Raw genomic sequence first — 56,558 nt, 5'->3', positions numbered from 1 at the left:
CGAACTTCGCCGCGACAAACGACGTCATCCCCGATACACCGACGAGCCCATCGATCGAGCAGATGTTGACGATCGACCCGCCACCGTGTGCGGCCATGATGGGCAGCGCCGCACGTGTGCCCATCCATACCGAGGTGACATTCAGTTCGAGGATCGCGTGATGACCCTCGTACACCTCGTCGACGATATTGCCGACGCCGCGCCCACCGCCGGCACTGTTGACAAGCACATCGAGCGGCCCGAAATGCTCACTCGTTTTCTCCAACAACCGATCCCAATCCCCTTGGTTGGTAGCGTCGGCGTGCACGAAGAGAGCCCCCGAGCCCAGGTCCCGGGCGAGGGACTCCCCCAGCTCGTCATTGACGTCGGCGATCACCACACGCGCACCCTCATGCACAAACCGCTGCACCGACGCAGCGCCGATGCCACTGGCACCGCCGATCACTACTGCAACCTTGCCCTCAAGCCTCGTACTCACTGAACCGACCTTTCCTTCCGCTGTCGCGGATTTCGTTACCCGCCAGACGTATTCGTCTCAGCGCTACCACAATCTCGGCATGCGGCATCCAACAGCGACCACACCAACAACTGAACAACGCCAGCGTCGCAGGAGGGATCGACGACGCTAACGCAGCTCGTCGATGTAGGCGTCGGTGCCGACGATCGTCGGAACGAACGGTGCCGCGAAAACAAGCTCGCCACCCACAGCGGCAATCTTCTCGGTATGCGAACGGAAACGTGACCAGCACGAGCGTGGATCCTCCTGCAGAAACCACAGCACCTGCAACGCAACACTGTCGTTGTAAGGCATACCCGGCGCCCGCGGAATCGTGCTGCCCGAACCATCGAAGTTCGGCGCACGCTTCGGGTGTGATCGAGATGCGATCGCCATCGCGATCGGAGAACCCTCGAGCTCCCCTGGAATCACGGTGTCGCGCAACGCAGCAAGAACCTCATCGCGCGAGGCACCCTCGGCAATGTCGATGATCTCGAAAACCAGCCCCTTCATCGGATGCAAGAAGGCATGCTCTGCGCGCATCGAGGGCAGATCGGACCGCACCACGGTGAACTCGTGGAGTTGCATGCCGGTGTAGATGTGCTTGCGGTGTTCAAAGGTCCGTTCGGGCTTGAGAGCCAGATTCTCGACCATGGCCGGCGCGCTCCACGAACGGACGTCATCGAAGCGGTCCGCGGCATGCAGATACGTCGAGATGTACGCACCGTCAGTGACCGGCTGGACTACCGGGGAGTCCTCCGGAAACCGGAGCAACTGCAGATCGCGGGTCGCGACCCAGCGGCGACCGCCGAGCACGCCGGGTCCTACCACTGCGCCGGCAAAGAAGTGGTCATCTTCGTACCAACGGTTGTACGCGCGCTCGTGCCCGCGGTCCGGCTCGACCATCGTGATCAGCCCACCACTGATCCCCAGCTCGTTGCGCGGGTCGAGTCCGATCGCCCGGTACGGGTTGATGTTCTGATCCGCAGTGGCATTCATCGTGTCGGTCACAATATTCTCGCAATCCTGAGACATTCGACGCGCGCGCCGAGATCTCATCTGTCGGATGAAGAACTCCCAAGAGTCCTCCACACTTTTGTTGATCGGCCTGATCCGGCCGTCTATGTCAAGGAGCAGGGGTTACCGGGTGCTTCAAGCACCCGGGGATCTCCGCAAACGGCGGAAAACGGGTCAGACCATGTGCGTCCCACCGTTGACCCGCACCACCTGGCCGGTCACGAATGCGCTCGCCCCCAACGCGAGTGTGAGCGCCGACAACGCTATGTCGCGGACGGTCCCGACCGTCTTGAGCGGCGACGCCGCTGCCATCATCGCCACGTATTCGGTGCGCTTGCCATCGTCGACGGTGCCGTCGGGGTTGGTCCAATGTTGCCTGGTCAGCCCCGTCTCGACCCAGCCCGGTGCAATGGCGTTGACGCGGATGCCTGCAGCACCGAGCTCCACCGCGAAGGTGCGAGTCAGTTGCGCCACACCACCTTTCGAGATCGCGTAGGTGATGCGCCCAGCACTGGCGCTGTCGATGATGCCCGAGGCGAGATTGACGATGCACCCGCCCGCCGACATGACCCGGCCCGCGGCCTGGCACGCGAAGAACGTGCCGCTCAGGTTGATGCGCAGCACCTTCTCGAGTTCCTCGGGCGTGACCTCGAGAGCTTTTCGCATGATCTGGATGCCGGCAGCATTGACGAGGATATCGAGCCGCCCGTGGTCGGCGACGACGTCATCGACGACGGCCGACACCGCTGCGGGGTCAGATACGTCCAGCAGTCGGGTCGTGACCGTGAACCCCTGCTCGGCGGCGCGAGAACGCGTCTCGTCCAAGCCGGATTCGTTCACGTCGGTCGCGATCACACGCGCCCCTGCCGACGCGAGCACAATCGCCGTCTCCTGTCCGATGCCACTTCCGGCGCCGGTGACAAGTGCTATTTTGTCTGACACCAAAAACGCGTCGGTGATGGCATGCTCTTGGGTTTGGGTCATACGGCATCCATTCTGATTGTGGGCCAAAGGAATTCGTGCCCCCGACTCGGCGAGCCCGCGGTCGGGAAACTCAACCGAGTGAGGGACAACGCACGTTCGCCGGGAGTGTCAGGCAACTGTTACGAGGTCGTCGAAGTCGTCTCCGACCTCTGCGTCCGTTGAACCCCGTCCGACATCGGTGAACGTGAAATCGCTGCGATCGAGATGCAAAAAGCGCGTTCCGAGGTCCAGACCGGACAACGGAGTACTCGTGCCAAGACGACCGTGCTCATTGACGTAGTAGTTTCGCTCGGGGTTGGCCGCAGGATGGAGCCAGATCAGCTTGCTCGCCTCGTCATCGACAGCGTTGTTGTACTCCCAGAACGCCTCCTCGGTCACTTCAGCGCCCATCTGACCGTCCTCGACCACCGCGACGATCACCCGCCCGATATACCCCACCCACGCCTCCATCCACGCAGGCAGCCCACCGACCCCGATCCCGCCACCGGTCGCCGGCTGCGCATTCGGGCCATAGAGCACAAACAGATTCGGAAACTCCGGGATCGCCACACCCTGATAGGCCCGCGGACCACCCTCCCGGTTCCAACGCTCTTCGATGTGCACCCCACCGCGCCCACGAAAATCGATGGGCCAGAGCCACTTGGTCACTTCGAAACCGACAGCGGTGAGCGCCAGATCAATCTTTCTCTCGACGCCGTCGGCAGTGATGATCCCGCCCTCGGTGAACTTTTCGATGCCCTCGGTCACCAGCTCGACGTTGTCGCGGGTCAGTGAGCGATACCAACCGTTGTCGACGATCGGGCGCCGAGCTGCCGGGGTGTAATCAGGAATGAGCTTGTCGACCAGATCGGCGCGATCATCGACCTGCGAACGGATGTACTGGGTCAGATTCTTCCGCAAGTTGTCGTTGCTCTTACTGAAAATCCCACCAGCAGCCTGCCATTCGGGATCGGGCTGGATCGTATCGCGCGGATTGTTCGGTTTCAGTGCAGTGGTACGGGCCCAATTCCAGTAGTGCGGGATGTTATCCAGAATCCAACGCATCTCCGGACTGACCGGCTCGCCATAACCTTCGCGCGGTGCAATCCACTGCGGCGTCCGCTGGAACACATGAACCTGGGCTGCGTCCTCGGCGATCCTCGACAGAATCTGAACACCGGTCGAACCGTTACCGATGATGGCGACTGACTTCCCCTGCGCGCTGTGCTCATCGGTCCACTCGGTGGTGTGGATGATTTCGCCCGCGAAGTCCTCGATACCCTCGGCGACAAGCTTTTTCGGCGTGGAGAACAATCCGGTCGCGGTGACCACGAAATTGCTGCTGACATCCCATGCCACACCGTCCGCGTCCGACACACGCAGCGCCCACGACGATGACCGTTCATCGAACTCGGCCGCCTGCACCTCATGCTCGAACCGGATGTTGTCGAACACCCCGTAGTTCTTTGCGACCATCTCCACGTAGCCGCGCACCTCGGGCTGGCGTGCGAACTGCTCGGTCCACGGATGGTTCTTCACAAAGCTGTACTCGTAAGTGGTGCTCGCGGTGTCGACCCGCGCATCCGGATAGGTGTTGATCGCCCACGTGCCACCCACGTCCGGCCGACGCTCATAGATCACATAGGAGATACCGAGCTGCTCGAGCTGCACAGCCATCGCAATACCGCACAACCCCGCGCCGATGATCACCACCGAGAACTCATCGGTACGGGCGGGACGCTCGCCGGTCCACTGCGTGAACAGAGGAAACTCATCGACCGCGGGCATCGTGCGCGCCACCGCGAACTCCGCCTCGGTCAATTCCTGCCCCAGAGCCAACTCCATCATCTTGCGCAGCTCACCCTCATCGAGGTCCCGCGGAATGTAATCAGCGGCCTTGTGGGCCAAAAAGTCCTCAGCTATGGAGAAAAGCTCCTCACGCGATTCCTCGGCGATCGTCATCTCGAACGCAGCGCCGCTTCGGATCGGCACCAACTCGAGCTTCATCTCCGCCAATGCGGGGTCCTGCGTCGCATGCAGCAGGGCCAAACGCAGAGCGTGCAGATTCGAGCCAGCCAGCGCCCGCCGTACAAAATTGTTATTCGACATCAACCGTCTCATTTCGGCATTTCGAATTTGGTTTCGGTATTAGAAATGACGTTAGCTTGGGTACAAGTCGGTGTCAACGATTTTCGGATACGGAGTGTGATGCCCCTCTCACTGAGGGAGGTCTTCACAAGGCGGGCGATGTCGGACTTCGTTGCCGGAATCGAACGCGGCTCGGTCACGCTGAGCGGGGGTTGTTCACGTCATCGGACGTAAGGTCTACCTCGATGTTCGCGGCGCTCAAGGCATGAAGCAACAGGGGCTGCGCAAGTCGGCGCCTCAACCACATGGCGTACACAGTCGGGCAAGCAGCGGCTGCTGCCGGACATGGGGCCTGGTGTCAGTCGACCAGGACCGTGGCGAAGGTCCCGACCTCGTGCATGCCGACGCGTCGATACGCCTCGCGCGCGGCGATATTGAAGGAATTGACGTACAGGCTGGCCGTCCTGCCCCCACAGACGATCGCTTCGACAACTGCAGCCGTACCGGCGGTGCCGAGCCCGAGCCCACGCTTGTCCGGAGAAACCCAGACTCCCTGGATCTGGCCGACGCTGCGGGAGAGCGCGCCGACCTCTGCCTTGAACACCACTTCACCGTTCTCGAACCGCGCATACGCCCGGCCGGCATTGATCAGTCCGGCGATCCGGCGACGGTATGAACGCCCACCGTCTCCGGCGCAAGGGTCGACACCGACCTCCCCGATGAACATTTCCACCGCAGCAGGCAGATAGGCGTCGATCTCGTCGAGACGGACACGTCGCACCAACGGGTCACCGGCGATCGCCGGCTCGGTTGCCAAGGCCAAAAGTGGTTGGCTGCACCGGATTTCACGGGCCGGACCCCAGTATTCGCTGGTGTATTCCCACAGCGGCATCACCAGTTCGGTCGGACCCACGATCGACGAACACGCACGCGGATTGCGTACCGCCCGTTCGGCGAAGATCTGGACATCGTCCGCGGTCCCGAACAACGGCACCAGGTTGGCACCAGAGAAACACAGCGACGACATCGGCTGGTCGTTGCTCCACAACTCACCGCCGAGGGATCTGGGGTGGATGCCGTGGTCTTCGACCCGGGCGGCCACCATGCAGGAGGCCACCGGATCCTGGGCCAGGGCATGGGTCACCGCGTAGAAATCCCGCTCACCGAGCGGACGGTCACCCAACAGCTTCAGCACCGCGGCTCCCAGGGTCTCAACAGACGATTGCGTACCCACGCCATTCTGCCAGCCCGCCCGGTGCCCAGTCAGCTCACCGTGACAATTCGTTCAGCTCGCTCAAGACAATCGGTCAGCTCGCCGAAAAAGTCGGTCAGCTCACCGTGACAGTCGGTGCACCCGATTCGGATTCACCGGCGGCGTCGGCGATCCGCATCGCCTCTTCGATGAGTGTCTCCACGATCTGCGCTTCGGGGACGGTCTTGATGACCTCACCCTTGACGAAGATCTGACCGCGGCCATTGCCTGAGGCAACACCGAGATCGGCCTCGCGGGCCTCCCCCGGCCCGTTGACCACACAACCCATCACGGCCACGCGCAGCGGGATCTCCATCCCCTCGAGTCCGGCGCTGACCTCTTCGGCGAGTTTGTAGACGTCGACCTGCGCACGCCCACACGACGGGCACGACACGATCTCGAGTTTGCGCGGACGCAGGTTCAGGGACTGCAGGATCTGGTTGCCGACCTTGATCTCCTCGATCGGCGGGGCCGACAGGGACACGCGGATGGTGTCGCCGATACCTTCGGCCAGCAACGCGCCAAACGCCACGGCCGATTTGATCGTGCCCTGGAACGCCGGTCCGGCCTCGGTGACGCCGAGGTGCAGTGGATAGTCGCAGGCGGCCGCGAGCTGCCGGTACGCCTCGACCATGATCACCGGGTCATTGTGTTTGACCGAGATCTTGATGTCGCCGAAACCGTGCTCCTCGAACAGGCCCGCCTCCCACAGCGCCGACTCGACCAGCGCCTCCGGTGTGGCCTTCCCGTACTTCTTGAGCAGTCGCGGATCCAGTGAACCGGCGTTGACGCCGATCCGGATGGGGATCCCGGCGGCACCCGCGGCTTTTGCGACCTCTTTGACCCGACCGTCGAACTCCTTGATGTTGCCGGGGTTGACCCGCACGGCAGCACAACCGGCGTCGATGGCAGCAAAAATGTACTTCGGCTGAAAGTGGATGTCGGCGATGACCGGGATCTGCGACTTCTTGGCGATCGCCGGAAGCGCCTCCGCGTCCTCGGGACGGGGGCACGCCACGCGGACGATGTCACAGCCCGCCGCGGTCAGTTCCGCGATCTGCTGCAGCGTCGCATTGATGTCGTGGGTCTTGGTTGTCGTCATCGACTGGACCGATACCGGGTGGTCGCTGCCCACCGGCACCGAACCGACCTGGAGTTGGCGGGTCTTCCGGCGCGGCGCAAGTACCGGCGGAGGCACCGGTGGCATCCCCAGACCGATAGCGGTTGCGTCTGCACTCATCGTTGTGTCACTTCCTGATCGATGAAAAAAACTTCGCTGTTGGCTAGAACGCCTTGATGGGGTTCACGATGTCGGCGGTGAGCGTCAGGGCCATGTATCCACCCATGATCACCAGTACGACATACGTGATCGGCATCAACTTCATGTAATCGACGGGCGGTCCGGCGGCCAGGCCACGGGAACTGCGCAACGCGTTGCGCACCTTCTCGTAGCCCACGATCGCCATGTGCCCACCATCCAAGGGTAGTAGCGGGACCAAATTGAACAGTGCCAGGAAGAAGTTGATGCTGGCCAACAGGAAGATGAAGAACCACCACACACCGTGATCGGCCGCGTCGCCGCCGATGACCGAAGCACCGACAACGCTGACCGGGGTGTCGGCGGCGCGTTCTCCGCCGGTGACCGACGTCCACAGGTCACCGATCTTCGAGGGCAACGAGATCAGCGATTCCCAGGTCCGCACCATCAGGTCGCCGGTGAATCCGGCTGCGGCCGGGACAGCACCGAGCACCGACGGATGCTCCCACGCAGCTTGCAGATCGTAGGTGATTCCCACCATGCCGACGGTCTTGGTTGTGGCCACGCCCTCACTGTCGGTCACCGTGGCGGCGACCGGTTGTGGTGTGACCATCAGATCGAGCTGCTCACCCCCGCGGTCAACGGTGAGGGCGACCGGCGCGCTGGCTGCCTGCAGAATCTTGCTGAGCTCGGCGTAGTCGTCGATCTTCTTGCCGTTTGCCGCAACGACGGTGTCCCCGGGCAGAAGTCCGGCCTGCTGGGCTGGGCCTTCACCTGAACACTCAGCGCTCTTCCCGTTGGTCGTGGTTTCGCCGACGCACTGAACTGCTCCGACCTTCGCAGGCAACGTCTCGTTCAGGCTCGGCAGACCCCAGGCGATCGCCATGATGACGATGAGCGCGAACCCGAGGATCAGGTTCATCGCCGGACCGGCGACAAGTACAACGAGCCGCTTCCACGGCTTCTGCTTGTACATCGCCCGGGACTCGTCTTCCGGCGCGATCTCGTCGTGGGTGGTCATGCCGGCGATGTCGCAGAATCCGCCGAGCGGCACCGCCTTGACGCCGTACTCGGTCTCGCCCCTACGCGTCGACCACATTGTCGGACCGAAGCCCACGAAGTAGCGGCGCACCTTCATGCCCGTACGTTGCGCGGCCCACATGTGGCCGCACTCGTGCCACGCGATCGAGGCCAGCAAACCGAAAGCAAAGAGCACCACGCCCAAGACGAACATCATCGGTCGTACTTACCCTTCTCGATCATTTAGCGGCGCGCGCCGGCTACAAGCGCTGTAGCGCGTGTGCGTGCCCAGGCATCGGCCGCAAGAACGTCATCCACCGTACCTGGGTCCGCGGACCACTGATCCGCATCGGCGAGCACCTCACCCACGATGCCGACGATCCGCGGGAACGTGATCTGCCCGGCGAAGAAGCCGTCGGCGGCGGCCTCGTTGGCGGCGTTGAACACAGCGGTCAGGCAGCCGCCCCGGGTTCCCGCCTCGCGGGCCAGGTCGATCGCCGGGAACACGGCGTTGTCGACGGGGGCAAAAGTCCAGGTACTCGCCTGACTGAAGTCGCAGGCGGCGGAGGCGCCTGCGATCCGGTCGGGCCAGCCCAGCGCCAACGCGATCGGCAGTTTCATCGAGGGCGGTGAGGCCTTGGCGATGGTGGCCCCGTCGATGAACGTGACCATGGAATGCACGATCGACTGCCGATGAACGGTGACATCGATGTGGTCGTACGGAACACCGAACAACAGGTGCGCCTCGATCACCTCGAGCGCCTTGTTCACCAGCGTGGCCGAGTTGAGCGTGATCATCGGTCCCATCGACCAGGTCGGATGCTTGCCCGCCTGCTCCGGCGTGACATTGACCAATTGTGCTGCGTCCCAGCCATAGAACGGTCCACCGGAGGCTGTCAGCACAAGCCGGTCGACCTCGTCGGCGGTGCCGCCCCGCAGGCATTGCGCGATCGCCGAGTGTTCGGAATCGACCGCGACGATCTGGCCCGGTGCCGCGGCAGCGAGCACCAGCGCGCCACCGGCAACCAGCGATTCCTTGTTGGCCAGTGCCAGCCGCGCGCCGGAGGCGAGCGCGGCCAGCGTCGGCCGCAGGCCCAGCGAACCCACCACCGCGTTCAGGACGACATCAGCCTCGACGTTCTCGATCAGCTCACACATGGCATCGGGCCCGCTGCGGATGCCCTCGACCCCGGCCATCGCCGCGACCTTGTCCACTTTGTTCGGATCGGCCACGGCGACCGCTGAGCCGGACAGTCCGAGGTCCACGATCTGTTTGGCGAGTAGATCCACGTTTCCCCCGCCGGCGCCGAGGCCCACCACCGTGAAGCGATCACGGTTGGCGGCGATCACTTCCAGCGCCTGGGTGCCGATCGATCCGGTGCTGCCGAGGATGAGAACACGTGTGGTCACCTCTCCAGTGTCCTCGATCGCCGCAACTCCCGGCTATGCACCCGCCGAAGCGGCCAGGGCGATTCTGGCCGTACTCAGGTCGGCCGCTGCGACAACACGGATTTCGTGGATGACGGCGGCATCGATGTTGAACAGCATCGCCGCGACGAGGCGTCCGGATGGCGCGATGATCACAGCCGGATGACCGTCGACCAGCGCGACCTCCGCGATCAGTGCCCGGTCCTGGAAATCCCGCGTCTGATCTGCGACGGCATGGCTGCCCCGGACAACCGCTGCCACGTGTGCGGGTAGCAGCGTGCTGTCGGCGATTCTGACCACATCAGGTGCCAGCAACGTCAGTAATGAGGCGATGTCGCCACTGCGGGAGGCTTCGAGATAAGCCTTCACCAGGGCGGTGTCGGCCACCGGCGCGATGCCTTCGTGCGGCGGACGGACGCGAGAGCGCGCCCGACTGGCAAGCTTTTTGGCTGCGTCCGGTGATCGCTGCAAAACCAGGGCGATGTCTTCGAACGGCACGGCGAACAGGTCGTGCAGCACAAAAGCAACGCGTTGCGCAGGCGAGAGTCGATCCAAGACAACGAGGAGCGCACGTCCGACGGAGTCGACCCAGAGTGCCTCCTCCTCCGGCCCCGGCCCGGCGGCCCGGGGGTCCTCGAGTCGATCGATGTCGACTTCGGCCCGTCGTTGCCGGCCTCGGAGAACGTCGAGTGCTTCCCGCGAGGTGACGGTCGTCAGCCAGGCAGCAGGTCGATCGATCGATTGCGGCGCGGTGGACCGCGCCTTGATCCACGCCGCCTGCAGCGCGTCGTCGGCGTCGTGCAGATTTCCGGTGATCCGGTAGGCAACCGCCCGCAGGTGCGCGCGGTTCACCTCGAATTGTGTGATCAGCAGGTCCGGATCCATGGGGTCACCTTTCGGGTGTCGCCGGCGTCGAAGAAGTGCCACCAATCATCGAACGACGACATCGGAGGAAGTACCCGACGTGACCCTACAAGCGTTTCCGTCCGCAGCATCGAAGAGGACGTGAAAGAGCCATGCACACAATCTATCTCGCCATTGCAGGCGTCACCGTCGCCATCAATGCGGCCATCGTGGTCGCCGACTGGTTCCGGGCCCCCTTTGTCCTGGCCAATTCTGCGGAGGTGAACGTGCCCATCGCGTGGCTTCCGTGGCTGGCGACGTGCAAGGCAGCCGGAGCCCTCGGTGTCCTGATCGGAGTTGTCATGGACGCACCGTTACTGGTGGTTGCGGCTTCGGCCGGCCTGGTGATGTTCTTCGTCGGCGCGATGATCTTCCACATCGGGGCTCGCGTGTTCTACAACATCGCGTTTCCCGGCTTTTACCTGTTGACCGCGGTCGCGACATTCTGCCTGGCGCTGACAGGGATCGCGTAGCTGTCTTGGCCCAAGGACTGTCCGGTCGGCACTATCCGGTCGGCGGGTGCGTCGCGATCCAGTGCCGTGCGATGTCGATGCGGCGGGTGATCCAGACCTTGTCGTGGGACTGCACATGATCGAGGAAGCGCTCAAGAGCCGCGGTCCGCGCGGGACGCCCGGCCAACCGGCAATGCAGACCGATCGAGAGCATCTTGGGTGCCCCGGCCTCGCCTTCGGCGTAGAGAACGTCGAACGCGTCTCTGAGATGGGCATAGAACTGATCCCCCGAGGGAAACCCGGCCGGGGACGCGAACTTCATGTCGTTGGTGTCGAGTGTGTACGGCACCACGAGGTGGTCGATCTGCGATTCGCCCGAGGGCACCTTCACCCAGTAGGGCAGGTCGTCGGCGTAGCTGTCGGAGTCGTAGAGCAACCCACCGTGTTCGACGACCAGGCGCCGGGTGTTCGGGGAGTCGCGGCCGGTGTACCAGCCCAGCGGTGCGCTGCCGGTGAGTTCGGTGAGGATTTCCATGGCTTCGGCCATGTGCTCACGCTCGACGTCGGGTTCGGTGAGCTGATAATTCAGCCATCGCAGTCCGTGTGAGGCGATCTCGTCGCCGCGTTCGAGAAAAGCCGCCACCGCCTCGGGGTTGCGCGCCATCGCCTGGGCGACGGCGAAGATCGTCAGCGGGAGCCCACGGCGTTCGAATACCCGCAACACCCGCCACAGACCGGCCCGCGACCCGTACTCGTACAGCGACTCCATGCTCATGTGCCGGTTCGGAAAGGCCGCGACGCCTGCCATCTCCGAGAGGAACGTCTCGCTCCCCGGATCACCGTCGAGGACGTTGTTCTCCGAGCCCTCTTCGTAATTCAGGACAAATTGAACGGCGATGTTCGCCTGTCCTGGCCATTGCGGGTCAGGGGGCGTGGGGCCGTATCCGATCAGATCTCTCGGATAGTCGGCACGGGTGTGGTTCTCGAGCGGCACCGAATCATTCTGGCACCGGCCCGGCAACGCCGCCGGTCGAGCGCGCGTCAGCATCACGCCGCGCCGTCCATCCCGCACAGACGGGACCGCGACTGCCGGTACGCATCGGGTCGCGATATGCTCATCGCAGCAAAAGTCGGATCGAAACCAGCAGGAGTAATCGTGGCCAGCACTGAGGTCGAGTACAAGCCCGAACCCGCGGAAGCGCCTTCAGCTCGGTTCGGCTGGCACGGCGAAGGCATCAAGACGTTCAAGATCGCCGCCTGGGTTTCGGTCATCGCGTTGCTCGCCATGCTGGTCGGCAATCATGAGGGTCATATCGAAGACTTCTACCTGCTCGGATTCGTCGCCTTGCTGATCTTCATGCTCGTTCGCGGCGAGGTCGTCAGCCGCGGAAAGTGGAAGAAGCGCAAGTAGCGCTTTCGATCTACCCGACGGGACCGCGCGCCTGTCCTCGTCGGCACCTCCGCGCCCTGCGCGACGGGCTCGGAGCCGAAGTGTTCGACACCGAGTACGCGGCCGGCGCAGCCCGCGACCTGTCGACCGCAGGCCGGATCGCCGTCACCGAGAGCCGACGACTGCTCGAGTGCCGGGAAGGGTCATTGGAGACGGTAGAAACGGAACAGATCGTGATCGATGTCGACGACCGTCGCACCATCGAATCCGGCTGAGCGAGCATAACTTTCGAGCGTTGAATGCCGCATCACCGTCCCGGTCGCGGCGCTGTCCGGATCGGACATGCCATCGGGCAGGCAGCACAGGATCGAAAATCCGTAGAGAAGCTGTTCGACAGGGCCGGCATCGGCGGAGAAGGTTTCCGCGGTGCGCTCATCCATGATCACCACCGGGGCGGCGGCTGCTGCAATCCGTCGCGCGGTCGCAAGGAACGCCACCGGATCAGACAGGTCGTGGACGCATTCGAACGCGAACACCGCGTCGTACCGACCGGACAGCTCGGATTCCTGCAGATCGGATTCCCGCAGGTCCGCGATCCGGAATTGCACCCGGTCCCCCACACCGTGGGCCGCGGCGTTTCTGGTGGCCGCCGCGATGGACGCGGCGTCGACGTCGAAGCCGTCGACCGTGATCTCTGGGTAACCCAGTGCCAGGGCGATCGCCGACCAACCTTCACCGCAACCGATATCGGCGACCCGACCGGTCGACTGCAACCGACTGTGCAGGTCCGGCACCTTCGGGATGAACTCCTGGGCGAGCTGGCCGAGGAACATGGGCCGGTTGGCGTAGGCCTGCGCCTCGCGGGCGTCGGTGCCGAGCTGTTGCCACGACACGCCACCACCGTTGCGGTACGCCTCGATCAGAGCAGGCAAGGCCGCGCCTGTGGCCGCGAAGAAGCGGGATATCGACGCCATGTAGTTCAGGCTGTCCTGGTTCACCAGAACCTCGGCGTGCGCCGGTGGCAGTGCGAACCGGACCGGCTCATGTTCCGTCAACGCCGTGATGTACCCGGCAACGCTTTGGTGCTCGAGCCACTCGCGGGCGTACCGGCCGACGGTGCCCGTGCGGTGCGCCAGCTCGTCGGCGGTAATCGGCCCCTCGGTCGCAAGCGTCCGGTACCAATCGAGTCGATCGCCGAGATAGAGCGCGAAGACGTTCTGCGCTCCCAACAGGTCTGCGAACACGGCGTCGGCGAACTGTTCGACCGACGAATCGGATGTGGTGGGTGATGTGGTGCTGGTCATGGCACGATTCCTGTCCTCGTATCGAGTGATTCGAGTTCAATGATCGCGCTCGGACAATGCAGCCCGGATGCAGCCCGGATGCAGCTCGGTTGCACCCGGTGCGAGCCGGATGCCCCAACGACTACTTCTCTTCGGCTGCCAACTGCCCGCAGGCTGCGCCGATCTCCTGGCCCCTGGTGTCTCGAACCGTGCACGACACACCCTGGGCGAGGACACGTCTGACGAACTCCCGTTCGGCGGGCTTCGGGCTGGCATCCCACTTCGAACCCGGTGTCGGGTTGAGCGGAATCAGGTTCACGTGCACCAGCGGGCCCAGAGCCTTGCGCAGTTTGTCACCGAGCATGTCGGCGCGCCAGGGCTGGTCGTTGATGTCGCGGATCAGGGCGTATTCGATCGAGACCCGGCGACCGGTGCTGTCCGCGTAGTAGCGGGCGGCGTCGAGCACCTCTTTCACCGACCACCGGTTGTTCACCGGCACCAGGGTGTCGCGCAGTTCGTCGTCCGGAGTGTGCAGGGACACCGCGAGCGTGACGGTGAGGCCTTCGTCGGCCATCCGGCGGATCGCAGGGGCCAGGCCCACCGTGGACACCGTCACCGACCGCTGGGAGATTCCCAGACCGTCAGGTGCCGGCGAGGTGATCTTCCGAACGGCATCGATCACGCGCTTGTAGTTGGCCAGCGGCTCACCCATGCCCATGAACACCACATTGGACAGGCGGCCGGGCTCACCGAGCTCTCCGTCACGCATCGCACGGGCCGCAGACCGGACCTGATCGACGATTTCGGCGGTCGACAGGTTGCGGTCCAGGCCGCCCTGCCCGGTGGCACAAAACGGGCAGGCCATGCCGCAACCGGCCTGACTCGAAATGCAGAGCGTGGTGCGGTCGGTATAGCGCATCAGCACCGATTCGAGCAGGGTTCCATCGTGCAGCCGCCACAGTGTCTTGCGAGTGGTGTTGTCGTCGCAGGCGACGTGCCGGACCACGGTCATCAGCTGGGGAAACAGCGCTTGTCCCACCGGTTCGCGCATCGCCGCAGGTAGATCGGTCATCTCTGCGGGATCGGCGTTGAGCCGCGAGTAGTACTGACGGGCCAACTGGTCCGCGCGGAACTTCGGCAGGCCGAGTTTTGCGACCGCGGCGACACGTCCTTCGGCGTCCAGATCTGCAAGGTGTTGTGGAGGCATGCCGCGTTTGGGCGCGTCAAACACCAGCGGAAGCGGAACTGTCATGGTTAAAGCGTGACGTAGATCCGCCGCAGATGCCAATTTCGCGACTGTGATTGTCGTCGGGCGACAGTCAGAGGAAGATGGACATATGACGCAGCCGACAGATGGATACCCGCAGGAACCCGCGGGTTATGTGAACCCGGACCAGACTCCCCCGGAAACCAGCCCGGTCGGTGGCGACGTGCCCGTCGCCGATCACCGGGACGAACTTCGACGCCAAGCCCTCGACGATGTGAAGCACACCCGCACCCGCGCCGCCTGGGTCGGCCTGATCGTCGGCGCGGTCATCACCCTGATGTTGCTGGTATTCATCGTGCAGAATCTCGACAGCCAGAACATCGAATTGTTCTTCTGGACCGTCAGCCTGCCACTCGGAGTCAGCTTGCTGATCGCGGCCATCCTGGGTGCGGTGATCACCGCGATCGTCGGCAGCCTGCGGATGCTGCAGGTCCGCCGGGCCGTCAAAAGGTCTCAGCCCTGAGTTCCGGCCGGTTCTGAATACCGGGCGCACCTGGCTTTGTCTACAGCAGGGCGCCCAGGATCGCCCACACCACAAACGCAGAGGGCAGCAGCGAATCGAGACGGTCCATGATACCGCCGTGACCGGGCAGCAGAGTGCCCATGTCCTTGATCCCGAGGTCGCGCTTGACCTGTGATTCGACAAGGTCGCCGAGCGTTGCGCAGATGACCAGCACCGGTCCCAGGATCAAACCGATCCACCATTGAGCGTCCACGACGAACACGATGGTCAAGACCGCCCCGACAACGCCGAAGACCAGGGAGCCGACCATCCCCTCCCACGATTTCTTGGGACTGATGGCCGGCGCCATGGCGTGCTTGCCCAGCAGGACACCGAAGACGTAGCCGCCGACGTCGGAGCAGACCACCACGATCACCAGTGTGAACACTCGGGCAGCGCCGTTGTCCTCGAGGACCATCGAGGCACCGAAAGCACCCATCAACGGGAGCCAGCACAACACAAGTGTGGTGCCTGCAAGATCTTGCAGGTAGTTCTCGGGCGCGGATTTCAGTCCCTGCGCCAACAACTTCCAGATCATCGACACCAGGACCGTCGCGGCCAGCGCGACGATCGACGCCGTGACACCCCACGGCCAGCTCACCCACATCATGGCCTGACCGCCGACCAGGATCGGGATCAGCGCGACGTTGATGCCGCTCTCACGCAGCCGCTTGGTGACTTCCCAGCTGGCGACACCGATGGCCACGGCGACCACGGGGAACCACACCTCGGGTACGAAGATGAGGATCAGGATCAGCGACACACCGAGTGCGCCGCCTACACCGATGGCAGCCGGCAGGTCACGTCCCGCGCGGGAAGTCGAGCCCTTGGGCTGCGGTCCTGGTGTGCCCTGCGGCCGATTTGTATCGGTCACCTGATGCCCTGCTCCTTCAGTCACTGCCAGAGGTACGTCACCAACCGGTGACTCAGACCTCAAGCAGTTCCGCTTCTTTGTGCTTGACCAGCTCATCGATCTGGTGGACGTATGACGCGGTGGTCTTGTCGAGATCTTTTTCCGCCCGGGTCACGTCGTCTTCGCCGGCTTCGCCGTCTTTCTGGATGCGCTTGAGCTCATCGACGGCCTTGCGGCGCACGTTGCGGATGGTGACCTTGGCGTCTTCACCCTTCGACTTGACCTGCTTGACGAGCTCGCGTCGGCGCTCTTCGGTCAGCTGCGGAATCGAGATCCGAATGATGTTGCCATCATTGGTCGGGTTGACGCCGAGATCGGAATTACGGATGGAGGTCTCGATGAGCCCAAGCGTGCTGGCCTCATACGGCTTGATGACCACCATGCGCGCTTCGGTGGTGTTGATGGAAGCAACCTGCGTGATCGGGGTCTGTGAACCGTAGTAGTCGATGGTGACCCGGTTGAACATCGCCGGATTGGCGCGTCCGGTCCGGACCGAGCCCATGTCGTCGCGCGCGACACCGACTGCTTTTTCCATTTTTTCTTCGGCGTCCAGGAGCGCGTCGTCGATCATGGTGTCCTCCGTTGTCGTGTACGTGCTGATGTGGGTATTGCGACCGGTCAGGTGCTGACCAGTGTTCCGATCTTCTCACCTGCGACCGCTCGGGCAATGTTCCCCTCCACCAGCAAATTGAACACCAGCATCGGCATCTGGTTGTCCATACACAGGCTGAACGCTGTCGCGTCTGCGACCTTGAGGCCCTTTTCGATGACCTCACGGTGGGTGATCTCGCGGTAGAGCGTGGCGTCGGGGTCGACCCGAGGGTCGGCGGAATAGACACCGTCGACGCCCTTGGCCATCAGCACCACCTCGGCCTTGATCTCCAGAGCACGCTGTGCGGCGGTGGTATCGGTGGAGAAGTAGGGCATGCCCATGCCGGCGCCGAAGATGACGACGCGGCCCTTCTCGAGGTGACGCTCGGCCCGCAGTGGAATGTACGGTTCGGCGACCTGACCCATGGTGATGGCGGTCTGCACGCGCGTGACGATGCCGCGTTTCTCCAGGAAGTCTTGCAGCGCAAGGCAATTCATGACGGTGCCGAGCATGCCCATGTAATCGGAACGTGAGCGCTCGAGGCCCCGCTGTTGCAGTTCGGCGCCGCGGAAGAAGTTGCCACCACCGATGACGACTGCCACCTGGACACCCGAGTTGACCACTTCGGCGATCTGGTCGGCAACGGTCGAGACAACATCGGGATCGAGCCCGACCTTGCCGCCGCCGAACATCTCGCCACCGAGCTTGAGAAGCACGCGCTTGAATCCGGTGCGCTCGGGCGTGATGTCCTCGGTCATGTGGGGTGTCCCTTCGTTGTGCCTGTGTACGTCAGGCTCATTCTGACGCCCGACACTTTGTGATCTGCATCTGGGTGATCTGTGTCGGGCTCGATCGTAACGGGACCGTTGCACAAAAGAACCCCGGCGAATCAGATGATTCGCACGGGGTTCTTTGCACAAAAATCAGGCCTGTCCGACCTCGAAACGGGTGAACGACACTACCTGAGCGCCCGCCTCATCGAGAACAGCCTTGACGGTCTTCTTCGAATCCGTGACCGAAGACTGATCGACGAGGACGACGTCCTTGTAGAACCCGTTGACGCGACCTTCGACGATCTTGGGGAGCGCAGCCTCTGGCTTGCCCTCCTCACGAGCGGTCTGCTCGGCGATGCGACGCTCGGAAGCGACAACATCCTCGGGGACCTCGTCACGGGTTGCGTACTTGGCGCGCAGTGCGGCGACCTGCATCGCAGCGCCGCGAGCGGCCTCTGCAGCAGCGTCGGAGTCACCGGTGTACTCGACCAGGACACCAACGGACGGCGGCAGATCCGACGCCCGCTTGTGCAGGTACGAGGCAACCTTGCCACCGTGGTAAGCAACGCGACGAAGGACCAGCTTCTCGCCGATCTTCGCAGCAAGCGCCTGAACGAGCTCGTCGACCGTGCTGTCGCCGACCTTCGTGGCCTTGAGGACCTCCACGTCGGACGTCTTCGCGGCAACCGCAGCGTCGAGAACCTGGGCCGCGAGGGCCTGGAACTCATCGTTCTTCGCGACGAAGTCGGTCTCAGAGTTGATCTCGATCATCGCGCCGTCTTTTGCGGCGATCAGACCTTCGGCCGTGGACCGCTCGGCACGCTTGCCGACGTCCTTGGCACCCTTGATCCGCAGCTCTTCGACGGCCTTGTCGAGATCGCCATCATTGGCGGCCAGAGCATTTTTGCAATCGAGCATTCCCGAACCGGTCAGTTCGCGGAGCCGCTTCACGTCAGCGGCGGTGTAGTTCGCCATGGGTGGGCGAGCCTCCTGTTGTCGATGATTCTGGAAGTTGTCGGACCAGAAGTGAATCAGGCCTGTGCAGGGGTTTCCGCGTCAGCGGCGGGAGCCTCGGCTGCCGGAGCTTCTGCTGCCGGAGCTTCTGCGGCGGGGGCTTCTGCGGCGGGGGCGGTGGCCTCCGTCAGCAGTTCCTGCTCCCACTCGGCGAGGGGCTCGCCGGCTGCGTTCTCAGGCTTGGTGTCGGACGAACCCTGTCCGGCGCGTGACTGCACACCTTCGGCAACCGCAGCGGCGATCACGTGGGTCAGCAGAGCTGCGGAACGGATTGCGTCGTCGTTACCCGGGATCGGGTAGTCGACCAGGTCGGGATCGCAGTTGGTGTCCAGGATCGCGATGACCGGGATGTTCAGCTTGCGAGCCTCGGAGACCGCGAGGTGCTCCTTGTTGGTGTCGACGACCCAGATGGCCGACGGAACCTTGGCCATGTCCCGGATACCACCGAGGGTGCGATCCAATTTGGTCATCTCACGCGTGAGCATGAGGATTTCCTTCTTGGTGCGACCTTCGAAGCCACCGGTCTGCTCCATGGCCTCGAGGTCCTTCAGGCGCAGAAGGCGCTTGTGGACGGTCGAGAAGTTGGTGAGCATTCCGCCGAGCCAGCGCTGGTTCACGTACGGCATGCCGACGCGGGTGGCCTCTGCGGCGATGGATTCCTGAGCCTGCTTCTTGGTACCGACGAAAAGGATGGTGCCACCGTGGGCAACCGTCTCCTTGACGAACTCGTACGCCTTGTCGATGTAGGTCAGCGTCTGCTGCAAGTCGATGATGTAGATGCCGTTGCGATCGGTGAAGATGAATCGCTTCATCTTGGGATTCCAACGACGGGTCTGATGCCCGAAATGAGCGCCGCTGTCCAGCAGCTGCTTCATGGTTACGACAGCCATGTGTTCACTTTCATGTGCAGTTTGACGTCGGCATCCGGTTGGTCGCCGACCCTGGCACCTGTCAGGTGTGGAACCCTCTGTCAAAGAAGGACTGCCCACACCCCGTGTCGGACGGACTGATGTCAGCCGACCGCAGGCGCGCGAAGTCACTCCCACCGAGGCGAGAGCGCCATATAAGTCTACGCGCGCGGGGCCTCCAGGAGAAATCGCCTCTCCACTTCACGCGTCGCTGATTGTCAAGCGACTCGACGCAACTGTGGATGATTGGCAGCGTTCTCCCCAAACACGTCTCTGACCTGGCGTGATCCCCTATCACCGGGCAGCATCATCAACATGGCCTTCAGGTGGCAAGTGCGTCGGGCATCAACGTCGATGATCGCCGCACTGGTCTTCGTTTCGCTGCTGAACTCGCCCTCGGCACCGCCTGCATGGGCGGCTCCGGCCGTCGGCAGCGATCGGGCCTACAGCTGGCCGCTGTCCCCCGTGCCATCGGTACTGCGCAGATTCGAACCACCGCCGCAGCGCTGGCTCCCCGGACATCGAGGTGTGGACCTGGCGGCCTCACCCGGCGCGGTCGTCAGATCGGCAGGCGCTGGGGTGGTGCACTTCTCGGGTCAGGTCGCAGGCAAACCGGTGGTGTCGATCCGGCACGCGGACGGGTTGTTGACCACCTACGAACCGGTGACCGGGTCGGTGCCTGCCGGAACTGCGGTCGCCCGCGGGTCACCGATCGGGGTCCTGGAGTCCGGACATGCCGATTGCCTGCGAGGGTGCCTGCACTGGGGCGCACGCCGTGGCGCCGGAGCGTCGGCGGTGTACCTCGATCCCTTGGCCCTGCTCGGGCTGGTGCGGGTACGACTCAAGCCGCTGCAGCCGGGTGACGGTTGACCGGCCTTACGCTCTCGGATGCGCCTGGTCATGGACTTTTCGCAGGCGTTCGACGCTGACGTGCGTATAGAGCTGTGTGGTCGCAAGGCTGGCGTGACCGAGTAGTTCTTGCACGACCCGCAGGTCGGCGCCGCCTTCCAACAGGTGCGTGGCGGCACTGTGCCGCAACCCGTGCGGGCCGAGATCTGGTGCGTCGGGCAGAGCTCCCAGCACTTTGTGGACGACGGTCCGGGCCATCCGCTGATCTAGTCGTCCACCTTTTGACCCGACCAACAACGCGTGACCGGCCTTTGGTTGAGCCAGCGCCGGGCGGCCCACTCGCAGCCACCGATCGATGGCGGCGGCGGCCGGGGTACCGAAGGGCACCGTTCGTTCTTTGTTGCCCTTACCGATGACACGCAGCACGTTGCGAGAACGGTCGATGTCGTGGACGTCGAGGCCACAGAGTTCACCGACGCGAATACCGGTGGCATACAACAACTCCACGATGAGCTGATCGCGTTGCGCGATCGGATCTTCGGGATCGTGGTCAGGTGCCGCCGGGGTCAGTGCGACTCTGGCCTGGTCGGCACTCAGGACGCCGGGCAATGTGCGGTGCGCCTTGGGTGCCTGCAGACGGGTGCCGGGGTCGACACCCAGGATGCCTTCGCGGGTGGCCCATGCGGTGAATCGCTTGGCCGATGAGGCCTGTCGCGCAATGGTTGTCCGGGCGGCGCCGCCTTTGCTGTGGGCGGCCAGCCACGCCCGCAGGGTTGCCAGGTCGATCGCCGAGGGCGCCAGACCGCGGACACCGGCAAAGCTGATGAGCGAGCGGATGTCTCCGAGATAGGCACGCACGGTGTGCTCGCTGTGCCCGCATTCGAGCTGCAGATAGCTCTTGTAGTCCTCGATGATCGATGCGCTCACCCACTCAGCCAACCGATCTGGGCCGACGGCCGCAAGCCGCCACACCCCACACCCCGATAATGTGCTGTTTTGGTTATGCCGACCTGGGCAAATGCTCGCCATAACCGCACATCATCGGGATCGGGATGTCGCTAGCCGGCGCTTTCGAGAGTTCGTTGGCTCGCTTTCCACTGACGGAAGCCCTCTTCGGTGTGCCCACGCCGCCAGTAGCCACTGATCGAGGCATTGCCTGCCGGCACTCCGCGTTCTTTGCGGATGTATCCGCGCAGGTTCTGCATTACGACCTCGGCTTCACCATGGATGAAGACCTGTACCGAACCGGGCAGCCACTCGGCGTCCCGGACGGCAGCGACGATCGGGGCATTGGCCCCACCGACCTCATCGGTGATCGCATCGGAGCCGACGCCACGGTGCAGCCAGACGATCTCGGCGGTGTCGGGGGCAACCAGGTCGACTTCGTCTTCGGGTCCGGCGACCTCGATGAATGCCTTCACGACGGTTCCGTCGGGCATGGCCTCGAGGGCTGCTGCCAGCGCCGGGAGTCCCGCTTCGTCCGCGGCCAACAGGTGCCAGTCGACGTCGGCTTTCGGGCGGTAGCCGCTGCCGGGACCCACAAAACGGATCTCCTCGCCGGGTTGGGCCGCAGCCGCCCAGGGACCTGCGATGCCCTCGTCGCCGTGGACAACGAAGTCCACCGCGATCTCACGTGCGGCGGCATCGACCCGCCGAACCGTGTAGGTGCGCAGGATCGTCGGCTCATCACCTTGAAGCTTGGCTCGAATCCGTTGCAGTCCGCGAGGTTTGGTGGCCTCCGCTTCCTCTGCCGGAAACATGAACTTGATGTACATGTCGGTGTCATCGTTCGCCTGGAAGTCGTCGAATCCGGCGCCCCCGAGGTACACCCGTACCAGATGGGGTGTGAGCTGTTCGGTTCGCTGAACCGTCATCGTGTTTTCGCGCTTCGCCACGCATACGTCCTCTCGTCGATGGCGGGTGGGCCGACGATCTTCGTCGGGGTCGGCTCCAGCCACCCGATCCACCGTACCTGAAAATAGGTAACCCTAAGTAGTGCGGATCACACCTGCCCACCGCTACGGTCTTTCTATGCCAACGATCCTGATCACCGGAGCGTCCCGCGGAATCGGACGCGCAACGTCCCTACGGCTCGCGGCGTCGGGGTGGGACGTGCTTGCCGGAGTTCGCGACGAGGCGGCGGGCCTTGATCTGAAGAGCGCATCGCCGGATCGGATCACGCCGGTCACACTCGACGTCACCGATGGTGAGCAGATCCGCGCACTGCACGACGTGTTACCCGACCGTCTCGATGCCGTTGTCAACAACGCCGGAATCGTTGTGGGCGGTCCGGTCGAGACCATTTCACCGGAGCAACTACGCCACCAGTTGGAGGTGAACGTAGTCGGTCAGCATGCGGTGACGCAGACCGTTCTGCCGCGACTGCGGGCAGCCCAGGGTCGGGTCATTTTCGTGTCGTCGGTCAGCGGCCGGATCGCAACACCGATGACCGGGGCATACAACGCATCCAAGTTCGCTCTCGAAGGGCTGGCAGATGCGCTGCGAATCGAGTTGCGGCCGTGGAATGTTCGGGTTGTTCTGATCGAACCCGGCCAGACCGATACAGACATCTGGCGCGACGCCGAGTCCACTCTTGACAGCAGCCTCACCGAACTCTCGGATGCGAACCGGCACCTGTACACCAAACACATCAACGGCTATCGCAAGACGATCGCGACATCTCAGAAGGCTGCGGTGCCTGCCGATCTGGTGGCGGCCTCGATCGAAGCCGCGCTCACCGACAAACGGCCGCGTGCCCGGTATGTGGTCGGCACTGCGAACAAGGTGCAGGCACCACTGGTCGGATTGTTGCCGACCAGGCTTTCCGACTTCATCATCGGCAAGGTCACCGGCGTCCCGAAGACACCGTGAGATCTGCACGTCACCCATCCCGAGCCAACCTCCAGCCCGAACCGTTGGTGTTGAGCATTCCTCGGGCCTCGAGGACCGCCAGCGCCGATCGGACCTGCCGCACATCGAGTCCGCACGCAAACGAGATCTCACCGATCGTCAGGGATCCGGAAGCCGGAACGGCGTCGTAGACCCGCAACTGGTCGGCATCGAGATTGTCGGTGCGGCGGCCGAGCGGACCGGCCTCTGGCGCAACGGCATCTGCACCTTCCGGTTGCGCCAGACGTAGTACGTCACGCGAGTCGGTCACCAGCTGTGCAACACCGTCGGCGATCATCCGGTGGCAACCCACCGACGTCGCCGAGGTGACCGGACCGGGTACAGCGCCCAGCGGTATCCCGAGCTTGCGGGCCCAGGCCGCGGTGTTCGCGGCACCGCTCCGGTGGCCGGCCTCCACCACAACGACCGCCGACGACATGGCGGCCACCAACCGGTTCCGGGTGAGGAATCGATGTTTCGCTGCCGTGGTGCCGGGCGCGTACTCACTCATCACCAGTCCGGTGCGGGCGATCTCGGACAACAATCGGGCATGTCCCGACGGATAGTCGTGGTCGATGCCGCAGGCCAGTACCGCGATGGTGACACCTCCGGAGGCAAGCGCATTGCGGTGCGCAACGCCGTCGATCCCGTACGCACCGCCCGACACCACCGTCCAGCTCTCGGCGGCCAGCCCATTCGACATCAGTCCGGTGACATGCTCGCCGTACCCCGACGCCGCCCGCGACCCCACGATTGCGATCGATCGGTCGACGGCCTCGTCGAGTCGGACTGGTCCTCGCACCCACAAGGCCAGCGGTTCTCCGCCTTTCGTGGCCGTGTCGGCGTTGCTCAGGGTCAACAGTTGCCAACCCGGCCATTCGGTGTCGTCCGGTGTCACCAACCGGCCACCGAGTCGCGCCGCCGCCTCGAGGTCTGCAGCAGCGGTGTTGACGCCGAACCGCGCTTCGGTCAGCCGAAGCACCTCGGCGTGCTTTGGCGGGACCACCCGGGTGGCAACGGCCTTTGCCGTCTCGCTCACCCCGACATCGGCAATCAATGCACGCAGCGCCGCGCTGGGCGGTTCGGCAACGGCGGCAAGATATGCCCAGTCCCGCCGTTCGTGTTCGTCGAGCACTACTCCCCCTCAGTTGTATCCGCGGTCACGGAACATCAGTGCCTGTGCCACATGGTCTTCCGACGGCTCGCCGGCGCCTGCCAGATCGGCGAGCGTCCAAGCAAGTCTCAAAGCGCGGTCGGCCCCTCGGGCGGTGATGCGACCGTCGCGCAGGAACAGTTCGATCGGACGGGTCACGTCTGGCGGCAGTCGGAACTCCCCTCGCCGCAGCACCGAACCGGGTACTTCCGAGTTCGTCTGCCACCCCTGTCCCCGCCAGCGTTCCCGGGCCGCGCCGCGGGCGGCGATCACCCGCTCACGGACCTCGGCGCTCGTTTCAGCGGCGCCGGCGGTCAGCGCGGCGTTGCCTGGCGGATCCATCCGGACCCTGATGTCCACCCGGTCCATCAGCGGGCCGGACAACTTCCCCAGATAGCGGCGGCGGGCCGTTGGTGAGCACACGCAATCCACATCGTTGGCAGGCGCACAGGGACACGGGTTTGCGGCCAGGACGAGTTGGAAACGAGCCGGGAACCGCGCCACTCCGTCACGGCGGGCGACCCGAACCTCACCGTCTTCCAACGGTGTTCGCAGCGTTTCGAGCACCTTCACCCCGAGTTCGGCACATTCATCCAGAAAGAGAACTCCCCGATGCGCCCGAGACACCGCACCCGGTTTGGCCATCCCCGTCCCGCCACCGATCATCGCCGTCACCGTCGTCGAATGATGTGGCGCAATGAACGGCGCCTCGGTCACCAACGGATGATGCTCCGGCAGACCACCGGCAATCGAATGGATCGCGGTGACCTCCAACGCCTCCGACTCCCCCAACGGCGGCAGAATCCCCGGCAACCGACGCGCCAACATCGTCTTCCCGATCCCCGGCGGACCCGTCAGCAACAGATGATGGGCACCGGCGGCCGCGATCTCCATCGCATACCGCGCCTCATCCTGACCCACCACATCGCACAGATCCGGAGACACCGACGCCGGCGCGCGCTGCACCGTTTCACACACCGTGTCCAGCACATTCGCACCCCGCAGCCACCCCAACACCTCCCGCAGGTGTGCCGCCCCACCAACCTCGATCCCCGAGACCAGCGTCGCCTCTGCGACATTCGCCAGCGGCACAACCACATACGCGAACCCCGCCTTACGCGCCGCGACCACTGCCGGTAATACACCCCGCACCGGCCGCACCCGCCCATCAAGGGCCAACTCTCCGATGAACACCGACTTCTCCAACAAGCCCGACGGCTTGTCGGAGTTCGCAGCCAACACCGCAAGCGCCAGTCCGAGATCAAAGATCGAACCCGCTTTGGGCAGCGTCGCCGGCGACAACGCCAACGTGATCCTTCCCTCCGGCCACTTCTGCACCCCACCACCGGACTCATCGGCAGAACCCTTACTTGCTGCCGCGGTGTTGGTGATCGCCGCCCGCACCCGATCCTTGGCCTCCTTCAAAGCCGCATCCCCCAAGCCCACCAGGTGCACCCCCGGCAACCCCTGGCCGATCGACGCCTCGATCTCGACCACCACACCCTCGACACCGCTCAGGGCCACCGACCTCACCCGACCCAGCTTCACCTCAGAACACCCCACGCAGATGCGAAAACGTCGGCTGGTCCGCCGAATTCAACTGCACGGCGATCACGTCGAAACGCACCACCGGCCATCCCCGGTCCTGCTCACGCAACCACAGCGCCGCCAGCCGCCGCATCCGCTTGTACTTCTCGAACGACACCGCTTCGGCGGCATCAGCGAACAACGACCCCGTCCGCGCCTTGACCTCCACCACCACCAACGCGACACCGTCAACAGCGATCACATCCAGCTCGCCGTAGCGACAACGCCAATTGCGCGCCACCACCACCCAGCCCGCGTCCTCCAAAAACCGGACGGCCAGGTCCTCACCCAACTGCCCGACCTCACGACGCGACAGCCTCGCGCCATCGCGACCCGAATGATCTCCCGACTGATTCATGGACCAACCATGACGACCACCACCGGCACACCACCTAAAAACCGACCACAGAATCCTCTCCTGTGGACACAGCACTGAACTGTGGAAAGTCGGGACTACTTGAGCTACGTCTCCGCGATGACTTCATCCATCACAAAGTCGCGGGGTACCAACTGCGATACCCATCCCGCCTCCGGCACCACTGAACAGCGATATTGCCGGTCTTCCGATCAACCCAGTTCACCCGTTGCGCCACAGGAGATCTCAGGGCGGACTGTCCGACGCAGTTGTGGCAGGCTGGTGACATGGCCGAACTATTGCTGGTCAGTCGATGGCTGGACGCCGTCCCCGGATTTCTGACGCCCCGGACCAAACCAGGCGCACGCATCGGTTTCGTCCCGACGGCGTCATCGATCTATACCGACCGCGGCTGGGTGGATTTCGACCGCGCAACATTGAGCGGTCAGGGCTGGCAAACGACCGAACTCGACATCGAGACGATGCCGGCGACCGACATCAAGGATGCGCTGACCTCCGTCGACGCCGTTTTCGTCTCCGGCGGCAACGTCTTCCACCTACTGGCGGCGATGCGGCGCACCGGCTTCGCCGACGTGCTCACCGAACACGTCCGTGCAGGTCTTCCGTATATCGGTGCGAGCGCGGGCGCCTGCGTTGTCGGCGCCGACATCGAACCGCTCGGCCTGCTCGACGACCCGACCGAAGCGAGCGGATTGCGCTCGACCGTGGGGCTCGGCTGGATCGACGAGGTCATCGTGCCGCACGCCGACGGCATCGTGTCGGGTCGCGCGGTCATCGAGGAGGTCGCCCGCCGCTACGGCAAGCAATTCACGCTCCGTCTGCTCGCCGACGATCAGGCGTTGCTCGTCTCAGACGGCTCCCGGTCGGTGATCTCGTCCTGAGTTCATCCGTTGTGCGACAGCACATCCCGCAGACGCCGTGCGAGGAATCCCCCGACTATTCGCCCAGAACCCCATCCTCGGGCAGACGCAGATCCTGCTTCTCGAGTTCTTCGATGTTGACGTCCTTGAACGTGATCACCCGCACCTGCTTCACAAAGCGGGCCGGACGGTACATGTCCCACACCCAGGCATCGCTCATGCGGACTTCGAAGTAGACCTCTCCGTCGGCATTGCGGGGCACCATGTCCACCGCATTGGCAAGATAGAACCGCCGTTCGGTCTCAACCACGTAGGTGAATTGACCGACGATGTCCTTGTATTCGCGGTACAGGGACAGTTCCATCTCGGTTTCATACTTCTCGAGATCCTCGGCGCTCATCCTGTAAGGGTAACGCGCCCCCACCACAGGACTGTGCACCGAGGACACCAATCAGGGCACCGAGGACACCATTCAGGGCACGCGGACGCGCATTCGCACGTTGCGATACGACATCCGATGCTGCTGCGACGGTCCCAGATCGTCGAGACAGCTCATGTGCATCTGCGTGCTGTAGCCCTTGTGGACTGCGAATCCATACCCGGGAAGCACACGATCCATGTCGACCATGATCCGGTCCCTGGTGACCTTGGCGACGATGCTGGCGGCGGCAATGCAGGCCGCAGCCCCGTCGCCGCCGATCACCGGAAGTGAGGGAGCGGTCAGTCCGGGCACCACAAAGCCGTCGGAGAGCACGTATCCGGGGCTGACCGGCAAACCTGCCACAGCCCGCCGCATGCCCTCGATATTGGCCACGTGGATCCCGATCCGGTCGATCTCATCGGCGTCGACGATCACGGCCGACCACGCCAATGCATGACGGGTCACCGACTTGTAGAGCTTTTCCCGGGTCGACTCGCTCAATTTCTTCGAATCATCAAGTCCTGCGAGCGAAACCAGCTGAGTCGGCTTGAGGACACAGGCAGCCACAACCAGCGGGCCCGCACAGGCCCCGCGACCGGCCTCATCGACCCCGGCCACCGGCCCGAGTCCACTGCGATTGAGAGCGGCCTCGAAAGTGCGCAGCCCGGCCGCTCGTCGAATCGCCACCCGGGGTGGCCACTTCGTTGGCGCGGACATCGTTACTTCTGTGGATTGATGGACTCAACGCTGCCGAAGCGGGAGAACGGGTAGATGATCAAGCGGACTTTGCCGCGGATGTCATCGACCGGAACCATGCCGTGCAACTGGTCATCCATGTGGTAACGAGAGTCGGCGGAATTGCCCCGATTGTCACCCATCACCCAGACCTGCCCCTCGGGCACATCGAGCGGACCGAAATCGGGGCCGAAGCACGAGTTGAGTTCGCCGTTGGTGTCGAGGAGTTCCGCAGGCCGGAGCTCTGCGTTCTTCCGCTGCAGTTCCAGGTCGATGTACGGCTCGACCAATGGTTTGCCGTCGACCTTGGCGCCGGTGCCATCGGCATTGTGGCATTCGATGCGCTGGCCGCCGACCGCGATCACACGCTTGACCAGATTGTTCTCGTCGGGCGGCGCAAAGCCGAACCACGACAGCGCGTTCTGGGTGCCGCGGACCAAGGTGTTCGATGACCGAGGGGAATTCCATCCCAGATCCCACGACGATGTCGGCGCCTTGAAGACGACAACATCTCCCGGCTCGGGATCACCGAAGCGGTAGGACAGCTTGTCGATCACGATGCGGTCGTTGGTGCATCCGTCGCATCCGGTGAGAGTTGGCTGCATCGATTCCGAAGGAATCACATACTGCCGCCCGATGAATGTCTGCAGCACCCAGGTGAGCAGCAGCACACAGACGATGATGATGACGGTTTCGCGGAGCAGAGAACCCTTTTTCTTGGGCTTGCGGCCATCATCATCGTCCAGGCTGCGCCAGGGGCGCGGGGAGTCATCCGATTCGAACGGACTGTCGCTGGCGGGTTCGTTTCCGTAGGGATTCGAACCGTCAGGAGTGCGGGGGGTGTCGACCACGCCGCAAGCCTAGTGTGTCAGCGCTTTTCTTTGATCTTCGCGGCCTTGCCACGCAGGTCGCGGAGGTAGTAGAGCTTCGCACGACGGACATCGCCGCGGGTCAGGATCTCGAGCTTGGCCAGGTTCGGGCTGTGAACCGGGAAGGTCCGCTCGACGCCGACACCGAAAGACACCTTGCGAACCGTGAAGGTTTCGCGGACGCCACCACCCTGACGGCGGATGACAACACCCTTGAAGACCTGAACGCGTTCTTTCGAGCCCTCGATCACCTTCACGTGAACGTTGAGGGTGTCACCCGGACGGAAGTCGGGGATGTCGTCGCGCAGGGACCTGTTGTCCAAGAAATCCAGAGTGTTCATACTGTCGGTTCCAATCCTATTGGCGTGAGCAGAGGAACCTAGCGGCCTTGCGGCTCGACTGGTTCGTGCTCTGATTCGTTTGGTCGCCGCCACAGATCAGCGAACAGGAGAACCTGGCGTCTGACCGTCGATCGGCAACTGGTCAATTGTGCCAGAAGGACCCCGCCCTTGAGAAATCGTCTTGGTCAACACCAACTCGCCGGACTCCCCTGGTGCAGGCGCGGCGTGGACAACGACATCGAGTTCGGCCTCGGCCCCGGCCTTGGCGTGCGCGACGTCCGGTTTTCCGGCCATCAGGTCCTGCATGAAGATCTTGGCCCGGATCAGCGGGCGCCGAATGCGGCGTTCACGGCGAACCGCCGCAGCCATCTTCTTCTCGCGCTTTGTGTAACGCCACCGCGCCCACGGGGATGTCGGACGCGCCAAACGGATCGATCCGACGATCAGAAGGGGGAAGATGAACAGCCCGATCAACCCGGTCCAGATCTTGCCCTTGAGCAGAACGATGCCGGTGAGCGCCGCGACAATCGACAGCGAGACGCCCAACGCCACCAACGACACCACATCGCCGGTGTCGGCGTCGTCGATCTCGAACGGGCGAAAGCCCATCAGCAACAGGCCCATGACGGCGAGGGCAACGAATACCGCATCGATCGAGGCCCGGCCTTCTTCAGCCCAGTACACATCTCTCAGATAGAAGATGAGCGCGAACTCGTCGAGGACCAGCGCCGCCCCGATTCCGAACAGGCCGGCGAAGATCGACAGCACAACCTGCGAACCGTTGATCGACATCGCGATCAGGCCCAGGCCCGAGATCATCGTGAGCACGGTCCCGAACACGACGTGGTGAATGTGCATCCCACCCGGTGTCACGTTGTTGAACCACCAGCTGACCTCGGCGCGGATCAGCCGGACACTGATCCGGATCCCGAGAAAGCCCAGAATGAACCCGACATACGCCACGAAGAGCGGTAGTCGCCCGTTGTCGACGATGTTCTCCTGGAACCAGTGGGCCATTCGAAGAGGTTATCCCCCAATGTGATCGCGAAGGACATTTGCGACCAAAACGGTCGAACCGGTCGCGGCACACGCCTCGCAGACGAGTTCCCGCAGGCCATCGCGCCCTGTGTTGGCGATCCCGAACTCGAGTGCCGCGACGGCACGCGCCCGGCTGAACTCCGCCCGGTATTCCGGCATCCGCCCCGCATGCCCGGCCGACAACGCAGCCCCGTCCAGTCGGGCTCGCATCGATCCGACAGACAGTCGGTGTGCCGGACCGACCGGACGATTGGCCCGCCAATCGGTCAATACAGCCGTGATCACGCCATCGGTCGGCACCGCTGCGGCATCGAGTGCGGTCACGGTCAGGAGCAGGCCGGCCCGACTCACCTGTCGCGGTTCGACACGATCGACCAGAGCCGCGACGCCTGATCCGAGCACATCGATGCGGTGCGCTGTCATTGCCCGGAGTCCTCGTCGCCGCCGTCGTCGATGCGGAGATTCTGGGCTCCGCTATCGGCGATCTCGGCGGCGACCTCGGCAGGTGGCGGCGTGGCGGCACAGACTGCCAACGGCTCGATGTCGCGGTCGGCGAAATAGCTCATGATCGCGAGTTCGGGTGCTCGCCCATCGCCGACGGCGATCTCGTGTGATTCCAACGCCGTACCCGGACGTAGGTATCCACCCAATTCACTGGTCCCGACCACCACGACGTGGCGGCCGTCGCCGGCCACGCCGAGGCCGACCGCCATCCGAATCCACGGCGCCACCTCCGGTGGCTGGACGGCGGCCAGGTGTGCTGCACGTGAGCGCAGCATCGCCAGATCAGCGTCGGCGACGTCGAGGTCAGATCGGTGGTCCGCGCCGCGGGCGTGCGCCATCGCGCCTGCCATCGCACCGGCCATGGCGCCACCCATCGGGGCCATCATCGGCGCTCCCCCGCCCCCCGACTGGTTTTCGCCGCGTTCGGAATCACTCTTTGATGACAGATCGTCGGTGATCTCTCGGGTTCGCCAGTCGAGTTGTCCGGCAGCCGCGGTCATCACCCGGGTCGCAGCGTCATGCGCACCCGACAGTCTGGTGGTGTCGCCGGACGCGGTCGCGACAACCTGACCCGCCAGCACGTCTCGATCGGCGATCGCCGCAACAACGGTGAGCCGTTCCTGCGTCTCGGCGACCGCATCACCGTAGGCGCGCGTGGTGGCCGAATGTTGGGCGAGACGGTCGATCACGGTGGTCAGGTCGACGTCGACGATGCGACGGGCCTGCTCCGCCATCGCGATCACGGCATGTCCGTCACCGGTCGCCGCGATCTCACGGGCCGTACCGCCGAGGACAACCTGCACGTCCGACAGGCGCCGCGCCAACGCCGAAAACCGTTCCGCGGCGAGGTTCACTCGACCCGGATCTGTTGTCGGCCAGAGCTTTTCCAATAGTTCGGCGACCGGGTCACTCAGCATTGCCGGGTTCCGAGCGCGGTGGCAGCCGCGGTGTCGACGTCGCCGAACTCGACGGAAACGCGAGTGAGGTTGTCACTGAAGGCAAGGACGGCTGACCGGACCGCACGCAGTTCCGCCTCGGTCACGCGGGCCGCGGCGGTCTGGGCAGAATCGAAAGCGGAACCGGTGTGGTGGCCGGAGCAGTCGCGCCGGAGATCACCGATGATCACATCGACCTCTGCCAGGATCGCATCGACCTCCCCGACCAGCGGGGCAAGCCGGTGTACCGCAGCGGTCAGTGCCGCATCGTCGACAAGCAGGTCACTGCCGGCTCGCTCGTCCATCACGCCTCCTCCCGCGCGGCGACCTCATCGAGATCCCGATAGTGCGGTCCAGGGTTTTCGACGATCTGCTCGATCAGCTGGTTCCGTTGGTTGGCGAGTTCGCCATCTGCTCGCGCGGTGAGTTCACAGATCAGCGACGACAACTGGTCGGCGCGATAGCGGCGCAGCGCAAGGGGTTCCAGATGCAGGTCGATCAAGGCGCCGCGCGCATTGATGAATACTGTGACGAGCCGATCCGTCGAGGTCGCCTCGACGGTCATCGTGCGCAGTTGTTCTTCGACATCGCGCAGTTGTGCGCGCTGTCGGTCGACTTCATCGAGCAGGGAGTCCCATGCCCGCTTGCTGACCGCCACTGTCCTTGCCGATTCGGTACTCATCGCCACCCCCCCAATGGTGTGCGGAGATCCTAACCCGCGCCGGACGCCGTCGGGTCGGGTGGCAGCAGATCAGGTGGCAGCAGATCGGGACGACGGGCGCGGGTACGTTCGATGGACTGCTCGCGGCGCCAGCGCTCCTGTTTGGCGTGATCGCCACTGAGCAAGACCGGCGGTACGTCCAGACCCCGCCACGACGGTGGCCGGGTGTAGCTCGGTCCTTCGAGCAATCCGTCAGAGAACGAATCCTGCTGATGCGAGTTCGCGTTGCCCAGAACCCCGTCGATCAGCCGGACGGTGGCCTCCACCATGGCCATCACGGCCACCTCGCCACCGATGAGTACGAAGTCGCCGATCGAAACTTCTTGGACCCGAACACGTTTGGCTGCATCATCGATGACCCGTTGGTCGATGCCCTCGTAGCGGCCGCAGGCAAAGACGATATGACGTTCTTTGCTCCAGGCGTGCGCCGTCTCCTGGGTGAACGGGACTCCGGCCGGCGTCGGCACCACCAGCAGGGCATCATCGGGACAGACCTCGTCCAGGCATGGGCCCCACACCGTGGGTTTCATGACCATCCCGGGACCGCCGCCATAGGGCGAATCGTCGACAGCCCGATGCACGTCGTGGGTCCAGTCGCGGAGGTTGTATGTGTCGAGCGCGAGTATGCCTCGGTCAATTGCCTTGCCGAGCAATGCCATTCGCATCGGCTCGAGGTACTCGGGGAAGATCGAGACGACGCCGATCCGAAGGGCCGGTTGTGGCGTCCCCGCCTGCGCAGACCCCTCGGTCACTCTGGATCCAGCAGGCCGTCAGGGGGATCGATCTCAATGAGATCGGGACTCACCGTGGGGACGATCGCCGTCACGAACGGGATGAGGATTTCACGGCCGTCAGTCGTTTTGACCGAGAGCAGATCGCCGCCGGGCATGTGAAGAACGTCGGTGACAACACCGACATCGTCGCCGGACACGGTCCGGACCGGGGCCCCCTGGAGCTCATGATCATAGAACTCGTCGGGGTCGTCACCGGAGGAGACATCATCCGAGTCGATGAGGAAGAGCGTCCCCCGCATATCGGAGGCCGTATCGCGGTCAACAACCTCCGCCAAGGTCAGCAACAGCCGCCCGGAATGATTCCGGGCGGCCGTCACCGTGTAGTTGTTCTCGACAAACGTGTTCTTGCCGGTCGACTTGCGTCCACGAAGGACGCTGCCGACGGCAAAGCGTTCGCCGGGTACATCAGTCCGGACGTCGACCACCAATTCACCGCGCACGCCGTGCGTTTTGGCAACGCGGCCGACAACCAGATCCATGTGTCTTGTACCGATCAGCGATCGGTGTCGACGATGTCGACCCGCACACCCCGGCCACCGATACCGGTGACAAGCGTGCGCAACGCGGTGGCCGTACGGCCGTTACGGCCGATGACCTTACCCAGATCCTCCGGGTTCACGTGAACCTCGACAAAACGTCCGCGCCGACCGGTGACGAGCTCAACGCGCACGTCATCCGGGAAGGCAACGATGCCGCGAACGAGATGTTCGACTGCGTCAGCGACAACGACACTCACTTGTCGGTTGCCTCAGAAGCGGGAGCCTCGGCTGCAGCCTCGTCGGCGCTGCTGTCGGCCTTCTTGGCGGCCTTCTTCTTCGGGGTGGTTGCCTCTGCGGCGGGTGCATTGTCGGCAGCGGCGAGCGCAGCGTTGAACAGATCCAGCTTCGACGGCTTCGGCTCGGCAACGCGCAGGGTGCCCTCGGTGCCCGGCAGGCCCTTGTACTTCTGCCAGTCACCGGTGATCTTCAGGAGTGCGGCGACAGGCTCGGTCGGCTGTGCGCCGACACTCAACCAGTACTGCGCGCGCTCTGTGTCGATCTCGATCAGCGAAGGCTCTTCCTTGGGGTGGTAACGACCGATGGTCTCGATCGCCCGGCCGTTGCGGCGGGTACGCGCGTCGGCGACGACGATGCGGTACTGGGGATTGCGGATCTTGCCGAGGCGGGTGAGCTTGATCTTGACAGACACGAGTTACTTCCTTCTATGGTCACAGTGCAATTCGGCGACGTTTCGGAATTGAAACGCCCGGTTTTGCTGTTCGTGTGGCGTGACCGCCGGTCGGTGTTGAGCCGGGTCCGGCGAACCAGCTGATCATTCTGCCAGAGTCGGGCCCCTGAACTGAAATCACGCCGTCTCCGACCGGCCCTGCCCGCCGTCGATGGCCGACCGGACTTCCTCCGCGATGAGATCGGCGTTGACCTGGGCGCCCGCCATCGCCCCGGCTGCAGCCGCCCCCGACACCTGTGCCATCAGGTTGGTGATGTTCCCGGCCACCCAGACTCCCGGGACTGACGTCACACCGTTCTCGTCTGCGGGGATGTGCTCACCCACACCCATGGGGTGGGCAACCGATTCGAGTCCGAGGTCGTCGAGGTATCCCGCGCGGGCGACAAATCTCGGCATCACCGTCAGTGCTTCCCGCTCCACGAACGTCCCACCCGCGAGCCGGACACCGGTGAGTTTGTCATCGCGTGACTCAACCGCGACGACCGCGCCTTCCACGACCTTGATCCCTCGAGCCGACAGCGCGGCGGCATCCTCGCCGGACAAGGTCAGCGCGTCATTGAGGAAGAGCGTCACGTCCTGGCTCAACTGGCGGAACATCTGTGCCTGATGAACCGCCCAGGCGTTTCTCGCGAGAACGCCGATGGCCTGATCACGTACCTCCCAGCCATGGCAGTAGGGGCAGTGCAGCAGGTCTTTGCCCCATCGTTCGCGCAGACCCGGAATGTCAGGCAGTTCGTCGATCAACCCTGTGGTCAGCAGGAGTCGGCGCGCGCCAACCGTCCGCCCGTCGGAGACAGTGACCACGAAGCCGGCGTCGAGCGCGCCGTCCACCGAGACGACCTCGGCGGTGGCCAGGTCGACGCCGTATCGGCGGACCTCGTCGCGGCCGATCTCGAGGAGTTCGGCCGGTGCGATCCCGTCTCTGGTGAGGAATCCGTGCACCCCGGCCGCCGGTGCGTTGCGCGGTGCCCCGGAGTCGATGACCAGGACCGATCGCCGAGACCTTCCCAGCATCAGCGCCCCACTCAAACCCGCGGCACCACCGCCGACCACCACCACGTCGTAATCACTCTGCATCTCATCAGTCATGTCCCCACCGTGCACTCCCCTCGTAGGTTCCAGCAAGTTTGTTTGCCATTTCGGCAATTTTTGGCAGACTCTTCAGATATGGACGACGACTTGAATCAGGCCCTGAGCGCAGTCGGACCACGACTGCGCGAGCTACGCCGGGACCGCGACATCACACTCTCCGACTTGTCCGCGACCACCGGCATCTCCGAGAGCACCTTGTCGCGACTCGAATCAGGCGGCCGCAAACCCACACTCGAACTGTTGCTGCCGTTGGCCAAGGCGTACTCGATACCCCTCGACGAACTCGTCGGCGCACCCCCGACCGGCGACCCTCGCATACATCTTCGGCCGATCAACCGTCATGGCCGCACGTTCATCCCACTTTCCAAGCGTGCGGGTGGTGTGCAGGCGTTCAAGCAGATCATGCCGCCGCAGGACGTCCGAGACCCCGAACTCAAGACCCATGAGGGTTACGAATGGTTGTATGTCCTGTCGGGACGGGTTCGACTGATCCTCGGAGACCGGGACCTCGAGTTGATGCCGGGAGAAGTGGTCGAGTTCGACACCCACGTACCCCACTGGGTCGGCGCCCTGGGGACAGAACCTGCCGAGGTCCTCAACCTCTTCGGCGCACAGGGTGAACGGGCCCACGTGCGGACGCGTTCGTGAACGCAGCTCAGATGACGTTGCCGCCGCAGACGATGGTCTCCGGCGACCGCAGCACCGTGAGATCTGCGATCGGATCACCTGACAGCACAAGGACGTCCGCGCGGTCGCCTGCGTCGAGTGTTCCGACTCCGAGCCATCGCCGCGCCGAGCCGCAGGCGGCGTCGAGGGCGGCCCGCGCGCCGAGACCGATGTCGGCCAGTGCCACCACCTCGTCGACGATCCGACCGTGTTCCACGAATCCACCGGCGTCGGTTCCGGCATAGATGTCGACTCCGGCGGCGACCGCACCGGCAAATGTGGCAGGCGCATCGGCGTAGAGCTTGCGCATGTGTTTCTGGTACGCCGGGAACCGGTCCGCGCCGTCCGCGATCGACGGGAAGTTCTCCACCTGGATCATGGTGGGCACCAGCCCGATCCGCTGCTCCGCCATCACCGCGATGAGTTCGTCGTTGAGGCCGGTACCGTGTTCGATGCAGTCGATACCGGCCGCGATCAGCCCGTACAACGCTTCGGTGCCGAAAACGTGTGCGGTCACCTTGGCACCACGATCGTGCGCAACCGAGATCGCCTCGCGAAGCACATCCTCCGGCCACAGCGGTGCCAGATCCCCGGTGTCGCGGTCGATCCAGTCCCCCACGAGCTTGACCCAGCCGTCCCCGGCATCCACCTGTCTGGCCACCTCGGCAGGCAGATCGGTGACGTCGTCGAGGTCGACGCCGTAGTCGCGTAGGTAACGCTTGGGACGGGCGATGTGCTTGCCGGCCCGGATGAACTGCGGACACTTGGAATCGGCGTCGAGCGGGTGCGTGTCCAGCGGAGAACCGACCTCACGGATGAGCGTCGCGCCCGCCCGGACATCCGCGTAGGCGAATGCGCGGGCCTGCTCGATGGTCACGCCCAGCCCCGGTGCGATACCCACATGATTGTGGGCATCCACCAGACCCGGCATGATCCAGCCACCATCGGTCACCGTGACCGCGCCCGGCACCGACTCGTACGAGATCACCCCGTCGGAAACCCAGAACTCGATCGGTTCCCCGGTCCCGACGGCACGACCACGAAAGTGCAACCGCGACTGCACCATAGGTGTGGTGCCGACTACTTCTTCTTGGGCCGCTGGAACTGGCTGACGTCGATACCCTCGAGCCCGGGCGGAAGCTGATCGAGCCCGGCGGGCATGTTCGACAGATCAGGGAAGCCGGCAGGCATTCCACCGGGCATGCCGCCAGGGAAACCGCCCCGCACCTTCGGCTGCGTCGGTCCGCGACCGCCCTTCTTGCCCTTCTTGCCGCCCTTTTTGCGATTCACCTTGCGGTTGGCGCCGGGCATACCCATGCGGCCTGCCATCTGCGACATCATCTTCCGCGCGTCGAAGAAGCGATCGACCAACTGGTTGACGTCGCTGACCGTGACACCCGAACCGTTCGCGATGCGGGCCCGGCGAGATCCGTTGATGATCTTGGGGTTGTCGCGTTCGGCAGGCGTCATGCCACGAATGATGGCCTGCACCTTGTCGAGTTGCTTGTCGTCGACCTGGGAAAGCGCATCCTTCATCTGGCCCGCACCCGGCAGCATGCCGAGCAGGTTCCCGATCGGGCCCATCTTGCGGATCATCAGCATCTGCTCGAGAAAATCCTCGAGCGTCAGCTCACCCTGACTGATCTTGTTCGCCGCGTCCTCGGCCTGCTGCACATCCCAGTGCTGCTCCGCCGACTCGATGAGGCTGAGCACGTCGCCCATACCGAGGATGCGGCTCGACATCCGGTCGGGATGGAAGACATCGAATTCGTCGAGCTTCTCGCCCGTCGACGCGAACATGATGGGACGGCCGGTCATCTCCCGGACCGACAGGGCGGCGCCACCACGGGCGTCGCCGTCGAGTTTGGTGAGCACCACACCGGTGAAGTCGACACCTTCGGCAAACGCCTCGGCGGTGGCAACGGCGTCTTGACCGATCATGGCGTCGAGCACGAACAGCACCTCATCGGGATTCACCGCATCGCGGATCCCCCTGGCCTGGCGCATCAGTTCCTCGTCGATACCGAGGCGACCCGCGGTATCGATGATCACAACATCGTGCAGCTTCGATTTGGCTTCGGCGACACCGCCTTTGGCGACCTCGATCGGCTCGGCAAGGCTCTCGGCGCCATCATGACCCGAGACACCGAGCTCCCCGGTACCACCGACGTTCTGCCCCGGATGGGGTGCGTACACCGGCACGCCTGCACGCTCACCGACGATCTGCAACTGACTGACGGCACCGGGACGCTGGAGGTCACAGGCCACGAGCATGGGCGTGTGCCCCTGCTTCTTGAGCCACGCGGCCAGCTTCCCGGCGAGCGTCGTCTTACCGGCGCCCTGCAGGCCCGCGAGCATGATCACGGTCGGCGGGGTCTTGGCGAACTGGATCCGTCGGGTCTCGCCGCCGAGGATGCCGACAAGCTCCTCATTGACGATCTTGACGACTTGCTGCGCCGGATTCAGCGCCCCGGACACCTCGGCGCCCTTGGCCCGTTCCTTGATCCGGCTGATGAAGCCGCGGACGACGGGCAGCGCCACGTCTGCCTCGAGAAGCGCGAGACGGATCTCGCGACAGGTGCGATCTATATCGGCATCGGACAGCTTGCCCTTGCCGCGCAGATCGGTAAGGACACCGGCCAACCGGCCTGAGAGGGAGTCGAACATGCCCCTAGCCTATCGGGACACCGGATTTACCGGGTTTGTCGTCGTGCTCTCGGGGTGGCGCCGGTGGTGGCACCACTGCAAGGATCGCGTGTTCGAGCTGGTCACGGGTCTGCGAGCCGTCTCCGGGCAACTGGATACAGAACGAGTCGACCACCGATCCGCCCATCGTGGCGACCTTGGCCCACGTGATGTTGACGCCATGACGTTCGAGAACATCACTGACCCGGGCCAGCAGTCCGACCCGATCGCCGGCACGGAGTTCGAGGATGACACTGCTGTCGTCGTAGCCGTCGAACCAGATCACCCTCGGGGGTGCCTGCGCGAACAACGCGGGCACCGCAGGCGACACGCTTCCGTCCGGCGGCGCCAGGGGCGCGCTGTCGCGTTCCTTGGCGTCCAGTCGTGCGATCACATCGATCCCACCTTCGACCGCCTGGATCAGTTGCTGGCGCAGCAATCCCACCTCACCGGGATCTCCGAAGATCGGCGACACGAGAAACGTGTTGACCGCACTCCCCGCGTGCGTCTGCACCACCGCACTGAGCAACCGCAGACCCCGCAACGACAGGACGCCTGCCATCCGGGACAACAAGCCCGGCTGCTCCGGCGCGATCATGGTCACGGAGAAGGTGTGCTGATTGTCGGTGGACACCATGTCCACGCTGATCCCACCGGCTTCGGCGAGGGCGATCAGCTCAGGTGTCAGCGGATCGGGGGTGGATAGGTCGCCACCCTCCATCAGCCGCAGACACCGCCTGACCAATTCACCGATCAGCGACGCCTTCCAGTCACCCCAGACGCCCGGTCCGGTGGCCAGCGAGTCGGCCTCGGCCAGCGCCGCGAGGAGCTCCAGCAGGACCCGCGAGCCACCCAGCGTGTCGACAACGCTCTGCACCGTCGCCGGATCGTCGAGGTCGCGGCGGGTGGCCATCTCCGGCAACAGCAGGTGATAGCGCACCATCTTCGACAAGATCACCACGTCCTCGGGCCACAACCCGAAGCGATTGCCCACCTGGTTGGCGAGTTCGGCACCGACAACGCTGTGATCGGCACCGCGGCCTTTGCCCAGATCGTGTATGAGGGCACCGAGCACCAGGAGGTCCGGCCGTGACACCCGCGTGGTCAAAGCGCTTGCGTTGGCCGCGGTCTCGACGAGATGCCGGTCGACGGTCCAGGTGTGGATGGGATCTCGGGGCGGAAGGTCGCGCACCGCACCCCATTCCGGGATGAGCCGGCCCCACAGACCTGTTCGGTCCAATGCCTCGATCGGCGCGATCATGTGTTCGCCGGATCCGAGCAGGACCAACAGATCGCTGAGAGCGTCCGCAGGCCAGGGTTCGCGCAGTTCCGGTGCAAAATCCGCCAGCCGGGCAAGTGTCGCTGCGGCCATCGGCAGTCCGGTCCGCGACGACGCCGCCGCGACCCGGAGGATGAGTCCGGGGTCCTTGCTGGGGAACGCGTTTCGCGCCAGCGCCACTTCGCCCTGGTGCTCGACGACACCCTCGTCGAGCGGTCGCCGGATCGGGGATCTCCGCAACTTCGACAATCCCTTGCGGGGCAAGGAGTTCGATGAGGTCCGCAAACCCACGTCGACGGCGTAGCTGATGGTGCGCGCACTGTCGCTGATGGTGCGCGCCAACTCGAACCGATCGCCGATCCGGAGTGCGGAACCGATCTCGTCGGCGTCCTGCGCCCGTAGCTGTTCCCGTGGTCGACCGGTGATCCGGTGCAGTTCGGTACGAACGTCCAGCAAGCGCGTGTATGCCTGGCGCAGACCACCACCCGGCGAATCCGGCCGCAGCGCGGCCATGCCGTCGGTCAGCTGCGCGATGGCCAAGGCATCGAGCATGTGCACATCACGCAGACCGCCACGACCGTATTTCAGGTCGGGTTCGGCGCGGTGCGCGATGTCGCCGCTGCGACGCCAGCGATCACGGGCCTGGTCGACCAGTCCGCCGAAGCGTGACCGGATGTCGGTACGCCACTGCTGGCGAACACCACCGATCAACAGCCGCGACAGGTCCTCGTCGCCTGCGATGTGCCGCGCCTCGAGAAGCCCCAGCGCCGCAGTCATGTCAGAGGCGGCAACCTGCAAGGCCTGCGACACCGTCCGCACGCTGTGGTCGAGCTTGATGTGTGCGTCCCACAGCGGATACCAGATCTGATCGGCGACCTCGGCGACGATGGCAGGATCCATCTCGTCGTGGAGCAGGATCAGGTCGAGATCGGAGTGGGGCAACAACTCTTGCCGCCCGAGTCCGCCGACCGCGACGATCGCAAACCCACTACCCGGTTTGATTCCGATCTCGGCAGCCTTGGTGGTGAGCCAGAAGTCGTGCAGGTCGACGAGCACCCGCCGAAGGGCGGGCGCATCGATGCGCTTGTTGCCGTCGGCGCGTGTGAGTAGTTGTTTGCGTGCCGTGACAAGGTCTGTTGCCGCGGCAGGGGTCGCGTGAGACGGCTGCGGTCCCGCCTCCGAGGGTTCCTCGGAAGCAGGACCGCGACCGCCATTGAGAAATGGCACTGTCTTACAGGGCTTCGCTGCCGCGTTCTCCGGTACGCACCCTGACGACGGCTTCCACCGGGGACACCCAGACCTTGCCATCACCGATCTTGCCGGTGCGTGCAGCTTCGACGATCACATCGACAACCTTGTCGACTGCGGCGTCGTCGACAACGACCTCGACCCGAACCTTGGGAACGAAGTCGACTGAGTACTCCGCACCGCGGTAGACCTCGGTGTGGCCCTTCTGGCGACCGTAACCCTGGACCTCGCTGACGGTCATACCGACAACGCCTGCTTGTTCCAGACCAGCCTTGACATCTTCGAGCGTGAACGGCTTCACGATCGCGGTAACTAGCTTCATTTGTTGTATCCCTCCATGAGGATCACCTAGCGAAATTGAGTTTGCAGGACTTAAGCGAAGTCATACGCGCTTTCGCGGTGATCCGTCTCATCGATACCAGTGTCCTCATCTTCGGTGGTGATCCGCCAGCCGAGTGGCTTGAGTGCGAACGCGATGATGGTGGTCATGACAGCGGTGAATCCGACAGCGACCAGTGCGATGACGATCTGGATGACCAGTTGCTTTCCGCCGCCACCGTAGAAGAGGCCGGTCTCGGAGGCCAGCAGGCCGATCCCGATGGTGCCCCACAGGCCGGCAACGAGGTGCACGCCGACGACGTCGAGCGAATCGTCGAAGCCGAGCTTGGTCTTGAGACCGACGGCAACAGCTGCGAGTGCACCGGCGATCACACCGAGGATCAGCGAACCGATCGGGGTCAGCGCGCCACAAGCCGGGGTGATGGCGACCAGACCGGCAACGATGCCCGATGCTGCGCCGACGCCGGTCGCGGACTTGTCGCGGATCTTCTCAACCACGAGCCAGCCGATCAGACCTGCTGCGGTCGCGGCGGTGGTGTTGATCCAGACCAGGCCTGCCAGAGCGTCTGCGGTGCCTTCGGATCCGACGTTGAAGCCGAACCAACCGAACCACAGGATTGCCGCACCGAGCATGACGAACGGCACGTTGTGCGGGCGGTAGGCGGTGCGACCGAAGCCGACGCGCTTGCCGATGATCAGAGCAAGGACCAGACCCGCCATGCCGGCATTGATATGGACAACCGTGCCGCCTGCGAAGTCGATCGGGGCAACCTTGGCAACGATGTCACCGTCGACGTCCTCGGTTCCGAAGATCCACGACGCGAAGCTGTCCTCGGCGTTCGAGAGCAGACCGCCGCCCCAGACCATGTGCGAGAGCGGGAAATACACGAGGGTGGCCCAGACGCCCGTGAACACCAGCCATGTCGAGTACTTCACGCGCTCGGCAAGCGAACCCGAGATCAGCGCGACGGTGATCACCGCGAAGGTCAGCTGGAAGCCGGCCCACACGATGGCCGGAACGTCTCCGAAGCCGCCGATGACATTCAACGTCTCGCCGTCGATGTCCTTGGTCTCCATCAGTTGATTGAGGCCGAAGAGTGAGAACGGGTTGTCGAAGATGCCCAGGATGTCGTTGTCGCCGGTTGTCGACGACGAGAACGACATCGAGTAACCCCAGAGCACGTAGATCACGCTCACGACACCGAGGGAGCCGAAGGACATCATCATCATGTTGATGATGGATTTCTGACGCGACAGGCCGCCGTAGAAGAAGGCCAGTCCCGGTGTCATGAAGAGCACGAGTGCGGCGCTCGTCAGGACCCAGGCGGTCGCCCCGACGTCGTAGGGCGCAAACGCATCGTCTGGCAGTGCCAAAACCACTGTAAGAAACCTCCTAGAGTGCGCCGACGGCTCGGCGCCTTCAAAGAGATTGGCGGGCGAGGATTGCGTTTAGGGTGCTCTGGTGTTTCATGCGTGTGAACCGCGACCCGATTCATGTTTCATCTATGTATACCGGCAGGAATGACGTTGATCAGACCGCCGAACCTACGTTGATTTGTTGTGTGAGGCCGTCTCGAGTCGCAGCAATTCGCAGGATCTGAGCAACGTTTGATCAGCCCAACAGAGCGTCGACAAACGCCTCTGGTTCGAACGGTGCAAGATCATCTGCGCCCTCTCCCAGACCCACCAGCTTGACCGGCACCCCGAGCTCGCGCTGCACATGGAAGACGATCCCGCCCTTGGCCGTGCCGTCCAGTTTTGTCAGCACCACCCCGGTGATCGAGACGACTTCGGAGAACACCTTCGCCTGGGTGAGGCCATTCTGTCCGGTGGTCGCATCCAGGACCAACAGCACCTCGTCGACGGCGGCCCGCTTTTCGACAACACGTTTGACCTTGCCCAGCTCGTCCATGAGTCCGGTTTTGGTGTGCAGCCGACCCGCGGTGTCGATCATCACCACGTCGACGCCTTCCTCGATGCCACGCGAGACGGCATCGAACGCGACCGCAGCGGGGTCGGCGCCTTCTTTACCGCGGACCACCTCGGCACCGACCCGCTCTGCCCATGTCTGCAGCTGGTCCGCAGCGGCGGCGCGGAAGGTGTCGGCCGCACCGAGCAACACCCGGCGACCGTCGGCCACCAGAACGCGGGCCAGTTTGCCGGTGGTGGTTGTCTTGCCGGTGCCGTTGACACCGACCACCAACAGGACAGAGGGCTTGCCTGCATGCGGAAGCGCGCGGATCGAGCGGTCCAGGTTCGGCTCGATCTGTGCGATCAACACCTTGCGGAGCAGGGCCCGGACCTCCGCCGCCGAACGGACCGGCGCCTGGGCGAGTTCGGTACGCAACTGGTCGACGACTGCCATCGTCACCGATGTACCGAGGTCGGCCATCAGAAGCGTGTCCTCGATCTCTTCCCAACTGTCCTCATCCAGGTCACCGGCACCGAGCAGCCCGAGCATGCTCTTGCCCAGTGCGTTCTGGGACCGTGACAGACGACCGCGGAGCAGGCCGAGGCGGCCCGCGGTCGGCGCGATCTCATCGAGCGCCGGCTCCACGGCCTTTGGCTCGAGCTCAGGTTCCGGCGCCACGATCTCCGGTTCGATGATCTTCGGCTCGAAGACCTCCGGTTCGACGATCTCCGGCTCGACGACCTTCGGCTCGACAACCTCAGGCGCAGGCTCGGGTGCCGGGGCGGCAGTCTCTGGCTCGGCCACCTCGGGCGCTGCAGTTTCAGGCGCTGCAGTTTCAGGCGCTGCAGTCTCAAGCGCTGGGGTTTCAGGCTCGGCGACCTCGGGTTCCGCTACCTCGGGTTCGACCACTTCCGGCTCGACGACCGGCATCTGGGCAGCGGGCGGTTCGACAACCTCGGGCTCGGGCGCAACATCTTTCGCAGGTGCACTCGGGACGTCCGGGGTCGGCGGTTCGGCAACTGTCGTCCCGGACCCGCCCTGGGTGAAGGAGAAGCCCGAACCCGCCTGATAGCCACCCGATTTGTCGACCTGCCTGGTGCCATCGGATCCGGTGATCTGATCTTCGCTGTCGCGCAGGGAGATTCGACGGCGACGGGAGACCACCAGGCCTCCGACCACCAGCGCCAACAGCAGCACGGCAACTACAACAACGATCGCGATTACGGCACCTGAGTTCACCGGCCCAGTCTGCCAGAGGGGATCTGAGCCGCACGTCCGGACACAGTCGAGGAACGTTCGCAACCGCACCGATGACCAGGATCTGGGCGTACGGTGATTGTCAGACCCTGCACCCATACTCGTTACGCCCTGACCACGACCAGGAGACGAACATGAGCATTTCGGTTGACCAGTCCGCTCTGACCACCAAATTCCTCGACGTGCGCGGGCTCACCGACCGTCTCACCGCAGCACTCTCCCCCGAAGACCAGACACCTCAGTCGATGCCGGACGCCAGCCCGACCAAATGGCACCGCGCGCACGTCAGCTGGTTTTTCGAGGAGTTCATTCTCCGCGACCTCCCCGGATACACCGTCTACGACGAATCGTTCCGCTACCTGTTCAACAGCTACTACGAGGCTGTCGGTGCCCGTCATCCCCGCCCGGAGCGTGGTCTGATCACCCGGCCCGGCACCCTGGAGATCACCCGCTACCGCGAGTACATCGACCGGGCCCTGGCCGCCGCCCTCACCGAAGACCGACTCGATGACGTGGCGATCGGACTGGTGGAACTGGGCTGCAACCACGAGCAACAGCACCAAGAACTAGTGCTGATGGATATCAAGCATCTGCTCTCCACCCATCCTTTCGGCCCGGTGTACGTCGATCGGGCGTCAGAGTCGAACGCGCGAAGTTCGACCGCGTCGGCCCCTCCCCTGCGCTGGCAATCGATGGCCGGTGGGCTGGTCGAGATCGGTGCCGACGATCGCGGGTTCAGCTACGACAACGAGGGTCCGCGCCACACCGTTTACCTACACGATTACGAGATCGCCAACCGGCAGGTCACCAACGGTGAATGGCTCGAGTTCATGGCCGACGACGGCTACCGGCGCAGCGAGTTCTGGTTGTCCGACGGCTGGGCCCGTATCCAGGAGACCGGATGGACCGCGCCGGGTTACTGGAGCAACGACGACGGGACCTGGACCACGTTCACGCTGTCCGGCCGTCGACCGGTGGTCTTCGACGAACCGGTTGCGCACGTCTCCTTTTACGAGGCCGACGCGTACGCCCGATGGGCGGGTGCCCGCCTACCGACGGAGTTCGAGTGGGAGAACGCCGCCGCCCTCACCGGCGGGCGCCGCGGCGGACTGCTCGATCCGAGGCGATGTCACCCTTCGATCGCCACGGAGGCGATGGTCGGCGACGTGTGGGAATGGACGTCGAGTGCCTATCTCCCGTATCCGGGGTTTGTCCCGGCCAACGGCGCCGTCGGTGAATACAACGGCAAGTTCATGAGTGATCAGCACGTCCTGCGCGGCGCAAGCGCTCTGACACCGCGCGGCCACGAGCGGATCACGTACCGCAATTTTTTCCCGGCGCCCTCTCGATGGGTGCTCAGCGGGCTGCGGCTGGCCCGATGACGGGGTCGAACACGTCTGTGAACCCGGATCTGGTCGCCGACGCGATGGTCGGCCTGTGGCAGGACCCGCCGGTCCTGCCTGCGAAGTGGTTGTACGACAAGCGCGGCAGCGAGCTGTTCGATGAGATCACCCGTCTGCCGGAGTACTACCCCACCCGCCGGGAGACCGAGATCCTGCGGACCCACAGCGTCGACATCACCCGGCAGTCGGGTGCCCGCACCATGATCGAACTCGGATCGGGGACGTCGGAGAAGACCCGTTTGTTGCTGCAGGCATTCACCGATCGCGGCGGCGCGTTCACCTATGTGCCCCTCGACGTGAGCATCGAGATGCTCACCTCGGCGTCCGAGCAGTTGGCCGCGGAGTTCCCGGCAATCGCGGTCGAACCTCTCCACGCCGATTTCGGGGATCCGGCACTGTCTCTGGCGCACCATGCCGGCCCGCGGATGGCGATCTTCTTGGGCGGCACCATCGGCAACCTCGACACCCGTGAACGCGCCGACTTCTTTCGGCGGATCTCCGGGGCGCTGCGCCCCGGGGACTTTTTCCTGCTCGGCGCCGACCTGATCAAGGATCCAGGCCGACTCATCGCCGCATACGACGATCGCGCAGGCGTGACCGCCGATTTCAATCGCAATGTGATCGAGGTGTTGCGGACCGGGTTGGCGGCACGAGGCCTGTACGCGGACGACTTCGATCACATCGCGAGGTGGAACCCCGCCGAACATCGGATCGAGATGTGGCTCCGCGCCCGTCGCGACATATCAGCCGAGTTCGGGACCATCGAGCGCAGCTGGGAATTACCCAAAGGTGCCGAGATCCTCACTGAGATCAGCACCAAGTTCGACCTCGACACCCTGCACGGCGAGCTCGCGGCCGCCGGCCTCGACCGCCACCACACCTGGACCGATCAGGCCGGAGACTTCGCAGTGCTGCTCAGTCAGGTCGCTGCCTGACCTGCTTCGACGGTCGGCGGCGCGCCCAGGTCTTGGCCCCGCATCCGCTGCGAGATCACCGTGGTGATGCCGTCGCCCTGCATGCTGACGCCGTAGAGGGCGTCGGCGACCTCCATGGTCGGCTTCTGGTGGGTGATGACGATCAATTGCGATTTTTCGCGCAGCTGCTCGAACAGAGTTATGAGCCGGCGCAGGTTGGTGTCGTCGAGCGCAGCTTCGACCTCGTCCATCACGTAGAAGGGTGACGGGCGAGCCCGGAAGATCGCCACCAGCATGGCAACCGCGGTCAGCGACTTCTCACCACCGGACAACAGCGACAGGCGTTTGACCTTCTTGCCGGGTGGACGGGCTTCCACCTCGATGCCGGTGGTGAGCATGTCCGACGGATTGGTCAGGACCAGACGTCCCTCACCTCCGGGGAACAAGGTCTTGAAAACCTCGACGAACTCGCGTTCGACGTCCGCGTAGGCCTCGGTGAACACCTGCAGGATCCGGTTGTCGACATCCTGCACCACGTCGAGCAGGTCTTGGCGCGCTTTTTTCACATCTTCGAGTTGCGTGGACAGGAAGTTGTAGCGCTCTTCCAGCGCGGCAAACTCTTCCAGCGCAAGCGGATTCACCTTGCCCAGAGTGTTCAGATCCTTTTGGGCCTTCTTGGCCCTGGCGGACTGGGTGGCACGGTCGAACGGGATCGGCGTCGGTGCGACCACCGTCTCGCCGCGCTCCTTGGCCTGGTTGTACTCGGCGATCTCCAGCTCCGTCGGCGGCAACGCGACCTCGGGCCCGTACTCGGCGATGAGATCGTCGGGACTGATCGCGAAGTCGTTCATGATCTGCTCTTCGAGCTGCTCGATCCGCAGCGACACCTGCGCCTTGGCCACCTCGTCGCGGTGCACCGCATCCTTCAACGAGGCGAGCTGCGCACCGACCTCCGCTGCGGTCTTTTTGACCACGTCGAGATGTTCGGTCCGGGTCGCGCGCTCACGCTCGAGTTCGTCGCGATACGACTGTGCCTGTGCCACAGCAATTTCCAGACGCGCGGCGATCAGTTTTCCCAACTCCAGCGCAACCTCTGCCACCTCCGCGGCGTGGGCGCGGGCCTTGTTCTGTCGTTCGGCACGTTCCCGCGCCTCCCGCTCGGCGCGCGCGGCCCGGCGCAGCGAATCGGCCTTGCCGCGAACCGAGGCCAAGCGCTCCTCGGCACTGCGCAAGACCAGTCGGGACTCCATCTCAACTGCTCGGGCCTCGGCGACCGCGGCAGCTGCCGCATCCCGCTCGGTGTCCGGCAGCTCACCGCCACCGCCGCGATCGGTGCTCTCGTCCCGGGCCATGTGCAACCGCTCCTCGGCGGCCGCGAGTGTGGCCATCGCCTCGGTGCGGCTGTCCTCGACACGGGCGCGTTGCGATGCCAGACGTGCCGATTCCTCTTGCGCCGCACGGGCCGCCTGACCGAGCCGGGCGAGTTGTTCGTAGATCGCACCGAGCTGCGCGTCCGATTCATGCAGCGCGGCGAGTGCCTGTTCGGCGGTATCACGGCAATCCGACTGCTGGGCCAGCGCGCCGGACAGTGCGGCCATCAGTTCTTCGCTGCGTCGACCGGCCTGCACCAGATCGTTGCGGGCGGCGTCGATCGCGGACTGCACCTCGATGGTGGACGGCCGCGCGCCGGTGCCGCCGCTACGCCATCCGGCACCGATCAAATCGCCGTCGAGCGTGACGATCCGCAGCGAACCAATATGCGGTACAACTTGTTTCGCATCCGCGACAACCAGTTCGGCCACCTCGACCGTGTCGGCGACGACGGTATACCCCAGCAAGAGTTCGACAGCACCGTGCAGCGCTTCGGGGACCGAGACCACCTCGAGCGCCCACCGCGCGCCTGCAGGCAGGGTCGCACTTCCGCGACCGGTCGCTTCGACACCTCCGATGAGCACCGAGGCGCGGCCGCCCTCGTTCTCCCGCAGCGCCGACAACGATGCGCGGGCCTTGGGCAGATCGGCGGTGGCCACCGCGTCGGCGGCCGGGCCGAGTGCCGCGGCGATGGCGGGTTCGAAGCCCTCCTCGACGCGCAACAGCGAGGACATCGGGCCGAGCAATTCGGACGAACGGTGCTCCATCAGCCAGGCACCACCGTCTTTGCGCTCCAGACCGACTGCCAATGCATCGATCCGGGCCCTGAGCGAGGTGACCCGTTGTTCGGCCGCACGTTCGGCGGCCTGTAGTTCGGCGACCCGCTCGTTGGCCTGGTTCAGCGCGGCGACGCTGCGCTCGTGGTGTTCGTCGAGGCCCAGTTCCGAGGCATCGAGGTCGGCCACCGTCGCCGACGCGGCATCGAACTCCTCGCCGGCCGATTCGGCGCGGGCCGCCGCGTTCTCGATGGCGGCACCGAGTCGGGCCGTTTCCGCGTCGATCGTCTCGACCTTGGTGCGCAGATTGTCGACCTGGCCTTCGAGTCGCGCCAATCCCTCACGCCGGTCGGCAACGGCCCGGACGGCCGCCATATGTGCACGTTGGGCTTCGGCAGCCTCTTCCTCCAGTTCGGCGAGGGCCTCCTTGGCGCCGTCGAGCTGCATTCCGGCCTCTTCGACGGATTCGGTGAGCGTGGTCTCCTCGGCGGCGGCGGCCTCTGCCTGACGATCGAGTTGTTCGGGATCACGACCCGAATCCGTCCGAACCGGCTCTGCCAGATAGCGGCTGCGTTCTGCAGCGATCCGGCAGGTCGCGCCGACCCGCTCGGTCAGCGCGGACAGGGCGAACCAGGCCTGGCCGGCCTCGTTGGCCGCCGGAACGATCTGTGCCAGCGACTTCTCGTTGTCGTCGACCTGGATCTGGAGTTCATCGAGCTGGGCGGCCAGCTCGTCCTGCTGCCTGCGGAGTTCGCTTTCGCTGGTCTGCTGCTCGGCGAGTTCGCTGCGGCGGATCACCAGGTCGTCTGCAGCAAGCCGGAGCCGGGCATCGCGGAGGTCTGCCTGGACCGTCTGCGCGCGGCGGGCGATCTCGGCCTGGCGACCGAGTGGTTTGAGCTGACGGCGCAGCTCCGAGGTCAGGTCGCCCAGCCGCGACAGGTTTGCCTGCATCGCGTCGAGCTTGCGGACCGCCTTTTCCCGGCGTTTGCGGTGTTTGAGCACACCGGCGGCCTCTTCGATGAAGGCTCGGCGTTCTTCTGGCCGGGATTCGAGGATCGAGGCGAGTCGTCCCTGTCCGACGATGACATGCATCTCACGGCCGATGCCGGAGTCACTGAGCAATTCCTGGACGTCCATCAACCGGCAGGAACTGCCGTTGATCTCGTATTCGCCGGCGCCGTCCCGGAACATCCGGCGTGTCACCGACACCTCGGAGTAGTCGATGGGCAGCGCACCATCGGAATTGTCGATGGTCAGCGTCACCTCGGCCCGACCCAGCGCGGCCCGGCCCGAGGTGCCGGCGAAGATGACGTCTTCCATCTTGCCGCCGCGCAATGCCTTGGCGCCCTGTTCGCCCATCACCCAGGTCAGGGCATCGACCACGTTTGATTTGCCGGACCCGTTGGGTCCGACGACGCAGGTGATACCTGGTTCAAATCGCAGGGTGGTTGCCGACGCGAAGGACTTGAATCCCTTGAGCGTCAAGCTCTTGAGGTGCACAGCGCCTCAGCCTACCGTCAGCGCTCGACAAATCCGGTCAGGTCTCCCCGTGGGGGTTCCCAATCGGTGACCACCGTGTCGACCTTTCCGGGGCTCTTCCCGGCGTCGATCAGGTCCAGGAGGCCCTGGCATGCTGTGCGCTCACCCTCGGCGGTGATCAGGACCCGACCATCGCTTTGATTCGACGCCGACCCCACCAGTCCCAATTCGAGCGCACGCGAGCGAGTCCACCATCGGAATCCGACACCCTGCACGTATCCGTGCACCCAGGCCCGCATCCGCACCACCTCGGATCCCGACTCCGTCATGACCTACTCCGTCCCGCCTGATCGGTTTCGCCTATTCGGTTTCGCCTATTCGGTTTCGACAGTCAGACCGACCTTGGTGCCGGCCTTCAGGGTGCGGCCGACGGTGCAGACCGCGTCAACGGCCCGTTCGACCACCACGAGCAGCCGCTGAGCTGCCTCGGGATCGAGTTCGGACAGGTCGACCTCGAGCACCTCGTCGAGCTGCGGATAGACCTCGTTCTCGCGGTCGGCGGCACCGCTGACCCGGATCGTGGCGTCGTAGTCGTCACCGAGGCGGCGTGAGAGCGGCTTGTCCGAACTCATTCCGGTACACGCCGCCAGGGCGATCTTGAGCAGCTCACCCGGCGTGAACACGCCCTCGACCCCGTCCGAGCCGATCAGGACTTCAGCGCCGCGACTGCTCTGGCCGGTGTACCGACGGGTTCCGGTGCGCTGTACCCACAACTCGGTGGTCGAGGGCGCGGCAGAGTTGATGGGTTCGGTTGCGGTCATGTCGATATTTAACACCTGCGGCCAGGCCGCAATTCCACGGGCGGGTCGCCCACAATGGCACCGCGGCCACACCCCGCGGTTTCACCAACGATTGATGTGCAGAACGTTCTCGAGTGGTTCCCGCGGCGCCGGTTTGAAGGTCTCACCGGTGAAGTAGGCAGTCGGGATCAGCGCGGCCTGGTGATATCCGGCGGGGATCCCCAACAACTCGGCAATCTCGGCTTCGCGCTGCAAATGCAATGTGGTCCAAGCGGTTCCGAGACCGCGGGCCCGTGCCGCGAGGGCGAAACTCCACACGCCCGGCAACAATGAACCCCACAGTCCGGCCTGGTTGCCCGCCGGTAGGTTCTTTCCGGCTTTGATGCAGGGGACGACGAGTACCGGAACCTCACCCATGTGTTCTCCGAGCCAGGCGACACTTCCGCCGATCCGGTGCTGCACGGTGGCCCGCTCGGGGTCGTCGGCAAAGAGTTTGGCCGCCGACTGATCCGAAGCCAGGTACTCGTCCACGAGTTCGCCGTAGATGCGACCTACTGTGGCCCGGATCTCGGGATCGGTGATGACCAGCCACTGCCACCCCTGCCGGTTCGACCCCGACGGTGCCTGCAGTGCGATCTCAAGACACTCCTTGATCAATTCCAGCGGTACCGGCCGGGTCAGGTCGAGCCGCTTGCGCACGGTCCTGGTGGTGGTGAGAAGTTCATCCGGTGTCAGTTCGAGGGTCATGACACGATCATGCCTGCCCGCTCATCGGATTGAGAACAGGCTAGCCCCGGGGTCTGATCTGGCAGCGAGGACAGCTGAACGAACTGCGGTTCATGAATTGCTCGCGACGCATGATCGCGCCGCATCGACGACAGGGTTCGCCTTCCCGCCCATACGCATTCAGGGACCGTTCGAAGTAACCGGATTGCCCATTGACGTTGACGTACAGGGCATCAAATGACGTTCCACCCTGTTCGAGGGCTTGCGCCATCACCTCTGCGGCGTTGTCCAGTACCGACCGCAACGCCTTTGCCGTGAGCTTGTCCGTGAGCCGCAGGCCGTGAACCCGACTGCGCCACAGGGCTTCATCGGCATAGATGTTGCCAACGCCCGACACGACGGTCTGGTCGAGTATCGCCCTCTTGATCTCGGTGTGCTTGCGTTTGAGCACCCGGACCACGGCATCCGGATCATATTCTGCGGCAAAGGGATCCGGCGCGATGTGCGCGATCGACGACGGGCCGAGGGTGGGATCACCGATCGTCGGGGCAGCGATCAGATCGTCGACCATCCAGCCACCGAATGTGCGCTGATCGACAAATCGCAGTTCGGTTCCGTTGTCGAGCGTGGCCCTGATCCGCAAGTGGACCTCATCGACGGCACCGGCCGGCTGAACCAGCATCTGCCCACTCATCCCGAGGTGCACAACAACTGCCAACGGATCTGCGCCGCCAAGTGGATCGGCTTCCAGCCACAGATATTTGCCGCGTCGGCGTGCGCCGGTGACGGTTGCGCCCGCGAGCATTCCGATCAGATCGAGCGCGCCACCGAGGTGTCTGCGAACCGCACGCGGATGCAGGACCTCGACCGAGGTGATGCGGCGGCCGACAACGTGATCGGCGAGGCCGCGGCGTACCACCTCGACCTCAGGCAGTTCAGGCATCTTCTCCTGTCCCGGAAATCGCTTTCCAGGCAGTCGATGCGGCCAACTGTTCGGCCTCTTTCTTGGTCTTCCCGACCCCGGAACCCAATGGTTCATCGCCGACGAGAACCGTCGCGGTGAACTCCTTGCAGTGGTCCGGACCGGTGGACGTGATCTGGTACACCGGCACCCCGAGAGCCTTTTCGGCCGTGAGCTCCTGCAACGACGTCTTCCAGTCGAGGCCTGCTCCCAGCGCTGCCGACCGGCTCAGCGCTGACGAGAAGAGTGCCAGCACGGTGGTGCGCGCGGTTTCCAGCCCCAGCTCGAGGTGGATGGCACCGATCAGTGCCTCCATACCGTCCGCCAGGATGCTCGCCTTGTCGCGGCCGCCGGTCATCTCTTCACCCTTGCCGAGGCGAAGGTGGGCCCCCAGACCTCCCGGACCCAGACCGCGCGCGACATCGGCCAGTGCGTGCATGTTGACCACGCTGGCGCGGATCTTTGCGAGTTCACCTTCGGCGCGATCGGGATGGGTGCGGTAAAGGTGTTCTGTGACAACAACACCGAGCACTGAGTCCCCGAGGAACTCGAGGCGCTCGTTGGTCGGGAGCCGACCGTGTTCATATGCGTAGGAGCGATGCGTCAGAGCCAGTTCCAACATTTCATCGGACAACGAAACGTTCACCGCTGCCAGCAGATCGCCATGATCGGCCGGAGCGTTCACACCTGACCCGACGGTTTCTGTCACTGTTTCGACTCTGGATCCTCGGCAAACTTTGCTGCCAAGCCGGCCCAGCGTGGGTCGATCTTGTCGTGGCGATGACCGGCTTCGGTCACTGCGAGCCGCACGCCACATTCGGGGCACAGACCCTGGCAGTCCTCGCTACACACCGGGGTCCCTGGCAGGTCGAGCGCAACCGCGTCGATGATCGCCTGTTCCAGATCGATCTTGTCGTCGGCGATGCGATGCATCTCGTCGGCGTCGGTCGTCGTATCGGTGGCGCTGTCCGGATAGACGTACAGCTCGGTCAGGAAGACGCTCACGGTGCCGGAGATGGGCTCCAGACAACGGACACACTGACCTTCGGTCTCGCCGCTCACGCAGCCGGTGACCAGAACGCCCTCGGAGACGGCCTCCAGGCGGAGGTCGAGATCCACATCACTGCCTGCCGGGATGGCGATCATATCCAGACCGATGCGCGGCCCATCGGTGATGGCCCGATGTACCTCCCGCATCGAACCGGCCCGTCTACCCAAACTACGGATGTCCAGGGAGAACGGGCCATCTACGGGATGGGATTGACGTATTGAACTGCCTTCGCGAGCTGACACAAGGAACCACGATACGCCTCGGATAGCCGCATTCGACAATCCCGACATAACCGGGATTCAGATCCGGTGTATGCGCTGGTTCAGACGGCCATTCCGGTACCGAAATCGCCGCGGCGGACGTGCTCTGCGTAGTCGTGCACGCCGGCACCGGTACGTAGTTGCTGGCGCCCACGATTCACCGAGCGGATCGTGCCGGTCAGCAATTCCTCGAACTCGGCCAGCTTGTTGTCGACGTAGACATCACATTCGCCGCGAAGACGATCGGACTCGGCATGCGCCGCGTCGATGATCCGCTCGGACTCGGAGCGAGCGGCCTGCACGACCTCGGTCTCGGAGACCAGTCGCTGCTGTTCGGCGATGCCCTCGGCGATGGAACGTTCGTAGTTGGCGTTGCCGGATTCGATCATCCGCTCGGCCTCGGCATGCGCCCGCCCGGTCACCGATTCGTATTCACGGCTCGCGGCAGCGGCCAAACGCTCGGACTCGGCGGTGGCATCGGCCAGCATCTGGCCGGAGTGCGACTGCGCCTCGGCGACCATGCGGTCGGCATGCGACTTCGCCTCGGCCAGGATCCGGTCGGCTTCCGCGCGCGCATGAGCCAGCGACGAATCCGCTTCGGCGGTTGCCTCCCCGACCATGGTGTCGGCATGCAGACGCGCATCGCCCAGCAGTTTGTCGCGCTGATCGAGCACATCCTGCGCGTCGTCGAGGTCGCCGGGAATGGCGTCCTTGACGTCGTCGAGCAGTTCCAACACGTCGCCCCGAGGAACAACGCAACCCGCCGTCATCGGAACACTGCGTGCTTCTTCGACGATCGCACCCAATTCGTCCAGCGCTTCGAATACCCGGTACACAGCTACCTCACTCCTCGCCGCAAACCCTGACGGTCGTGCCGGGTTGGCACGCACTCATCGTGTTGCGATCGGTGGTTTGTGTTATTTCTGTGACTAGTGTGCCCAATGTTGCGGCTGTGACGACGCAACCCAGGCCGGTGTGTCGGGGTCCAGAGTAGGCCGAATGCTCGACCGAAACCCCCGAGTGGTCGCCAAACACCGCGGCAACGAGGGACGACCACCGCGATCTCAGCGGCCGGAGGACAACTTTGCGAGCAGCTGTTCGTGCACGACGGGCGGCAAGAAGTCGCGGACCGATCCACCCAGTTTCGCCACTTCCTTCACCAGAGAGCTCGACACATGTGCCAGGCGGGGGTCCGTGAGCATGAACACGGTCTCGACGCCGGTGAGATCACGATTCATCTGCGCCATCGGTAGTTCGTACTCGAAGTCCACGGCACCGCGCAGGCCCTTCACGATGGTATCGAAACCCTGCTCGCGCACATGATCGACCAGCAATCCCTGCCAACTCTCGATGCGGACGTTCGGCAGGTGCGCGGTCACCTTCCGCAGCAATTCGAGCCTTTCGTCAACTGTGAAGAGGCCCTGCTTGTTCGGGTTGATCGTCACAGTGATGATCAACTCGTCGAATCGGGCCGCGGCACGTTCGAAGACATAAAGATGCCCCGAGGTGACGGGGTCGAAC

The 56,558-nt window shown here is 64.3% G+C and carries 61 protein-coding genes (2 of these 61 cut by a window edge); 10 read left to right on the top strand and 51 right to left on the bottom strand.

The features are described from left to right. The 9 genes from AC1TQG_RS17615 to AC1TQG_RS17575 all read right to left on the bottom strand — a co-directional run. Window positions 1-478: the 5' portion of an SDR family NAD(P)-dependent oxidoreductase gene (locus tag AC1TQG_RS17615; RefSeq protein WP_482139075.1), read on the bottom strand. It extends 293 nt beyond the left edge of the window; 478 of the gene's 771 nt are visible here — the first part of the coding sequence; it begins with the start codon at window positions 476-478; its stop codon lies off the left edge, out of view. Between the two features lie 147 nt (window positions 479-625). Next, window positions 626-1,507 carry a hypothetical protein gene (locus AC1TQG_RS17610; protein ID WP_482139074.1) on the bottom strand — a complete coding sequence of 294 codons (882 nt, stop codon included), beginning with the start codon at window positions 1,505-1,507 and terminating at the stop codon, window positions 626-628. A gap of 180 nt (window positions 1,508-1,687) precedes the next feature. After that, on the bottom strand, window positions 1,688-2,497 hold the full coding sequence (locus tag AC1TQG_RS17605; RefSeq protein ID WP_482139072.1) for an SDR family NAD(P)-dependent oxidoreductase: 810 nt from the start codon (window positions 2,495-2,497) through the stop codon (window positions 1,688-1,690). 108 nt (window positions 2,498-2,605) lie between these two features. Next, a complete protein-coding gene (locus AC1TQG_RS17600) occupies window positions 2,606-4,585 on the bottom strand; it encodes a flavin-containing monooxygenase (RefSeq protein WP_482139070.1) in 1,980 nt (659 codons plus the stop codon). A 337-nt stretch (window positions 4,586-4,922) separates the two neighbouring features. Beyond that, window positions 4,923-5,759: a GNAT family N-acetyltransferase gene (locus tag AC1TQG_RS17595; protein ID WP_482139068.1), complete on the bottom strand. Its 837-nt coding sequence runs from the start codon at window positions 5,757-5,759 to the stop codon at window positions 4,923-4,925. A gap of 133 nt (window positions 5,760-5,892) precedes the next feature. Further along, complete coding sequence (gene ispG, locus AC1TQG_RS17590; RefSeq protein ID WP_482139066.1) at window positions 5,893-7,056, bottom strand: flavodoxin-dependent (E)-4-hydroxy-3-methylbut-2-enyl-diphosphate synthase; 1,164 nt, start codon at window positions 7,054-7,056, stop codon at window positions 5,893-5,895. Between the two features lie 43 nt (window positions 7,057-7,099). Continuing rightward, entirely contained in the window at window positions 7,100-8,311 is a 1,212-nt protein-coding gene (locus AC1TQG_RS17585) for a M50 family metallopeptidase (protein ID WP_482139064.1), read from the bottom strand. Window positions 8,312-8,337: 26 nt separating this feature from the next. Beyond that, entirely contained in the window at window positions 8,338-9,504 is a 1,167-nt protein-coding gene (dxr, locus tag AC1TQG_RS17580) for a 1-deoxy-D-xylulose-5-phosphate reductoisomerase (protein WP_482139062.1), read from the bottom strand. Window positions 9,505-9,537: 33 nt separating this feature from the next. Beyond that, window positions 9,538-10,407 (bottom strand): sigma-70 family RNA polymerase sigma factor, encoded by an 870-nt coding sequence (locus AC1TQG_RS17575; protein WP_482139060.1) that lies wholly within the window; start codon window positions 10,405-10,407, stop codon window positions 9,538-9,540. Between the two features lie 131 nt (window positions 10,408-10,538). Between AC1TQG_RS17575 and AC1TQG_RS17570 the strand changes: the two genes are divergently transcribed. Continuing rightward, window positions 10,539-10,898 carry a DoxX family protein gene (locus AC1TQG_RS17570; protein WP_482139058.1) on the top strand — a complete coding sequence of 120 codons (360 nt, stop codon included), beginning with the start codon at window positions 10,539-10,541 and terminating at the stop codon, window positions 10,896-10,898. 31 nt (window positions 10,899-10,929) lie between these two features. On the opposite strand, the gene puuE is transcribed toward AC1TQG_RS17570, so the two are convergent. Then, a complete protein-coding gene (puuE, locus tag AC1TQG_RS17565; protein ID WP_482139057.1) occupies window positions 10,930-11,871 on the bottom strand; it encodes an allantoinase PuuE in 942 nt (313 codons plus the stop codon). Between the two features lie 162 nt (window positions 11,872-12,033). Here puuE and AC1TQG_RS17560 point away from each other — a divergent pair, with 162 nt between their 5' ends. Next, a complete protein-coding gene (locus tag AC1TQG_RS17560; RefSeq protein WP_482139055.1) occupies window positions 12,034-12,288 on the top strand; it encodes a DUF2631 domain-containing protein in 255 nt (84 codons plus the stop codon). Then, window positions 12,270-12,542, top strand: a complete 273-nt coding sequence (locus tag AC1TQG_RS17555; RefSeq protein WP_482139053.1) for a hypothetical protein — start codon at window positions 12,270-12,272, stop codon at window positions 12,540-12,542. The genes AC1TQG_RS17560 and AC1TQG_RS17555 overlap by 19 nt, the downstream gene beginning before the upstream one ends. Here AC1TQG_RS17555 and AC1TQG_RS17550 read toward each other — a convergent pair. Then, window positions 12,471-13,571 (bottom strand): class I SAM-dependent methyltransferase, encoded by a 1,101-nt coding sequence (locus AC1TQG_RS17550; RefSeq protein WP_482139051.1) that lies wholly within the window; start codon window positions 13,569-13,571, stop codon window positions 12,471-12,473. The two genes, AC1TQG_RS17555 and AC1TQG_RS17550, sit on opposite strands and share 72 nt — an antisense overlap. Window positions 13,572-13,692: 121 nt before the next feature. Next, window positions 13,693-14,802, bottom strand: coding sequence for a dual-specificity RNA methyltransferase RlmN (gene rlmN, locus AC1TQG_RS17545; RefSeq protein ID WP_482139049.1), 1,110 nt, complete (start codon window positions 14,800-14,802; stop codon window positions 13,693-13,695). 85 nt (window positions 14,803-14,887) lie between these two features. Here rlmN and AC1TQG_RS17540 point away from each other — a divergent pair, with 85 nt between their 5' ends. Then, window positions 14,888-15,280, top strand: a complete 393-nt coding sequence (locus tag AC1TQG_RS17540; RefSeq protein WP_482139047.1) for a LapA family protein — start codon at window positions 14,888-14,890, stop codon at window positions 15,278-15,280. Window positions 15,281-15,320: 40 nt separating this feature from the next. Here AC1TQG_RS17540 and AC1TQG_RS17535 read toward each other — a convergent pair whose 3' ends face one another. The 5 genes from AC1TQG_RS17535 to rpsB form a co-directional block, all read right to left on the bottom strand. Next, a complete protein-coding gene (locus AC1TQG_RS17535) occupies window positions 15,321-16,289 on the bottom strand; it encodes a phosphatidate cytidylyltransferase (protein WP_482139045.1) in 969 nt (322 codons plus the stop codon). Continuing rightward, window positions 16,246-16,803, bottom strand: coding sequence for a ribosome recycling factor (gene frr, locus AC1TQG_RS17530; RefSeq protein ID WP_482139043.1), 558 nt, complete (start codon window positions 16,801-16,803; stop codon window positions 16,246-16,248). Before frr ends, AC1TQG_RS17535 begins: the two co-directional genes overlap by 44 nt. Before the next feature lie 47 nt (window positions 16,804-16,850). After that, window positions 16,851-17,582 carry a UMP kinase gene (gene pyrH / locus AC1TQG_RS17525; protein ID WP_482139042.1) on the bottom strand — a complete coding sequence of 244 codons (732 nt, stop codon included), beginning with the start codon at window positions 17,580-17,582 and terminating at the stop codon, window positions 16,851-16,853. A 165-nt stretch (window positions 17,583-17,747) separates the two neighbouring features. After that, window positions 17,748-18,572: a translation elongation factor Ts gene (gene tsf, locus AC1TQG_RS17520; RefSeq protein ID WP_482139040.1), complete on the bottom strand. Its 825-nt coding sequence runs from the start codon at window positions 18,570-18,572 to the stop codon at window positions 17,748-17,750. Between the two features lie 56 nt (window positions 18,573-18,628). Further along, complete coding sequence (gene rpsB, locus AC1TQG_RS17515; RefSeq protein ID WP_482139038.1) at window positions 18,629-19,501, bottom strand: 30S ribosomal protein S2; 873 nt, start codon at window positions 19,499-19,501, stop codon at window positions 18,629-18,631. A gap of 333 nt (window positions 19,502-19,834) precedes the next feature. Here rpsB and AC1TQG_RS17510 point away from each other — a divergent pair, with 333 nt between their 5' ends. Continuing rightward, entirely contained in the window at window positions 19,835-20,389 is a 555-nt protein-coding gene (locus AC1TQG_RS17510; RefSeq protein ID WP_482139036.1) for a M23 family metallopeptidase, read from the top strand. Window positions 20,390-20,395: 6 nt separating this feature from the next. Here the strand turns inward: AC1TQG_RS17510 and AC1TQG_RS17505 are convergent, their stop codons facing one another. Continuing rightward, a complete protein-coding gene (locus AC1TQG_RS17505) occupies window positions 20,396-21,295 on the bottom strand; it encodes a tyrosine recombinase XerC (RefSeq protein ID WP_482139034.1) in 900 nt (299 codons plus the stop codon). Between the two features lie 131 nt (window positions 21,296-21,426). Further along, window positions 21,427-22,263, bottom strand: coding sequence for a siderophore-interacting protein (locus AC1TQG_RS17500; RefSeq protein ID WP_482139032.1), 837 nt, complete (start codon window positions 22,261-22,263; stop codon window positions 21,427-21,429). A 136-nt stretch (window positions 22,264-22,399) separates the two neighbouring features. On the opposite strand from AC1TQG_RS17500, the gene AC1TQG_RS17495 reads away from it, so the two are divergent. After that, window positions 22,400-23,239 (top strand): SDR family oxidoreductase, encoded by an 840-nt coding sequence (locus AC1TQG_RS17495; protein WP_482139031.1) that lies wholly within the window; start codon window positions 22,400-22,402, stop codon window positions 23,237-23,239. Window positions 23,240-23,249: 10 nt separating this feature from the next. Here AC1TQG_RS17495 and dprA read toward each other — a convergent pair whose 3' ends face one another. The 3 genes from dprA to AC1TQG_RS17480 are packed head-to-tail and all read right to left on the bottom strand — an operon-like array spanning window position 23,250 to window position 26,355. Next, a complete protein-coding gene (gene dprA, locus AC1TQG_RS17490) occupies window positions 23,250-24,392 on the bottom strand; it encodes a DNA-processing protein DprA (protein WP_482139029.1) in 1,143 nt (380 codons plus the stop codon). A gap of 9 nt (window positions 24,393-24,401) precedes the next feature. Further along, window positions 24,402-25,958: a YifB family Mg chelatase-like AAA ATPase gene (locus tag AC1TQG_RS17485; RefSeq protein ID WP_482139027.1), complete on the bottom strand. Its 1,557-nt coding sequence runs from the start codon at window positions 25,956-25,958 to the stop codon at window positions 24,402-24,404. Between the two features lies 1 nt (window position 25,959). Further along, on the bottom strand, window positions 25,960-26,355 hold the full coding sequence (locus AC1TQG_RS17480) for a YraN family protein (protein WP_482139025.1): 396 nt from the start codon (window positions 26,353-26,355) through the stop codon (window positions 25,960-25,962). A 284-nt stretch (window positions 26,356-26,639) separates the two neighbouring features. Between AC1TQG_RS17480 and AC1TQG_RS17475 the strand changes: the two genes are divergently transcribed. Next, window positions 26,640-27,254, top strand: coding sequence for a Type 1 glutamine amidotransferase-like domain-containing protein (locus AC1TQG_RS17475; protein WP_482139023.1), 615 nt, complete (start codon window positions 26,640-26,642; stop codon window positions 27,252-27,254). 55 nt (window positions 27,255-27,309) lie between these two features. Here AC1TQG_RS17475 and AC1TQG_RS17470 read toward each other — a convergent pair whose 3' ends face one another. From AC1TQG_RS17470 to AC1TQG_RS17405, 14 genes are all read right to left on the bottom strand, one after another. Next, on the bottom strand, window positions 27,310-27,633 hold the full coding sequence (locus AC1TQG_RS17470; protein WP_482139022.1) for a DUF2469 domain-containing protein: 324 nt from the start codon (window positions 27,631-27,633) through the stop codon (window positions 27,310-27,312). A 72-nt stretch (window positions 27,634-27,705) separates the two neighbouring features. Continuing rightward, the gene (locus AC1TQG_RS17465; RefSeq protein ID WP_482139020.1) at window positions 27,706-28,371 is read right to left on the bottom strand and encodes a ribonuclease HII; all 666 of its coding nucleotides are present in this window, start codon (window positions 28,369-28,371) and stop codon (window positions 27,706-27,708) included. 2 nt (window positions 28,372-28,373) lie between these two features. Then, on the bottom strand, window positions 28,374-29,240 hold the full coding sequence (lepB, locus tag AC1TQG_RS17460) for a signal peptidase I (RefSeq protein ID WP_482139019.1): 867 nt from the start codon (window positions 29,238-29,240) through the stop codon (window positions 28,374-28,376). Between the two features lie 17 nt (window positions 29,241-29,257). Next, the gene (rplS, locus tag AC1TQG_RS17455) at window positions 29,258-29,599 is read right to left on the bottom strand and encodes a 50S ribosomal protein L19 (protein WP_482139017.1); all 342 of its coding nucleotides are present in this window, start codon (window positions 29,597-29,599) and stop codon (window positions 29,258-29,260) included. Window positions 29,600-29,695: 96 nt separating this feature from the next. Then, window positions 29,696-30,616 carry a hypothetical protein gene (locus tag AC1TQG_RS17450; protein ID WP_482139015.1) on the bottom strand — a complete coding sequence of 307 codons (921 nt, stop codon included), beginning with the start codon at window positions 30,614-30,616 and terminating at the stop codon, window positions 29,696-29,698. A gap of 9 nt (window positions 30,617-30,625) precedes the next feature. Further along, window positions 30,626-31,060 (bottom strand): hypothetical protein, encoded by a 435-nt coding sequence (locus tag AC1TQG_RS17445; RefSeq protein ID WP_482139013.1) that lies wholly within the window; start codon window positions 31,058-31,060, stop codon window positions 30,626-30,628. Beyond that, window positions 31,057-32,058: a hypothetical protein gene (locus AC1TQG_RS17440; RefSeq protein WP_482139011.1), complete on the bottom strand. Its 1,002-nt coding sequence runs from the start codon at window positions 32,056-32,058 to the stop codon at window positions 31,057-31,059. The genes AC1TQG_RS17445 and AC1TQG_RS17440 overlap by 4 nt, the downstream gene beginning before the upstream one ends. Next, a complete protein-coding gene (locus tag AC1TQG_RS17435) occupies window positions 32,052-32,381 on the bottom strand; it encodes a hypothetical protein (protein ID WP_482139009.1) in 330 nt (109 codons plus the stop codon). The genes AC1TQG_RS17440 and AC1TQG_RS17435 overlap by 7 nt, the downstream gene beginning before the upstream one ends. Continuing rightward, window positions 32,381-32,758 (bottom strand): YbaB/EbfC family nucleoid-associated protein, encoded by a 378-nt coding sequence (locus AC1TQG_RS17430; protein ID WP_482139007.1) that lies wholly within the window; start codon window positions 32,756-32,758, stop codon window positions 32,381-32,383. The genes AC1TQG_RS17435 and AC1TQG_RS17430 overlap by 1 nt, the downstream gene beginning before the upstream one ends. 29 nt (window positions 32,759-32,787) lie before the next feature. Then, window positions 32,788-33,549, bottom strand: a complete 762-nt coding sequence (gene trmD / locus AC1TQG_RS17425) for a tRNA (guanosine(37)-N1)-methyltransferase TrmD (RefSeq protein WP_482139005.1) — start codon at window positions 33,547-33,549, stop codon at window positions 32,788-32,790. Further along, the gene (gene rimM / locus AC1TQG_RS17420; protein WP_482139003.1) at window positions 33,546-34,070 is read right to left on the bottom strand and encodes a ribosome maturation factor RimM; all 525 of its coding nucleotides are present in this window, start codon (window positions 34,068-34,070) and stop codon (window positions 33,546-33,548) included. The genes trmD and rimM overlap by 4 nt, the downstream gene beginning before the upstream one ends. Window positions 34,071-34,084: 14 nt before the next feature. Next, entirely contained in the window at window positions 34,085-34,327 is a 243-nt protein-coding gene (locus tag AC1TQG_RS17415; RefSeq protein WP_482139001.1) for an RNA-binding protein, read from the bottom strand. Beyond that, window positions 34,324-34,779, bottom strand: a complete 456-nt coding sequence (gene rpsP / locus AC1TQG_RS17410; protein WP_482138999.1) for a 30S ribosomal protein S16 — start codon at window positions 34,777-34,779, stop codon at window positions 34,324-34,326. Before rpsP ends, AC1TQG_RS17415 begins: the two co-directional genes overlap by 4 nt. 156 nt (window positions 34,780-34,935) lie before the next feature. Further along, window positions 34,936-35,907: an NAD(P)/FAD-dependent oxidoreductase gene (locus tag AC1TQG_RS17405; protein ID WP_482138997.1), complete on the bottom strand. Its 972-nt coding sequence runs from the start codon at window positions 35,905-35,907 to the stop codon at window positions 34,936-34,938. 78 nt (window positions 35,908-35,985) lie between these two features. Here AC1TQG_RS17405 and AC1TQG_RS17400 point away from each other — a divergent pair, with 78 nt between their 5' ends. Beyond that, window positions 35,986-36,558, top strand: coding sequence for a helix-turn-helix domain-containing protein (locus AC1TQG_RS17400; protein ID WP_482138995.1), 573 nt, complete (start codon window positions 35,986-35,988; stop codon window positions 36,556-36,558). Between the two features lie 7 nt (window positions 36,559-36,565). Here AC1TQG_RS17400 and AC1TQG_RS17395 read toward each other — a convergent pair whose 3' ends face one another. The 6 genes from AC1TQG_RS17395 to ftsY form a co-directional block, all read right to left on the bottom strand. After that, window positions 36,566-37,642: an amidohydrolase family protein gene (locus AC1TQG_RS17395; protein ID WP_482138993.1), complete on the bottom strand. Its 1,077-nt coding sequence runs from the start codon at window positions 37,640-37,642 to the stop codon at window positions 36,566-36,568. Window positions 37,643-37,656: 14 nt separating this feature from the next. Further along, window positions 37,657-39,243, bottom strand: coding sequence for a signal recognition particle protein (gene ffh / locus AC1TQG_RS17390; RefSeq protein WP_482138991.1), 1,587 nt, complete (start codon window positions 39,241-39,243; stop codon window positions 37,657-37,659). Window positions 39,244-39,247: 4 nt separating this feature from the next. Beyond that, window positions 39,248-41,767 (bottom strand): [protein-PII] uridylyltransferase, encoded by a 2,520-nt coding sequence (locus AC1TQG_RS17385; RefSeq protein WP_482138989.1) that lies wholly within the window; start codon window positions 41,765-41,767, stop codon window positions 39,248-39,250. Between the two features lie 4 nt (window positions 41,768-41,771). Next, window positions 41,772-42,110, bottom strand: coding sequence for a P-II family nitrogen regulator (locus AC1TQG_RS17380; protein WP_482138987.1), 339 nt, complete (start codon window positions 42,108-42,110; stop codon window positions 41,772-41,774). 50 nt (window positions 42,111-42,160) lie between these two features. Continuing rightward, window positions 42,161-43,507 carry an ammonium transporter gene (locus tag AC1TQG_RS17375; protein WP_482138985.1) on the bottom strand — a complete coding sequence of 449 codons (1,347 nt, stop codon included), beginning with the start codon at window positions 43,505-43,507 and terminating at the stop codon, window positions 42,161-42,163. A gap of 232 nt (window positions 43,508-43,739) precedes the next feature. Further along, complete coding sequence (gene ftsY, locus AC1TQG_RS17370; RefSeq protein WP_482138983.1) at window positions 43,740-45,278, bottom strand: signal recognition particle-docking protein FtsY; 1,539 nt, start codon at window positions 45,276-45,278, stop codon at window positions 43,740-43,742. Window positions 45,279-45,430: 152 nt separating this feature from the next. Here ftsY and egtB point away from each other — a divergent pair, with 152 nt between their 5' ends. Both egtB and egtD read left to right on the top strand, forming a co-directional pair. Further along, window positions 45,431-46,678: an ergothioneine biosynthesis protein EgtB gene (gene egtB / locus AC1TQG_RS17365; RefSeq protein ID WP_482138981.1), complete on the top strand. Its 1,248-nt coding sequence runs from the start codon at window positions 45,431-45,433 to the stop codon at window positions 46,676-46,678. Beyond that, window positions 46,675-47,634 (top strand): L-histidine N(alpha)-methyltransferase, encoded by a 960-nt coding sequence (gene egtD, locus AC1TQG_RS17360; protein ID WP_482138980.1) that lies wholly within the window; start codon window positions 46,675-46,677, stop codon window positions 47,632-47,634. Before egtB ends, egtD begins: the two co-directional genes overlap by 4 nt. On the opposite strand, the gene smc is transcribed toward egtD, so the two are convergent. The 9 genes from smc to coaD all read right to left on the bottom strand — a co-directional run. Then, window positions 47,619-51,260, bottom strand: a complete 3,642-nt coding sequence (smc, locus tag AC1TQG_RS17355; RefSeq protein ID WP_482138978.1) for a chromosome segregation protein SMC — start codon at window positions 51,258-51,260, stop codon at window positions 47,619-47,621. The two genes, egtD and smc, sit on opposite strands and share 16 nt — an antisense overlap. A gap of 17 nt (window positions 51,261-51,277) precedes the next feature. Then, on the bottom strand, window positions 51,278-51,568 hold the full coding sequence (locus AC1TQG_RS17350) for an acylphosphatase (protein ID WP_482138976.1): 291 nt from the start codon (window positions 51,566-51,568) through the stop codon (window positions 51,278-51,280). 45 nt (window positions 51,569-51,613) lie between these two features. Further along, entirely contained in the window at window positions 51,614-52,060 is a 447-nt protein-coding gene (locus AC1TQG_RS17345; RefSeq protein WP_482138974.1) for an OsmC family protein, read from the bottom strand. Window positions 52,061-52,141: 81 nt separating this feature from the next. Further along, window positions 52,142-52,786 (bottom strand): nitroreductase family protein, encoded by a 645-nt coding sequence (locus tag AC1TQG_RS17340; RefSeq protein WP_482138972.1) that lies wholly within the window; start codon window positions 52,784-52,786, stop codon window positions 52,142-52,144. A 40-nt stretch (window positions 52,787-52,826) separates the two neighbouring features. After that, window positions 52,827-53,708, bottom strand: a complete 882-nt coding sequence (gene mutM, locus AC1TQG_RS17335; RefSeq protein ID WP_482138970.1) for a bifunctional DNA-formamidopyrimidine glycosylase/DNA-(apurinic or apyrimidinic site) lyase — start codon at window positions 53,706-53,708, stop codon at window positions 52,827-52,829. Next, the gene (gene rnc, locus AC1TQG_RS17330) at window positions 53,701-54,435 is read right to left on the bottom strand and encodes a ribonuclease III (protein ID WP_482138968.1); all 735 of its coding nucleotides are present in this window, start codon (window positions 54,433-54,435) and stop codon (window positions 53,701-53,703) included. The genes mutM and rnc overlap by 8 nt, the downstream gene beginning before the upstream one ends. Continuing rightward, window positions 54,432-55,067 carry a YceD family protein gene (locus tag AC1TQG_RS17325; RefSeq protein WP_482138966.1) on the bottom strand — a complete coding sequence of 212 codons (636 nt, stop codon included), beginning with the start codon at window positions 55,065-55,067 and terminating at the stop codon, window positions 54,432-54,434. The genes rnc and AC1TQG_RS17325 overlap by 4 nt, the downstream gene beginning before the upstream one ends. A gap of 32 nt (window positions 55,068-55,099) precedes the next feature. Next, the gene (locus AC1TQG_RS17320; protein WP_482138964.1) at window positions 55,100-55,873 is read right to left on the bottom strand and encodes a DivIVA domain-containing protein; all 774 of its coding nucleotides are present in this window, start codon (window positions 55,871-55,873) and stop codon (window positions 55,100-55,102) included. 228 nt (window positions 55,874-56,101) lie between these two features. Continuing rightward, window positions 56,102-56,558, bottom strand: the 3' portion of a protein-coding gene (coaD, locus tag AC1TQG_RS17315) for a pantetheine-phosphate adenylyltransferase (RefSeq protein ID WP_482138962.1). The gene runs 26 nt beyond the window's last position; only the last 457 of its 483 coding nucleotides appear in the window; its start codon lies off the right edge, out of view; the stop codon is at window positions 56,102-56,104.

The sequence above is a fragment of the Williamsia sp. Y844 genome (genome assembly GCF_056786475.1).
The sequence above is the reverse complement of the archived record's forward strand: the minus strand, read 5'-3'. Positions and strand labels throughout refer to the sequence as shown.

Bases quoted from the DNA above. Each gene is read 5' to 3' on its own strand.
- AC1TQG_RS17350 (WP_482138976.1), bottom strand. From the start codon at position 51,568: ATGACGGAGTCGGGATCCGAGGTGGTGCGGATGCGGGCCTGGGTGCAC.
- AC1TQG_RS17600 (WP_482139070.1), bottom strand. From the start codon at position 4,585: ATGTCGAATAACAATTTTGTACGGCGGGCGCTGGCTGGCTCGAATCTG.
- AC1TQG_RS17435 (WP_482139009.1), bottom strand. From the start codon at position 32,381: ATGGACGAGCGAGCCGGCAGTGACCTGCTTGTCGACGATGCGGCACTG.
- AC1TQG_RS17465 (WP_482139020.1), bottom strand. From the start codon at position 28,371: ATGTCCGCGCCAACGAAGTGGCCACCCCGGGTGGCGATTCGACGAGCG.
- rpsB (WP_482139038.1), bottom strand. From the start codon at position 19,501: ATGGCTGTCGTAACCATGAAGCAGCTGCTGGACAGCGGCGCTCATTTC.
- AC1TQG_RS17430 (WP_482139007.1), bottom strand. From the start codon at position 32,758: ATGAGTACCGAATCGGCAAGGACAGTGGCGGTCAGCAAGCGGGCATGG.
- AC1TQG_RS17480 (WP_482139025.1), bottom strand. From the start codon at position 26,355: ATGAATCAGTCGGGAGATCATTCGGGTCGCGATGGCGCGAGGCTGTCG.
- AC1TQG_RS17550 (WP_482139051.1), bottom strand. From the start codon at position 13,571: ATGACCAGCACCACATCACCCACCACATCCGATTCGTCGGTCGAACAG.
- AC1TQG_RS17340 (WP_482138972.1), bottom strand. From the start codon at position 52,786: ATGACCCTCGAACTGACACCGGATGAACTTCTCACCACCACCAGGACC.
- AC1TQG_RS17605 (WP_482139072.1), bottom strand. From the start codon at position 2,497: ATGACCCAAACCCAAGAGCATGCCATCACCGACGCGTTTTTGGTGTCA.
- ispG (WP_482139066.1), bottom strand. From the start codon at position 7,056: ATGAGTGCAGACGCAACCGCTATCGGTCTGGGGATGCCACCGGTGCCT.
- AC1TQG_RS17445 (WP_482139013.1), bottom strand. From the start codon at position 31,060: ATGACAGCGCACCGCATCGATGTGCTCGGATCAGGCGTCGCGGCTCTG.
- AC1TQG_RS17380 (WP_482138987.1), bottom strand. From the start codon at position 42,110: ATGAAGCTAGTTACCGCGATCGTGAAGCCGTTCACGCTCGAAGATGTC.
- AC1TQG_RS17510 (WP_482139036.1), top strand. From the start codon at position 19,835: ATGGCCTTCAGGTGGCAAGTGCGTCGGGCATCAACGTCGATGATCGCC.
- frr (WP_482139043.1), bottom strand. From the start codon at position 16,803: ATGATCGACGACGCGCTCCTGGACGCCGAAGAAAAAATGGAAAAAGCA.
- rplS (WP_482139017.1), bottom strand. From the start codon at position 29,599: ATGAACACTCTGGATTTCTTGGACAACAGGTCCCTGCGCGACGACATC.
- AC1TQG_RS17450 (WP_482139015.1), bottom strand. From the start codon at position 30,616: ATGGCCCACTGGTTCCAGGAGAACATCGTCGACAACGGGCGACTACCG.
- AC1TQG_RS17440 (WP_482139011.1), bottom strand. From the start codon at position 32,058: ATGCTGAGTGACCCGGTCGCCGAACTATTGGAAAAGCTCTGGCCGACA.
- egtB (WP_482138981.1), top strand. From the start codon at position 45,431: ATGAGCATTTCGGTTGACCAGTCCGCTCTGACCACCAAATTCCTCGAC.
- AC1TQG_RS17470 (WP_482139022.1), bottom strand. From the start codon at position 27,633: ATGAGCGCCGAGGATCTCGAGAAGTATGAAACCGAGATGGAACTGTCC.
- AC1TQG_RS17540 (WP_482139047.1), top strand. From the start codon at position 14,888: ATGACGCAGCCGACAGATGGATACCCGCAGGAACCCGCGGGTTATGTG.
- AC1TQG_RS17395 (WP_482138993.1), bottom strand. From the start codon at position 37,642: ATGGTGCAGTCGCGGTTGCACTTTCGTGGTCGTGCCGTCGGGACCGGG.
- pyrH (WP_482139042.1), bottom strand. From the start codon at position 17,582: ATGACCGAGGACATCACGCCCGAGCGCACCGGATTCAAGCGCGTGCTT.
- AC1TQG_RS17585 (WP_482139064.1), bottom strand. From the start codon at position 8,311: ATGATGTTCGTCTTGGGCGTGGTGCTCTTTGCTTTCGGTTTGCTGGCC.
- AC1TQG_RS17325 (WP_482138966.1), bottom strand. From the start codon at position 55,067: ATGTCGGGATTGTCGAATGCGGCTATCCGAGGCGTATCGTGGTTCCTT.
- AC1TQG_RS17345 (WP_482138974.1), bottom strand. From the start codon at position 52,060: ATGACCGCAACCGAACCCATCAACTCTGCCGCGCCCTCGACCACCGAG.
- tsf (WP_482139040.1), bottom strand. From the start codon at position 18,572: ATGGCGAACTACACCGCCGCTGACGTGAAGCGGCTCCGCGAACTGACC.
- ffh (WP_482138991.1), bottom strand. From the start codon at position 39,243: ATGTTCGACTCCCTCTCAGGCCGGTTGGCCGGTGTCCTTACCGATCTG.
- AC1TQG_RS17495 (WP_482139031.1), top strand. From the start codon at position 22,400: ATGCCAACGATCCTGATCACCGGAGCGTCCCGCGGAATCGGACGCGCA.
- AC1TQG_RS17405 (WP_482138997.1), bottom strand. From the start codon at position 35,907: ATGACTGATGAGATGCAGAGTGATTACGACGTGGTGGTGGTCGGCGGT.
- AC1TQG_RS17570 (WP_482139058.1), top strand. From the start codon at position 10,539: ATGCACACAATCTATCTCGCCATTGCAGGCGTCACCGTCGCCATCAAT.
- AC1TQG_RS17400 (WP_482138995.1), top strand. From the start codon at position 35,986: ATGGACGACGACTTGAATCAGGCCCTGAGCGCAGTCGGACCACGACTG.
- rimM (WP_482139003.1), bottom strand. From the start codon at position 34,070: ATGGATCTGGTTGTCGGCCGCGTTGCCAAAACGCACGGCGTGCGCGGT.
- AC1TQG_RS17535 (WP_482139045.1), bottom strand. From the start codon at position 16,289: ATGAGCTGGTCAAGCACAAAGAAGCGGAACTGCTTGAGGTCTGAGTCA.
- rlmN (WP_482139049.1), bottom strand. From the start codon at position 14,802: ATGACAGTTCCGCTTCCGCTGGTGTTTGACGCGCCCAAACGCGGCATG.
- AC1TQG_RS17575 (WP_482139060.1), bottom strand. From the start codon at position 10,407: ATGGATCCGGACCTGCTGATCACACAATTCGAGGTGAACCGCGCGCAC.
- AC1TQG_RS17475 (WP_482139023.1), top strand. From the start codon at position 26,640: ATGGCCGAACTATTGCTGGTCAGTCGATGGCTGGACGCCGTCCCCGGA.
- egtD (WP_482138980.1), top strand. From the start codon at position 46,675: ATGACGGGGTCGAACACGTCTGTGAACCCGGATCTGGTCGCCGACGCG.
- mutM (WP_482138970.1), bottom strand. From the start codon at position 53,708: ATGCCTGAACTGCCTGAGGTCGAGGTGGTACGCCGCGGCCTCGCCGAT.